The following is a 57,291-nucleotide window of genomic DNA, read 5'->3' as shown; positions in this document are numbered from 1 at the left end:
ACATCACAGGGTTCCACACCGGCAGCCAGCAGGCTGGCGCGGCTGTCCGGGTGCAGGCGACGGCCCTGGTCCGGCCGTTGCAGATAGGCTGCGCGGCTGGGTGCGGCACTGCGCACATGCAGGCTGGGCAGTTGCAGGTCTTGCAGGGCTGCACTCAGTGCGGACAGCTCCAGTGGCGTGTGTACGGCATCGCGGGCCTGGGCATGGGCCAGGGCAAAGCGCAGGGTTTCGCGTGTGGGCAGGCTGGAACCCACCCGTCCCAGTGCAATGCGTGCCACGGTATGGCTGGCCAGCTCCTGCCAGCTGTCTTCGGTGATGGCGCTGTTGCCGGTGGTGGCCGGGCTGAACGGGGCATTCATCGGAAGGTCTCCATCAATTGCAGCAAGGCTTGCTGGCGGTCTTGGGCTTGCAGTTTGCCGGCACGGGTAATGGCCATGCTCTCCAGCCAGTCTTCAAATTCCGGCGCCCGTTTCAGGCCCAGCAACTGGCGCAGGTAGAGTGCATCGTGAAACGAGGTGCTCTGATAGCCCAGCATGATGTCGTCGGCACCGGGCACGCCAATGATGAAGTGGATACCCGCCGTGCCCAAGAGGGTGAGCAGGCTGTCCATATCGTCCTGGTCGGCTTCGGCATGGTTGGTATAGCAGATGTCGCAACCCATGGGCAGGCCCAGCAGCTTGCCGCAGAAGTGGTCTTCCAGCCCGGCGCGGATGATCTGCTTGCCGTTGTACAGGTATTCCGGACCGATGAAACCCACCACGGTGTTCACCAGCAAGGGTGAAAAATGCCGTGCCACCGCATAGGCGCGCACTTCGCAGGTTTGCTGGTCTACTCCCCAGTGGGCGTTGGCGGACAGCGCACTGCCCTGGCCGGTTTCGAAATACATCACATTGTCGCCTACCGTGCCACGGCGCAGTTCCAGCGCGGCCTGTTGTGCTTCGCCCAGCACTGCCAGATTGATGCCGAAACCGCTATTGGCTTTTTCGGTACCGGCAATCGACTGGAACACCAGATCCACCGGTGCGCCGCGCTGGATCAATTCCAGCGTGCTGGTGACGTGGGTCAGCACACAGCTTTGGGTGGGGATGGCATAGCGCTGGCGTACTTCATCCATCATCGCCAGCATGGTGTGGATGGCTTCCGGGCTGTCGCTGGCCGGGTTGATGCCGATCACTGCATCGCCAGCGCCGTACAGCAAGCCGTCCAGCATGGCGGCGGCGATGCCGCGCGCGTCGTCGGTGGGGTGGTTGGGCTGCAGGCGCACGCCCATGTGGCCGGGCAGGCCCTGGGTATTGCGAAAGCGGGTGATCACCCGGCATTTGCTGGCCACCCAGATCAGGTCCTGGTTGCGCATCAGCTTGCTGACGGCGGACACCATTTCCGGTGTCAGGCCGGGTGCTACGGCGGCCAGGGTGCTGCTGTTGGCGGCATCGGACAGCAGCCAGTCGCGCAGGCCGCCCACGGTCAGGTGGCGGATGGGGGCGAAGGCGTGGGCGTCGTGGCTGTCGATGATCAGGCGGCTGACTTCGTCCTGTTCGTAAGGAATCAGCAGCTCTTGCAAGAAGGTGGTGAGTGGCACGTCGGCCAGACACATTTGTGCCGCCACACGCTCTTCGGCGCTGCTGGCGGCAATCCCGGCCAGCTGGTCGCCCGAACGCAGGGGCGTGGCGCGAGCCAGCAGGGTTTTCAGGTCGTCAAACTGGTAACGGCGCGGGCCGATGGTGATGGCGTAGGACATGGTTTACCGGGGTGTGCCGGGCACACCCCGCCTCTGCTTATTTGCTGCGGGCAACAGCCGGTTTCAGAGTGGTGGCATCGCCACCTTCCAGCAGATGATCGCTGGCGGCAGAAGCACGCTGGCGATGCGTCAGCAGGTAGTAGGCATAGGCCACGGCCAGGCTGCCGGCAAAAATCAGCGCCAGCAACTGGTTGTACCAGATCATGGCCACCAGGCATACCACCGCGCAGGCCAGTGCCAGGCCAGGCAGCAGCGGGTAGGCCGGTGCGCTGAACGGGCGGGCCAGGGTGGGCTCGCTGCGGCGCAGTTTGAACAGGGCCAGCATGGACACGATGTACATCACGATGGCACCGAACACCGACAGGGTGACGATGTTGGCGGTCAGCGGCTGACCGGCAATCTGGATCAGGTCGTCACTGAAAATGGCGGCAATGCCGACAATCCCGCCCACGATGATGGCGCGATGCGGCGTCTTGAAACGCGGGTGGATGACAGCCAGCATCGGCGGCAGATAACCGGCACGGGCCAGCGCGAAGATCTGGCGCGAATAGCCCATGATGATGCCGTGGAAGCTGGCAATCAGGCCCAGGAGGCCCAGCCATACCAGCATGTGCAGCCAGCCGCTGTTGCTGCCCACGATCAGCTTCATTGCCTGCGGCAGCGGGTCGTTGATGTTGGCCAGCTTGCTCCAGTCACCGGCACCGCCTGCCATGATCATCACGCCCATGGCCAGCGCCACCAGGGTGAGGATGCCGGCTACATAGGCGCGCGGAATGGTGCGGCTGGGGTCCTTGGCTTCCTCGGCGGCCATGGCAGCGCCTTCGATGGCCAGGAAGAACCAGATGGCAAACGGAATGGCAGCAAACATGCCACCGATGGCGCTCAGACTGAAGCTGTCGCTACCAGCCCAGCCATGGTGGGTGAAGTTGTCCCAGCTGAAGCCCGGCGATACCACGCCCATGAACAGCAGCAGTTCAAAGATGGCCAGCAGGGTGACTACCAGCTCGAAAGCTGCGGCCACGCTGACACCCACGATATTCAGCGCCATGAACACGATGTAGGCGCCACAGGCAATCCACTTGGCGCTCAGCTCGGGAAACTGCACGTTCAGGTAGGCGCCAATGGCCAGCGCAATGGCCGGCGGAGCAAACACGAATTCGCACAAGGTGGCATAACCGGCCAGAAAGCCGCCAACAGGGCCAAAGGCGCGGCGGGCATAGGCAAACGGGCCGCCCGCATGCGGAATGGCGGTGGTCAGCTCGGTAAAGCTGAAAATGAAGGCGGTATACATGATGGCGACAAACACCGAGCTGAGCAGAAAGCCCAGCGTACCGGCCTGGGCCCAGCCATAGCTCCAGCCGAAGTATTCTCCCGAGATCACCAGCCCGACGGCGATCCCCCATAGTTGCCAGCCGCCCAGCTTGCGCGCCAGGCCGTGATTGCTGTTGCTCATGACATTTCCTCTTTTTTGACTCACTTCTCCCTGCCCGGTGCATTGGCTCCGGGGCCTGACAAGCATGCTAGGCAGGGTGTGGCGGTGGCCGTTATCGAAAATCGGAAAACAGCAAAGCCGTCCGTGACAGCCAACTGCCGCCGCGCGTGTCTGAGAGCGACAGTTTTGCAAGCGGCATGCCAGCTGTGGGCTGCCTGATAGTGCAGAGTGTGGCAATTTTTGCTGTGAATCAGCACCGTGATGAGGCATGCAAGCCCCGTGTTTGCACCGTGACGGTGAAATTTCCGATTTATGACAGCAAGAAGTCGCAAATACGCAGGCAAAGCTGGTGTGTTTCTTGCTATATCCTTGCAGATCAATGTATTGGGAGCCGCACATGGACCCGCTAAGCCAAGGATTGTCCCTGCAGTTTGTTACCCGTCTGGCGGATGACGCGGCGGATCAGGCCGCCTTCATCAGCGGCTGGGAGCAGGATTACGCGCAGATTTCCTGTGGCCGTTTTTCCGGGCGGCTGGATGAGCTGTGCCTGGGACGCTTGCAGGTGTTCCGTGAATATTCGGCCCGCGAAACCTACCAGCAATGCCAGCCCTGGCGTGGAGCCATCTGGTTTGGCATACCGGCACCGGGCAGTGGTGAGCGCTTGCGCTTTCATGGCCGCAGCGTGCCGCCTTCCGCCGTGCTGGTGGCCATGGGCGGCAGTGACTTCACCTTGCGCACGCCGGACGACTTCACCATTTACGGCATCGTGCTGGAGCAGGAAGTGTTGGCCTCACGTCATCAGCAACTGTTTGGCCGTGACTTGCCTGCGCACTGGCTGCAAAGCGCTGCGGTACGCCTGCCCGAAGCCAGCCACCGGCTGCTGTGCGGCCAGATTTACGAGCTGCTGGCGCTGGCGCGGCAAACGCCGGACAGCATTGGCCGCCAATTGCTGCTGGATTGTTCGGTGGATGCCTTGCTGCTGGCCTTGAGCGAAGGACAGGCGGAGGCTTCACCAAGGCGTGAGGGCAGCAGTCAGCGCCATTGGCAATGGGTGGAGCAAGCGCGGCAGCGGGCGCTGCAACCAGCCAGCCAGTGGCTGACGGTGGAAGGCTTGTGTCGGGAATTACATGTGACCCGCCGCACTCTGCAAAACGGGTTTCAGGAAGTCACGGCCATGAGCCCGCTGCCATTCTTGCGTGCATTGCGGCTGAATCAGGTGCGCCGTCTGCTGCGCTCGCCACAGGGCAGTGCCGACAGCATTCAGCAGCTGGCGGAAGATTGGGGCTTTGCCAGCCCCAGCCATTTCACCTACGACTACCGCCGCCTGTTTGGCGAAACCCCCAGCCAGACCCGTCAGCAACCGCTGCGCCTGAATACTTTCAGGCTGGACGCGGCTTGAGCTGTTGCTGGGCCAGCATGCCCACCCGGGTGAGGGCGGCGACATAGCGCTCGTCCAGCGGGTAGCAGCAGGACAGGCGCATGGCATTGCGGTAGCGCCCGCCGGGTGAATACAAGGGCCCGGGCATGATGCTGATGTTCTCGGCAATGGCGGCATGGAACAGCGCCACGCTGTCGCAGCCGTCGGGTAGTTCCAGCCAGATCAGAAAACCGCCGGCCGGGTCGGTGGCGCGCGTGCCGGGCGGGAAGTGACGGGCAATCAAACCGCGCACTTTTTCCACATGCTGGGCGTAATGGCGCTTGAGCGCGCGCAGATGGTGGTCGTAGCCGCCGGATTCCAGAAACGCCCCCAGCGTTTCCGACAGCACCATGGGCTGGGCGACGGAAGACGCAAATTTCAGCTTGCGTAGCGCTGCGCCAAAGCGCCCGCCTTCCATCCAGCCGATGCGGAAATCCGGTGCCAGCGTCTTGGTATAGCTGGTACAGAAGATGATCCAGCCGTCTTCATCAAAGGCCTTGGCCGCCGGGGCCTGGGTGTCGCTGAATTGCAACTCGGCATACAGCCCGTCCTCGATCAACGGCACCTGATAGTGATTCACCAGCCGCGCCAGCCGCTTTTTGGCCTCCAGCGGCATGCTGCAACCCAGCGGATTGTGCACATTGGGCATGGCCACCAGTGCGCTGATACGCCCTTCGGACAGCAGCAGCTCCACTGCATCCACCGAAATGCCGTGCTGCGGGTCGGTGGGAATCTCCACGGCTTTCAGACCCAGGCTGGCAAACAGTGGCAGCAAGTTGAAATAGGTGGGCGATTCCAGCCCTACCGCGTCGCCCGGTTTGGTGACGGCGCGCAATGCCAGTTGCAATGCCTCCATGCAGCCATTGGTCAGGATGATGTTTTCCGCCTGCAAGGCCATGCCCAGCTCCAGGCTGCGGCGGGCAATCTGCACCCGCAGCCGCTCGGAACCGGGAGGCAGGGCGTAAGTGCTGACCATGCCGGGCTGACGCCGCAGGATCTGCCCCATCAGCCTGGCCAGTTTGTTGCCGGGGTAGAAGTCGCTGCCACGCGGGCAGGCCAGCGCCAAGTCGATGAAGCCGGGGGTTTGCTGCGCATCCAGCACCGCGCCGATCAAATCCAGCACCTTGCTTTCGGTCGGCTTGGCCACACTGCTTTGCGTCATGGCCGGGCGGGCGGGGGAGGGCAGCCTGGCCCGCACGTAATAACCGGACTGGGGCCGCGCCTCGATCAACCCGCGGTCTTCCAGCACCCGGTAAGCCGCCACCACCGTGTTCAGGCTCAGTTGCCTGCTTTGCGAGGTGCGCCGTACCGAGGGCAGGCGCGAGCCGGGCGGCAAGGTGCCACGGGCAATGGCCAGCGACAGGTCTTCCGCCAGCTGTTGGTACAAGGTGGCATTGGCGCTTGGGCTGTGGGGCAGGTTTTCGGGTGGCATGGTGCATGTTCCGGGCAAGACTGAGGCATGGATCAACAATGCCGCAGCAGCGTGGCTGGCGACAGTGACAGTGCTCATCATAGTGTGTGGTGACAGTTGGGGTAAACCGCTCACTGTCACCATCACAATAGTGAATTGTTGAATCTGTCACCATCTGGCTCACTCGCCTTAGCATGATGAAGACGCATCACCAACCCGGTCGATGCATTGCCATGAGGAGCCCTGACATGCTGGAGTTTGCCCTGATGTCTTATGTGGGGGTGATGTCCATCACGCCCGGTCCCAACAACCTGATGCTGGCCACCTCCGGCGTCAACTATGGCTTTCGCCGCACCCTGCCGCACATGCTGGGCATCAGCATCGGCTGTTCGGCGCAGGTGTTCATTACCGCCTGTTTGCTGGCCTGGGCCTTACAATGGATACAGGCGGCTCGTTTGCCACTGGCGGTGGCCGGCTGTATTTATCTGCTGTACCTGTCGTGGAAAATTAGCCGTTCCGCTGCGCCGGAGGGGGGACAAAACGGCAAACCGATGAGCTTTCTGGCGGCGGCCTTGTTCCAGTGGGTCAATCCCAAAGCCTGGGTGATGGTGCTTAATGCCTCCATCCTGTTCATGCCGGCAGCGGCGGAAACCCGGCTGAGCGCCGCCCTCCTGATGGCGCTGGTGTTTGCCGTGGTCAACCTGCCCTGTATCAGCTTGTGGGCCTGGATGGGCGAGCGGCTGCGCCATCTGCTCAGCGGGCCGCGCGGCCTGATGCTGTTCAATCTGCTGATGGGACTGTTGATGGCGGGAACCGCACTGTATTTGTTGCTGGACGAAGTGCAACACGCCTGGCCGGGCATGCTGTGATGCCTGATGTCCTGATTTGACAGTATCTTGTCTGGCCGCTGCATTCTGCATGGTGTTGAGTGTGCCTAGACTGTGTCCATCAACTGCAACAGGGAGTGAATGACATGGACGCAAACAAGGCAGCACTATTGGTGATTGATGTGCAGGATTCCTTCTTGCAGCGCGACTACTGGGACGAAACAGCCTTGCCGATGTTTCGCCAGCATGTGCTGGCACTGATTGCCGGGGCGCGGGCGGCGGGTGTGCCGGTGCTGTATGTACTGCACGAGGATGGCGACGGCCCATTTGCTGCGGCGTCCGGCCTGGTGCGGCCCATGGCCTGGCTACCGGCCAATCCGGATGCCATCTTCATCAAACACGTGCACAATGCCATGCTGGATTCCGGCTTGCAGCCCTGGCTGGCCGAGCGTGGCATCGGCAAGTTGCTGGTGTCGGGCATCCGCACCGAACAGTGCTGCGAAACCACCACCCGGGTGGCGTCCGATCTCGGTTTTGCGGTGGAGTTTGTCAGCGAAGCCACGCTCACCTTTGCCATGCGCCACCCGCTCAACGGCAAGCTGTACAGCGCGGATGAAATCCGGGAAAAAACCGAGCTGGTGCTGGCCGGGCGTTTTGCCGACATCGTCACGGTGGAACAGGCGCTGGCGCGGCTGTAGACGATTCATTTATCCGGCAGGCCATGGCGGCCTGCTGCTGTTTTGGAGCAAGCTTCATGCCCTTGAAGGATGTTTTGCAGGCGCTGGCCATCGTGCTGATCTGGGGCGTCAATTTCGTGGTGATCAAGTACGGGGTGGCCGACGTGCCGCCCTTGTTGCTGGGAGCGCTGCGCTTCATGCTGGCGGCTTTTCCGGCGGTGCTGCTGGTGCGCCGGCCCAAGCTCCCCTGGGGCTGGGTGGCGGCGTATGGCTTGAGCGTGGGCGTGGGGCAGTTTGCCTTTTTGTTCTCCGCCATCAAGCTGGGCATGCCAGCCGGGCTCGCCTCGGTGGTATTGCAGTCGCAAGCCTTCTTTACCCTGATTCTGGCCGGGCTGATGCTGCATGAGCGCTGGCAGGCGGCGCAAATCCTGGGCCTGCTGTGTGCCTGTGCCGGGCTGGCGCTGATCGGTCTGGCCAAGGGTGGCAGCATGACGGCCATCGGTTTTGGCCTGACGCTGGCGGCGGCGTTCTGCTGGGCCTCGTCCAACATCATCGTGCGCTTGATGGGCAAGGCCGGGCACAAGGTGGAGCCGCTCAATCTGGTGGTGTGGTCCAGCCTGGTGCCGCCGCTGCCGTATCTGGCGCTGTCCTGGTGGCTGGAAGGGCCGCAACGCATGGAAATTGCCCTGCGGCATTTTTCCATCGGCTCTTTCCTGGCGGTGGCGTATCTGGCCTTCATGGCCACCTTGCTGGGTTATGGCATGTGGAGCCGCCTGCTCAGCCGTCATCCGGCCAATAAAGTCGCGCCTTTCTCGCTGCTGGTGCCGGTGGTGGGCGTGCTCACCTCCGCGCTGTTGCTGGGCGAGAGGCTGAGCCTGTTACAGGCTGCAGGCAGCGTGCTGTTGCTGGCCGGACTGGTGGTGAATGTGTTCGGCGGCATGCTGCTGGCGCGCTGGCGGCGCGGGGTGGTGGCCCATGGCACTTGATGTCTGGTTTGTGCTGCCGCCGCGCTTCATGCTGCTGGACTTTGCCGGCCCGGCTGAAGCGTTTCGCATTGCCACCGAATTCGGTGCGCCGTTCCGGCTGCACTATGCAGCCTGTGACACCGCAACGCAGTGTTCGCTTGGCCTGCCTGTGGGCGGGCTACAGCCTTTGCCCCGGCAGCTGCCAGAGGGCAGCCTGATTCTGATTCCCGGTGCCGACTGCTCAGCCGAAGCTTACGCCATGCCGGAAGCGCAGCAGATTGTCAGCTGGCTGTCCACCGGCTTTCAGCCGCAGCACCATCAACTGGCCACCATTTGTTCGGCTGCCTTGCTGGCCGGCATGGCCGGTTTGCTGGCACAGCGTCAATGCACCACCCATCACAGCCTGATCGAACGGCTGCGCCAGACCGACAACAGCGCTCAGGTGCTGGAAAACCGCGTGTTCGTGCAGGATGGCAGTGTGTGGACCAGTGCGGGCATCACCGCCGGTATCGACCTTGCCTTGCAACTGATCAGCCAGCTGGCCGGTGCCGCTACGGCGCGGGACGTGGCGCGCGAGATGGTGGTGTATTTCCGCCGTGCCGGTCAGGATGCCCAGCTCTCTCCGTGGCTGGCCCATCGCAATCATCTGCATCCAGCAGTACACAAGGTGCAGGACCTGATAGCTGCCCGGCCAGAGCAGGACTGGAGCCTGTCGACACTGGCCGATCAGGTGCATGTCAGCGTGCGGCATTTGTCCCGTTTGTTCCGCGAACATGCCGGTGTGTCGGTGCACGATTACCATTTGGGCCTGCGTGCCGCGCTGGCCGGACAATGGCGGGCCAGCGGCCTGTCCAAGGAAAAGGCCGCGCTGGCCGCCGGTTTTTCCTCGGCACGGCAGTGGCAGCGGGTACAGCAGGCAGCGTCGGCGTCTTGACGAAAATTAACTAAAGTTAACCTTGATGCTGTCGATATAATGCTGACGCTACGCCCGCGTGCGCCTGCCTTTGTCCCAAGAACAAGTAGAAATGGTCACCGTCATGAACACCTGCACTCGTCATTTGGCCGCCGTATCCCTGTTGCTGGGTCTGACTGCCTGTGCCTCGGCCAGCCAGCCCGTCGCCGAAGCACCGCGCGTTGCGCCCGAACCTGCTGCCAGCAATACCGCGTTTACCGGCGTGGGCTATGCCGGTGCCGGTATCGAGCCGGAAGCCACCCGGGTGGTGGTGAAAGAGGTCAACCCCAATGCGCCCATCGTGATCCGTGCCACGGGTAGCGGGGCGGCACCGTATTCCTCTTCCCTGACGCCTTCCCAGCGCAAGCTGCTGTCCATGCGTGCCGCCCGGCTGGATGCCTTTCGTTCCATTGCCGAACAAGTGCAGGGCCTGAAGCTGGTGGGTAACAGCTCGGTGGCCAATATGGTGGCCACCAGCGACGGCTTCCGCACCTATGTGGATGCTTATTTGCGCGGCGTGCATCTGGTGTCCACCACCATGCAGCCGGACGGCACCAGTGAAGCCGTGGCGGAAATCACCCTGGATCAGGATTTCTACAAGCAATACAAGAACGCGCTGGAAAAAACTGGTAGTGTGATGAAGGCCGCGCAACAAAATGGCGTGGCCGGTCTGGAGTGTGCCGAAGGCAACTGCGGTGCCACCCGTTACGAAAGCAATTACTACGTAGCCCACTGATGATGACACGGCGTGTTTACCGCTTGATAGCCGCCCTTGTGGCGGCTTTTGCATTCTCTGCCCCGCTGCTGGCAGCGCCCATCGTGGCCGAAGGCGTGGCCGACATGGAAGCCGGCAGCCCGGCAGCCCGCGAAATGGCCATCCGCGATGCCCTGCAGCAGGCCGCCATCAGCAATGGCGCCGAACTGCAATCGCTGCAACTGGTGCAATCCGGCAATCTCAGCGAAAGCAGTGTGCTGTCTGCCCCCGCGCTGCAAGGCAAGGTGAAGGTCCTGCAGGAATACAGCCGTGACGGCATGTATCACGTGCGGTTGAGCATAGACCCGCAAGCCAGTGCCGCCGGTCCGGTAGGTAGTGCGCCCACCCCGGCGCAGAACGCCAGCTGTGGCATGCCGGCAGGCCGTACCCTGCGCCGCAAATTGCTGACTACCTACTTTTATGTGGTAAACCCGTCCGAAGCCAATGATTTGCGCAATCTGGCCACCGCGTTGCCAACCGACCTGGCGCGCCGCTTGCGCCAGCAAAGCCAGTTTGAGGTACGCAATGCCGGGCATCTGACTGTGCTGAGCAATATGGCGGCGGACGAACCGATGGCCGGCTGGGACACCGTGCGTGAACTGGGGCGGCGTGAGGATGTGCAGTTCGTGGTGGCCGGTAGGGTGCTGTCCACCGGTGTGGTGGCCAAAGGTGTGCAGCACTCCATGTTTGAATCCAACAAAACCAGCCAGCAAGGCGCGTACTACACCGGCCCGCTGGCGGGGATGTTCGGGCAGGCCTTCAAATATGCGCCGACCGCACGGCAGTTCGATCTGGAAGTGTGGGTTTACGATGCCCTGACCGGTGCCGTGCTGGCCGACCAGCGCGTCAGTCAGGTTGCCCGCGGCAAGGTGGTGCCACAGCTGCCGGTGGATTTTGCCACGGCCGCGTTCTGGGAAGGGGATTATGGCCGGGTAGTGGATGCGCTGCTGGATCAGACCACCCGTCAACTGGGTGAGGTGCTCAGTTGCATTCCACTATCCGCCAAGGTGGTGAAGGTGGAGGATGGCCGTCAGGTGTTCATCAATGCCGGTGGGCTGGATGGCATGAAGGTGGGCGACCAGATGCTGCTGTATAAACCGCGCTCGGCACAGATTGTGCGCAGTGGCGGCGGCGTGCGGGAACTGGGTGTGCCGGAAGACCTGTCCGGCACCATCACCCTGACTCAGGTGCAGCCCAATTTTTCCATTGCCCAGGTGCAAAGTGCCCGGCTCAAGGTGGAGGAGGGCGATTACGTCCGCTTCATGACCCGGCGCTGAGCTGACAAAAAAGCCCCGCACTTTGCGGGGCTTTTTACTGGTCAGGGCGTCCTCAGGCCTGCTCGGCAAACTTCAGCAGTGCATCACCCGCCAGACGGTATTTCACCCATTCGGCCTGGGCGGCAGCACCAAACGACTCGTAAAAATCAATGGCTGGCTGGTTCCAGTCCAGCACGCTCCATTCGAAACGGCCACAGCCGCGGGCCACCGCCAGCTGCGCCAGGTGACGCAACAGCTTTTTGCCGGCACCGCTGCCGCGTGACGCCGGGGTGATATACAGGTCTTCCAGATACAGGCCGGACTTGCCCTGCCAGGTGGAGTAATTGAAGAAATACACCGCATAGCCCACCGGCTGCTCGTCCTGAAGGCAGATCAGGCCATGGGCGGTGCTGTCCGGGCCGAACAGCGACTGTTCGATATCGGCCACACTGGCTACCACTTCCTGCTCGGCCTTTTCATAAATGGCCAGTTCGCGGATATAGCCCAGAATCAGCGCGGCATCGGCGCGGGTGGCAGGGCGAATTTCTATGGTCACAAGCAACTCCTGGTTCGAGCGGAACAAGCCGCTGCAAGATGGCAACTGCAATGAAAAAGGCCGGTTGCCCGGCCCTGTGTTTATGCCTGCAAGGTTCAACCTGCCAGCCAGTTACCCGGGTGAGATTCCAGCCAGGTCTTGATGCTGCGTGCGTCATTGACGCGGGCAGAGTTGCCGCCGGCGGCCAGCAGCACGATGATCAGCGGCTGTGAGCCCACGGTTGTCTGCATCACCATGCAGCGGCCGGCTTCCTGAATGTAACCGGTTTTCTGGATGCTGATGTCCCAGTTGCCTTCGCGCACCAGTGCATTGCTGTTGCGGTACTGCAGTACGCGGTTGCGTACCGATACAATTTGGTGCTCCGGCGTGGTGGTAAACGCGCGGATCAGCGGATAGTTATGCGCAGCCTTTACCATGCGCGCCAGGTCATTCGCGGTGGACGTGTTGCGCAGGTCCAGGCCGGTCGGGTCGTAGAACACTGTTTCGTTCATGCCCAGGCTGCGTGCCTTCTTGTTCATGCGCTCGACAAAAGCCGCAGTACCACCCGGCAGAGCGGTGCGCGCCAGCGTGGCAGCAGCACGGTTTTCCGATGACATCAGCGCCAGCAGCAACATTTCCTTGCGCGACAGGGTGGTGCCCACCGCCAGACGCGAAGTGGTGTTCTTCAGGCGGTCGATTTCCGCATCGGAAACCGATACCTCCTGATCCAGCGACACCCCGGAATCCAGCAGCACCATGGCTGTCATCAGCTTGGTGATGGAGGCAATGGGCATGCGTTGATGGATGTTCTTTTCGTACAGCGGTTCACCCGAGTTGCCATTCAAAACCAGCACCGAATGCGAATTCAGGCGTGGAACGGCATGGTTGGCCATCTGGCTGGCAACCATGACGCCAGCAGGTGGCGCGGCCACTGCCGGCATCGCCAGGGCGGCGGAAACCAGCAGGGCGGCAAATTTTCTCAGCATAAGAGATACACTCCCGTGTCTTGTCGTTGGAGATACAGCCTTGCAGAAACGCCTGTCACCACCATGTTGATGGGCAAGGATTCTTCATCTCGGCTCGTGATCGGGTTGCCTACATTTTAAACAATGTTTTGCCTCTGTGGCAGGCAATTTCACAGATAAAAATCAATGATGCGCCGGGAGTGAGTTCATCCTGTTATCGGCGTAAAATCGTCTCACTTGAACCGCGCGAAAACACCATGCTGCTTACCTTTCCGGATAGTCCCTTCCGTTTGCACCAGCCCTTCCCGCCTGCCGGCGACCAGCCCACCGCCATTGCCCAACTGGTGGAAGGCCTGGAGGACGGCTTGTCCTATCAAACCCTGCTGGGGGTAACCGGTTCGGGCAAAACCTTCACCATGGCCAATGTCATTGCCCGCACCGGCAGGCCGGCCATCATCATGGCGCACAACAAGACGCTGGCAGCGCAGCTGTACAGCGAAATGCGCGAGTTTTTCCCGGAAAATGCAGTCGAGTATTTTGTTTCCTACTACGACTACTACCAGCCGGAGGCTTACGTTCCCAGCCGCGACCTGTTCATTGAAAAAGACTCCAGCATCAATGAACACATCGAGCAGATGCGTCTGTCCGCCACCAAATCCATTCTGGAGCGGCCGGATTGCATCATCGTGGCCACCGTGTCGGCCATTTACGGTATTGGCGATCCGTCCGACTACCACCAGATGATTTTGCATCTGAAGGAAGGGGAAACCACTCCGCAGCGCAGCATCATCAGCCGCCTGACCACCATGCAGTACGACCGCAACGATGTGGATTTCGGCCGTGGTACCTTCCGGGTGCGTGGCGATGTAATCGACATTTTCCCGGCGGAAAGCAGCGACACCGCCTTGCGCGTCAGCCTGTTTGACGATGAAGTGGAAACGCTTACCCTGTTCGATCCGTTGACAGGCGTCACCAAACAGCGGGTGGGCCGCTATACCGTGTTTCCGTCCAGCCACTATGTGACGCCGCGCGACACCGTGCTCAAGGCCTGCGAAAAGATCAAGCTGGAGCTGGCCGAGCGCATCGAGTGGTACCAGAAGGAAGGCAAGCTGGTGGAGGCGCAACGCATCGAGCAGCGCACCCGTTTCGATCTGGAAATGCTGTACGAGATGGGCTTTTGCAAGGGCATCGAAAACTACTCGCGTCATTTCTCCGGCCGCGCGCCGGGCGATGCTCCACCCACGTTGATTGACTACCTGCCCAAGAACGCGCTGATGTTCATCGACGAATCCCATGTCACCGTGCCGCAGGTGGGGGCGATGTACAAGGGCGATGCCGCGCGCAAGAGCAATCTGGTGGATTACGGTTTCCGCCTGCCTTCCGCCGTGGACAACCGGCCACTGAAATTCCACGAATTCGAAAAGCTGATGCCGCAGACTGTGTTTGTGTCTGCCACCCCGGCTACTTTTGAAAAAGAACACGCCGGACAGGTGGTCGAGCAGGTGGTGCGCCCTACCGGTCTGGTCGACCCGGTGATTGAAATCCGCCCGGTAGCCACTCAGGTGGACGATTTGCTGTCGGAAATCCGCCTGCGCATGGATCTGGGCGAACGGGTATTGGTAACCACGCTGACCAAGCGCATGGCCGAGCAACTGGCCGATTACTACACCGAGCACGGGGTGAAGGTGCGCTATCTGCATAGCGACATCGACACCGTGGAGCGGGTGGAAATCATCCGCGACCTGCGCCTGGGCATGTTCGACGTGCTGATCGGCATCAACCTGCTGCGCGAGGGGCTGGATATCCCCGAGGTCAGCCTGGTGGCCATTCTGGACGCGGACAAGGAAGGCTTCCTGCGCTCGGACCGCTCGTTGATTCAGACCATAGGCCGCGCCGCGCGTAACCTCAACGGCAAGGCCTTGCTGTACGCCGACCGCATTACCGACTCCATGCGCCGCGCGATGGACGAAACCGAGCGTCGTCGTGCCAAGCAACTGGCATTCAATGCTGAGCATGGCATTGTGCCGCAGGGCATCAACAAGAAGATCAAGGACATCATCGACGGCGTGTATAGCGTGGAAGACCAGCGCAAGAAGCTGGTGGACGAAGCACAGGTGGCGATGATGGACGAAAAGACGCTGGCCAAGGAAATCAAGCGTCTGGAGAAGGAAATGATGGAAGCGGCACGCAATCTGGAGTTCGAAAAAGCCGCCCGTCTGCGCGACGAGTTGAAAGCACTGAAGGAAAAGATGTTCATCAGCGATCTGTAAGCACTGTTGTCGTGCCAACAAAAAGCCCCGTCGGAGTTATGCCGGCGGGGCTTTGTTATCGGGTGACGGTGCGTGTCAGGCCAGCTGGCTGGCCGCCTGTGCTGCAAGCTGCTGCTTGCGATAGCGTTGCGCCAGCACGGCGCAGGTCATCAGCTGGATCTGGTGAAACAGCATCAGCGGCAGCACGATGGAGCCGATGGGGTGGCCGGCAAACAGCACCTTGGCCATGGGCACGCCACTGGCCAGGCTCTTTTTCGAGCCGCAAAACACGATAGTGATCTGGTCGGCCTTGTCAAAACCCAGCTTGCGGCTGGAGTAAGCAGTCAGTCCCAGCAAGATGGCTAGCAGCAGGCCACATACCACCAGCAGGCCCAGCAAGGATAGCGGCGGGGTTTGCTGCCACAGGCCGGTTATCACGGCTGCACTGAAAGCGGTGTACACCACCAGCAGGATGGAGCCTTGATCCACATAGCGCAGCAGCGGCTTGTGCTTGTCCACCCAGCCGCCTATCCAGCGGCGGGCAATCTGGCCGGCAATAAAGGGCAGCAACAGCTGCAATACGATGTCGGTGATGGAACCCATGCCCTGGTCGCTGCCGTGATGGCTGATCACCAGCATGCCCACCAGCAAGGGCGTGATGAAAATACCGAAGATATTGGACGCGGTGGCGCTGCAAATGGCCGCCGGGATATTGCCTTGCGCCATCGAGGTAAAGGCAATCGACGATTGCACTGTGGAGGGCAGCATGCACAGGTAGAGTACACCCAGATACAGCTCCGGCGTCACCAGCGGTCCCAGCAGCGGTTTGAGCGCCAGCCCCAGCACCGGAAACAACACAAAGGTGCAGGCCATCACGGTCAGGTGCAGCTTCCAGTGGGTGGCACCGGCAATCACCGCTTCGCGTGACAGTTTGGCACCATGTAGGAAAAACAGCAGGCCGATGGCCAGGATGGTGATCAGGTTCATGGCCTGGGCTACCTCGCCCTGACAGGGCAGCAGGCTGGCCAGGGTCACGGTGGCAATCAGCGCCAGGGTAAAGGAATCAATCATTTTCAGCATGAGCATGCCCTATTGCAGCGGGAAATCAGCTTGCTATTGAACCGTGAAACCATTCAGACTACAAATTGATTTATCAGATCAATAGATAAGAAAAAGTCATGAATATCAGTTTGCGCCAGTTACAGGTGTTCCGTGCGGTGGCACGTCTGCGCAGTTTCAGCCGGGCTGGCGATGAAATCGGCCTGACCCAGCCAGCGGTCAGTCGCTGTATCCGCGAGCTGGAGGCGGAGCTGGGCATGCGCCTGCTGGACCGCACCACACGCGAAGTGGAGCTGACTGCCGCCGGTCTGCGTTTTGCCGGTCAACTGGCCCGTTTGCTGGACGAACTGCAATTGCTGCTGGAAGAAGCGCGCAAGGAGGGCGAACAAGCCCATGGCACCGTGCATATCGCCAGCAGCCCCACTTTGTCGGCCAGCTTGCTGCCTAGCTTGCTGGCGCAGTGCGCCCGTCAGTTTCCGCATATTCGGCCGGTGTTGCACGACCAGGTGCAGCGGCTGAATGTGGAAAGCGTGCGCAGCGGCGAGGTGGATTTCGGCATCGTGGTGGAACCCGGCGTGGTAGACGATCTGGAATGCCAGCCTTTGCTGGATGACGGTTTCTGGCTGATCTGCCGCGACGACCACCCGTTGGCTGCCCTCACCGCCGTACCGTGGCAGGCGCTGGACGGACTGCCGCTGGTGTTGCTGGATTACAGTTCCGGCAGCCGCCCGGTGATTGACCGCATTCTGGCCAGCCAGGGCGTGCACTGCCCGGTGGCACAGCAGCTGGGGCATTCCAGCTCGGTCTTCCAGATGGTGCAGGCGGGTATCGGCATCAGCGTGTCGCCGGGCCTGGCACTCCCGCTGCCCGCCGGTGCCAGTCTGACGGTGCGGCCACTGCTGCCGGAACAGCGCCGTAGCATCATGCTGATCCGGCGGCGGCAGCGTTCGCTCTCCCCGGTGGCTGAGCGCCTGTGGCAACTGGCCCTGCAATTGGGGCCGCAATTGCAGGCCTTGGCCAGTCAGCATGTGGGCGGTGTGGTGGCTTGAGCCTGCGCCGAGCAGATTGGTCAGCCCGGCGGGTTTTCTGCTAGCCTGCCAGCATTTTCTGCCAGCAGACTTTTCCGGATCATCCTGATGAAAAAACCACTGTACTCCCTGATGTTTTGTGTTGGCCTGTTGCTGACCGGTGCCAGTCTGGCGGATGAAACCATCGTGCTGTTTCGCCATGCGGAAAAACCGGCGGCGGGCCTGGGACAGCTCAGTTGCCAGGGATTGAACCGGGCGCTGGCATTACCCGCGGTGCTTGCCGCCCGTTTTGACCGTCCGGCAGCCTTGTTCGCGCCCAACCCCGGCATCCGCAAGAAAGACGGTGGCGTGCCGTACAATTACATCCGCCCGCTGACCACCATCGAGCCCACCGCCATCCGTCTGGGCTTGCCGGTGAACACCGACTTTGGCCTGGATGAACTGGATGCGCTGGAGGCAGCCATCACCAGCCCGGCCAACCGGGACGCCACCGTGTTCGTAGCTTGGGAGCACCGGCTGGTGGCCAAAATGGCGGCGCAATTGCTGGCACGTTACGGCGCAGACCCGGCCCAGGTGCCGGATTGGCATTACAGCGATTTCGACAGCCTGTATGTCGTCACCTTGCAGCAGCAAGATGGACGCACCATCGCCCGCTTCCGAGTGGAAAAGCAGGGTTTGAACAATCAGGCGCAGACCTGCCCTGGTGAAAAGTGATTCGGCAGAACATGGCCCTGCCCATGCCGACTTGATGCTATCGGCGACAGCTTGAGCATGTGCATATCAGTGCGTTGACGCCTTGCTGCGATGCAATATAAGTCAGACTTTTCCGAGTGATGACAGACAGGTATAGTGCTGCCCGGCTGTATCGGTAGCGCCAGCTAGCACCCTGGCCGTGGTGCAGCCACAAAGCCATGGCCGCTAGCGGCCGGCACCTGGTCCATCACTTTGTCTGACACGCTCAATGATGAACGCTCCTGCCACTGTCACTTTCAATCCATGTCTGGATTGTGGCGCCTGTTGCGCCAGTTTTCGTGTTTCCTTCTACTGGACCGAGGCGGTCAGCCTTGATCTGCCCGATACCGCGCTGGAACAAGCCAGCCCCTGGCATGCTTGCTTGCGTGGTACCAATCAGCCTGCGCCACGCTGCCTGGCCTTGCAGGGCGAAGTAGGGAAGTCCGTGTCCTGCAGCCTGTATGACCAGCGTCCCTCGCCCTGTCGGGAGGTACAGGCTGGTGATGCGCAATGTTGCAAAGCCAGGCACAAGCATGGCCTGCCGGCGTTGCGCATTCTTGCACACAGTGAAGGCTGACGCGGGCTACAGGCTCTGGGACAGGATGGTTCTGTACTTGCCCTGCCCGGCAAGCAGCTTGCTATTCAATTGAATCTCTACAAAACAAGGCTTTAACCGGTAAGTGCCAGCCTGGCCTGGGTATTTGCCAGTTTCATGTCGAATGAATCCTGCTGTCCGTTTGCTGCGCAGCACCGGCTGCGTGCTGCTTCTGGCATATCAGCTTGCTCAAAACAGCTACCGAAATGCACATTTTCTTTCTATAACCCTGGTACTGGAGGCAGTTAATTTTCATCCATTAATTTAAAGTTGAGCAAAAATGACGAACAGAAGCCGGTCGCCGTGGAAAGTTTTCCTGTTTGCCCGCTTGTGCTACCTGCTGCTTGGCTTTGCCATGGTGCTGATTATCAGTGAGTTGGCCATGCAGCGCTGGTCTGCCGGGCGTCTGGCCAGCGCGCGCGCAACTGATCCAGCAAGAGGCCATGCCGCAGCTGGAGCGCAAGCAAAAGCTGGTGCAGGACATGTTCAACACCATGTATGAAAACACCCGCACCATCAGCCTGATGCCCAGCGTGCGACAAATTCGTGGTGGCAACCGGGCGGATGAAAAAGAAGACGTGGTGGCCAACCACCGTTTTACCGCCGATGCCTTTCTCACCGTGCAGCAAGTGTTCAACAATCTGGTCAGCCGTACCCGGGTGTCAGAAGTTTATGCGGTGGTGGAGGGGCTGGACTTCAAAAAGGGTCAGGTACCTTTTTTCATGTTTGATACCGTGCGGCTGGAGCCGGAAGCCGCCAAGAAAGAAGAAGACGAAGCCAAAAGCAAGGACCCGGATAAACCCGAAGAGCTGGAAGACGAGGAATACGGCTATTTCCCTATCCAGATGGCAGAATTGAAGGCGGCCCACCCGCGTTTCGATTTCAAGGTACTGGATGACATACCGGCGGCCACTTCGCCGCTGATGCGCACCTGCGACAACAGGCAGTACTACTCCAAATCACTGTGTAATGTGTACGATGCTTCCGGCTTTCTTTATTCCGTGCCGGTCTACGACTTGCAGCACCAGTTCATCGGTGTGGTGTCGTCCATCGTGCGCGCCAACGTGTTTGAGGCGGCATTGCTCAACATGCCTTTTCTGGTTCTTACGCCCAAAGACAAGGAAGAGGCCGCGAAAACCGGGCTGAAAATGCCGGAGGAAGCCGGTAATTTTGCGCTGGTGAACGCCGAGCGCGGTATCCGCATTTTCGACCGCCGCAATACTGTGCTGCCAGACCTGCTCAGTGGCAAGCAACAGGCAGCTGCGCTGGGCGGCGCCTGGCTCAGCCTGCCCTTGAACATCCATAGCGACAAGCCATGGACTCTGTATTACTACCTGACACCGGCACAGCTGGAAAAACAGCTGGCTCCCTTGTATGCCAGTCAGCGCAATACCATGTTGGTGGTGCGACTGGTGCTGAGCCTGCTGTTTCTGTTCGGGCTGTTCGTGGTGTACCGCCAGTATCAAACTTTCAAGCAGATTTACGATCTGCGTCGCATCGAATCCACCATGATTGCCGTGGCAGAGAACTTCGACCTGACCCAGCGAGTGGAAGACTTGTGCAGCAAGCAGGCGGCCAGGGCAGGCGAGGCCCTCAATCGCCTGTTGCAAGCCCTGCAGGACGGCATGTTGCAAGTTGAACGCTGCCTGCAGGCCGTGGTGGAAGCCAACCGTAATATGGGTGTTACCTCACAGCATTTGAGCACGGTGGCCGAGACGGGCGAGCGGGCATCGCAGCATATCGATCAGGCCTTGCAGCAATTGAACGGCGGCATGCTGGACATCCTGCACAAGGTGGACAAGGCCGCCACGCTGTGTAGCGATTCGGCCGAGCTTGCACACCAGAATAAATCCATCATTCATACTGCGCTGAATGACATCCGTTCGGTGTCTGCCACCGTGGGACAAACCGCCAGCTGCCTGCATCAGCTGCAGGATTCCAGCGCCGCCATTACCAAGATTGTCGGCGTTATCGAATCGCTGGCCGAGCAAACCAATTTACTGGCACTGAATGCTGCCATCGAGGCCGCCCGTGCCGGAGAGGCTGGTCGCGGTTTTGCCGTGGTGGCGGACGAGGTCCGCAAGCTGGCAGATTCCACCAGTCGTTCTACTGGCGAAATCGAAACCATCGTCAAATCCATCAGCAGTCAGGTACGGGTTGCCGTAGCGGACATGCAGCAAGTGGAGGACAGCGTGGCCACCAGTGTGCACAACATCAATCGGGCCGGGGAGTCGGTGCAAACCATCAGCCAGCAGGCAACCGAAGTGGTGCAACTGGTGGGTGGGGTCAGCCAGAATGTGGCCGAGCAACAACAAAGCTGCGCCGACCTGGCAGACGATGTGAGCGGTATTGCCGGTGGTGCCTCGGAGACCCGTAGTGAGGCTGATGCCACTGCACATGCGCTGACTTGCTGGGTGGCCGGGCGTCTGCACAGGCCTACTACTGATGGTGTATGGCAATGCGGTGCGACGCCATTTATGTTCAATTGATCCGGGATGTATGTCACGATTAGTTACTAAAGCATACAAACAAAACAGTCATTTGCTGCTGTCTCAGCATGAATTAGGTTGATCGCAGCATGGTTGCTTCCGCAAGAACCCGTTTCATCCGCCTGGTGGTCTGTGCCTATTGCGTACTGGCCATGCTGTGGATATTGCTGTCCGACAGTCTGCTGTCTTTGCTGGCAAACCCTGCCACCATGTTGGAACTCTCAACCTGGAAAGGTGCCGTCTTCGTGCTGATGACGGCAGCGCTGCTGTATTTCTCTTTGCGTGCCGTGCCGCCAGCCGAACACAATGCCGCCGCCGGCCTGCTGGAAAGCTGGTCGGAACGCATGAGCAAAGAACGCATCCCTGCCTGGCTAGGTTATGTGTTTGCCATTGCGGCCGTGCTGGCAGCACTGGGGCTGCGCCAGATCGTGCCCATCAGCATTGATCAACGTCCCATGTTCATCATGCTGATGTTCCCGGTGCTGATGGCTGCCTTGCTGGGAGGCATGGGACCGGGCCTACTGGCCACCCTGCTGGCCATGCTGGGTACCGACCTGATGGTCACGCCACACTTCCACAGCCCGGAAAGTACGCCGGTTTACACCTTGCAATGGGGTTTTCTGGGCCTGTGCGGTATCACGGTCAGCCTGTTCAGCGGCATGCTGCGGCGGCTGGCACAGCGCAACGAAACCCATCGCAACCTGCTGGATGCCGTGGTCAGCGGCACTTCCGATGCGGTTTTCGTCAAGGACAGGCAGGGCCGCTACCTGCTGGTGAATGAAGCGGCATGCCACTTTGTTGGCCGCACGGCGGCAGAGATCATCGGTCAGGACGACCGTACCTTGTTCGACACGGATTCCGCGGCCAGCCTGATCGCGCTTGATGCCGAAATCATGCAGGCAGCTACCTTGCATACCCATGAAGAATGCGTGCGATTACCGCATGGGCCGGACATGGTGTTTCAGGTCAGCAAGGGGCCGGTATTTGGCCAGGATGGCCAGGTGGTGGGCTTGTTTGGCATATCGCGCGACATTTCCCGCCACAAACAGGCGGAGCAGTGGCTGCGGGATAGCAAGGCGGAACTGCTGGCGGCACAACGACTGGCCGGCATCGGCAACTGGAGCTGGGATGTGCTGCAGGACAAGCACAACTGGTCCAGCGAGATCTACCACATCTATGGCCGTGCCACCGACTTGCCCCCGGCGGTGTATCCGGAAGTGGCCAGCTACTTTACAGCGGAGAGCTGGGCCAATCTGTCGGCCCTGGTCGAACAATGTCTGCGTGATGGCCATGCTTACCAGTGTGATGCCGAGGTGATACGCCCGGATGGCGAGCACCGCTGGATCACCGCCCGTGGCGAGGCCGTGTGCGATGAGGAAGGCCGTGTCCTGCGTTTGCAAGGCACGGTGCAGGACATCAGCGAGCGCATGCGCCTCACCATGCAGATACGCAGCAGCGAACGCCGCCTGCAACAAGTAGTGGAAGCCACCAGTGACGGTTTCTGGGACTGGGATCTGCGCACGGGCTACGTCTACCGTTCGGCCCGCTATTTCTCGCTCACCGGCTATGCGCCGGAAGACGATACCCACGACGTGGATTTCTTTCGCAAGCTGTTGTTCAGCGATGACCTGGAAGTCTGGCAACAAGCGCTGACCGCCCACCTGCGCGGTGAAACCAGCCAGATGGAGTTTGACATCCGTCTGATGACCCGCAGCGGCGAGTTGCTTTGGGTGCGCGTGCGTGGCCGGGCGGTGGAACGCAGCCCCACCGGTGAGGTCTGGCGGCTGGTGGGCACGCTATCCGACATTACCGAGCGGCGGCGGCTGGATGACGATTTGCATCTGGTACTTAATGAAGCGGGAGATGCTATCTGGATTGCCGATGAAAACGGCCATTACCTGTTTGCCAATCCCTCCGCCTGCCGCATGACCGGGCACAGCCAGTCGCAGATACTGCAAATGCACATTGTCGATTTGCTGGCACCCTCCAGCCAGGCCACGCTGCCCGCGCATTTACTGGCCTTGCAGGACCAGCGTTTCATTCGCTCGGAATGGGAGCTGAATCGTGCCGATGGCGGGGTGGTGGTGACCGAGCTGACCACTGTGCGCATGCAGGATGGCCGTTACATGGCGTTTGGCCGTGACCTGACGGAAAAGAAAGCGGCCGAACAAAGACTGTTGTTCCGCGAGCAGCAACTGGCACGGGTGATTGAAGGTTCCGACCAGGGCTATTGGGACTGGAACGTGCAAACCGACGATTTTCAGGTCAGCCACCGCTGGAAAGCCATGCTCGGTTATGCGGTAGACAGCGGACCGGTCAGCAGGCAACAGTGGTTAACCCACATCCACCCCGAAGATTTGCCGCAGGTGGAAAGCAGCATGCAGCGCCATCTGGACGGACTTAGCCCGACTTATGAAATGGAAATGCGCTGCCAAAGCCTGAGTGGTGGCTGGCGCTGGATTCTGTCGCGTGGGCGGGTGGTGGAACGTGATGCCGAAGGTCGGCCATTGATGATGTCCGGCACCCACACCGACATTACCGAACACAAGATACATGCCCAGGCGCAAAAAGAAGCCGCCGTGGTGTTTGACAGCAGTTACGAAGGCATTATGGTGGTGTCCCCGGCAGGGCGCATTACCAAGGTCAATACCGCGTTTACCCGCATCACCGGCTATACCGAGCACGAAGCCATCGGCAGCTCTCCCGCCTTGCTGTCCTCGGGTCAGCATGGGCCTGGTTTCTATCAGGAAATGTGGGCCATGGTGCGCCAGCATGATTTCTGGCGTGGCGAAATATGGAACCGGCGCAAGAATGGCGAACTGTATGCCGAGTTGTTGTCCATTTCCGTGGTGCGCGACCAGGCTGGCCAGATCCAGCACTATATCGGCATTTTTTCCGATATCACGCAGCTCAAGGCGCATGAGGCCGAACTGGACCGCATTGCCAATTTCGACCCGCTTACCGGCGTCCCCAACCGCAGGCTGCTGTCCGACCGCATGGAGCAAGCCCTCACCCGCAGCCGTCGCACGGAGCAGTGCTGTGCCGTGTGCTTTCTGGATCTGGACGGCTTCAAGACCGTCAACGACCAGCACGGCCACGAAGCGGGCGACCAATTGCTCATTGCGGTGACCGAGCGGCTCAAATCGGTACTGCGCGCCGGCGACACCCTGGCACGGCTGGGCGGCGACGAATTTGTGCTCTTGCTTTCCGACCTGGCCGGCAACGAAGAATGCATGCCCATTCTGGATCGCATTCTGGCGGCCGTTGCGCAGGAGGTGCCGCTACCCAGTGCCATCATCAGCACCAGTGCCAGCGTGGGTGTCACCTTGTTTCCGCAAGACGATGCCGATGCCGATACCCTGTTGCGGCATGCCGACCAAGCCATGTACCAGGCCAAAGAAGCGGGCAAGAACCGCTACCAGCTGTTTGACCCGGAAGGCGACCGCAAGGCACAGCTGCATCGCCGTACGCTGGAGGCTTTGGGGCAGGCTTTGCAGCAAAAGCAATTCCTGCTTTACTACCAGCCCAAGGTGGATCTGGAAGACGGGCGGCTGATTGGTGTTGAGGCGCTGATCCGCTGGCAGCATTCCGAGCGCGGCCTGCTGGCCCCGGCAGACTTTCTGCCAGTATTGCAAGGCAGCGCGCTGGAACTCACCTTTGGCCGCTGGGTGCTGGAGCAGGGCGCGGCCCAGGCGGCCAGTTGGCAACAACAGGGCATGGCGCTGGCGGTCAGCCTGAATGTCAGCGCCAACTATCTGCTGCACCCGGATTTTTGTCCGGACTTGCAGCAGGTATTGCGCAACCATCCGGCGCTGGATCCATCGCTGTTGGAGTTGGAGGTGCTGGAGTCGGCTGCGCTGGATGACATGGACCAGGCCTTAAAGGTAATGCAGCAATGCCGCACCCTGGGTGTGCATTTTGCGCTGGACGACTTTGGCACCGGCTATTCCTCGCTGACTTACCTGCGCAAGCTGCCGCTGGATACCCTGAAAATCGACCAGAGCTTTGTCATGGGCATGCTGGATGATGCCGACGACCTGGGCATTGTGGCCGGGGTGATACAACTGGCCGCCGTCTTCAAGCTCCAGGTCATTGCCGAAGGTGTGGAAACCATGGCACATGGCATGGCCCTGCGCCAATTGGGCTGCAGCCTGGTGCAAGGTTATGGCATTGCCCGGCCGATGCTGGCACAAGCGCTGCCGGACTGGATACGGCAGTGGCAGCGGCAGGCCGCCTGGCAGCAAATGGATCAAGACCCAGCCATCTGAAGCATTGAGCAAGGGCAAGAATGATAACAAGACGAAATACCGTGTTGGGCTTGTGTACATTGCTGTGCAGCGTGTTGGCACCAGGCGTGGGTGCGGGGAGCCGGCGCGCCGTGGTGTTGCAGATCGGCTTTGGCAGTAACAAGCCACCTTATGTGTTCGAGGCAGAACAGCGCGGGCTGGAGTTTGACATTGTGGTGGCGGCGGCGCGGCGCGCCGGCATGGAAGTGCAGCCTTTCTTTGCCCCGATGGAGCGCTTGCAGGGCATGCTGCAGCAAGGCCGTCTGGATGGGATTGCCACCACCAATCCCTATAGCAAGCTCAAGGCTTATTTCTCACAGCCCTATATGGAGTATCACAATGTGGCGGTCGCGCTGGCGCAGCGCAAACTGGTGTTGAACGACATCGCCGACCTGTCACGCTATTCCGTCAGCTCCTTCCAGCGCTCCCGCCAGTTGCTGGGGCCGCAGTTCGAAGCCATGGCCAATGGCAATCCGCGTTATCGCGAAGAGGGCGACCAGCAAGTACGCAACCTGCTGCTGTACGCTGGCCGGGTGGATGTCATTGTCGGCGATTGGCGTATCATCCAGTATTTCAACCGCCAGTTACCGCCCGAACTGGTAGCCAGGCAAGCCTTGACCGTCTATCCGCTGTTTCCGGCCACACCCTACCAGATGGCCTTTCGCTCTCAATGGCAACGTGACAATTTTGATCGTGGCTTGGAAATGCTGCGCAAATCCGGCGCTTACCGCGAGATTGAGGCGCGTTACGACCATGTGCCTTAGTGACCGTACCGGACAGCAGGATGGAATGCTGGCACAATGCCGCCTTTTCGCCGATCTCCCGTTGTCAAGGAAGCTGCATGACCGCCAAGCCGCCTGCCAGGCATAAACCCGCCCCTGCCAGCCTGCATCTCCGCAATCGCCATCAGGGACAGTATGACTTTGCGGCGCTGGTTGCAGCCTGCCCGGCGCTCAAGCCTTATGTAAAACCCAATCCCCACGGCCTGCCCAGCATAGATTTTGCCAATGCCCAGGCCGTAAAGCTGCTCAATCGGGCCTTGCTGGCCCAGCAGTATGGCGTGCAGCAGTGGGATATTCCGTCCGGCTATCTGTGCCCGCCCATTCCGGGACGTGCCGACTACATTCATGCATTGGCCGACCTGCTGGCCGGGCCTGGCGGCACCATACCGCATGGCAGCCAGATCCGCCTGCTGGATATCGGCACCGGTGCCAACCTGGTTTATCCCTTGCTGGCCCATGCCGAATATGGCTGGGACTGCGTTGGCAGCGATATCGACCGCCCGGCACTGGCCAATGCCCAGGCCATCTTGCAGGCCAATCCGGTTTTTGCCGCCCATATTGCCTTGCGCCACCAGACGCGTGACGACGCCATGTTCAGCGGTATCTGGGAAAAGGGCGAGCGGTTTGACCTTACCCTGTGCAATCCGCCTTTTCATACCAGCCGCGCCGCCGCGGCCGAGGGCAGCGAGCGCAAATGGCGCAATCTGGGCAAGGGCAAGCAGCTGGCCAGTGCGCGCGCACCAGCGCTGAATTTTGGCGGGAGGGATCGTGAACTGTGCTATCCCGGTGGTGAAGTTGCTTTTATCAGCCGGATGATTGAGGATAGCCGCCGTTTTGCCCGGCAATGCCTGTGGTTTACCAGCCTGGTGTCCAGTGCCGACAGCCTGCCTGCATTACAAGCCGTCTTGCGCCATGCCGGGGTGAAACAAAGCCAGCTTATTGCCATGGCGCAAGGACAAAAACGCAGCCGTGTGCTGGCATGGAGCTTTCTGGATCAGCCCGCCCGGCAAGCCTGGGCCGCGCGCCGCGACTAGTCGGAATAGTCGGGGTGTCAGCGCCTGCTGATTGGTTTATGGTGAAACAATAGCGCCTCCGCAGCGGAGGCCGATCAGCAAGAACGGGGAGTCATGGACAAGTCATACGCGATTCTGATGGTCTGCATGGGCAATATCTGCCGCTCGCCCACGGCAGAAGGCGTGTTGCGCGCCAGATTGCAGCAAGCCGGACTAGCCGAGCGGGTGCAAGTGGATTCTGCCGGTACCCATGCCTACCACGTGGGCGAAGCGCCCGATCCGCGCAGCTGTCAGGCCGCACGGCGGCGCGGCTACGACCTGAGCCGCCAGCGTGCCCGGCAAGTCAACGTAGCCGATTTCAGCCGCTTTGACCTGATTCTGGCCGCCGACCGCCAGAACATGAGCGCATTGCGCGCCATCTGCCCGGCCGACACCCGTGCGCGGCTGGATTACATCCTGGCCCCGCTGGGCGGGAAAACCGTGCAGGAAGTGCCCGATCCCTATTATGGTGGGGAGCAGGGCTTTGACCGGGTGCTGGATCTGATTGAAGCCGCCAGCGATGGCTGGATTCGCCAACTGCAACAAGACGGAATCCTTCCGCCCGCCAGGTGATTGTATTGGCATAATACCGGGCTGGGCTTAAGCTAGGCTCCCACAGCAAGGCCGACACGGCTGGAATCATTGCAAGGAAATAAATGGGACAGTTTTCTCGGGAACCAATCGCACCAATGGAAGTGGTGCCCAGTCACAGCGCGGACGTCATCTTGCCGCGTCAGCCGGGGCGAACGCCGTTGGCGCGCCAGACCGTCATCGTCGTGGGCTCTTCCACCGGCGGCACCGAAGCATTGCGCGTCCTGCTCACCGCCCTGCCGGCCAATATGCCTCCTATCCTCGTCACCCAGCACATGCCGGAACTATTCACTAAGTCCTTTGCCGCCCGGCTGGACTCGCTGTGCCAGCTGCATGTAAAAGAAGCCGAAGATGGCGAGCGCCTGCAGGCAGGTACGGTCTACATTGCTCCGGGCCACTCCCACCTGTTGGTCAAGTCTGCCCCCACCATCGGCTACTCCACCTCGCTGCATCACGGGCCACCGGTCAACCGGCATCGCCCCTCAGTTGATGTGCTGTTCCGTTCTGCGGCCAATCTGGTGGGCAAGAACTGTATCGGCGTCATCCTCACCGGCATGGGGCGGGATGGCGCGCAAGGCATGCTGGAGCTAAAAGAAGCCGGGGCTTACAACATTGCCCAGGACGAAGCCAGCTGCGTGGTGTTTGGCATGCCCAAGGAAGCCATTGCCCTGAAAGGCCAGCACGAAATCCAGCCTCTGACCGCCATTGCCAGCCGCCTGGTGGCCCTGGTGGCGCAACGTCAGCCAACCGCGTAAGCAAACACAAGCAAACATGATGAAGTTGCCCATTCTAGTTGTCGAAGACGATGCCGATCTGCGTGAAGCGATTGTCGATACCCTCAGTCTGGCTGGTTATCCCACGCTGGAAGCCGGGGATGGCAGCGCTGCCTTGCAGCAACTGAAAAAAGCACCGGTCGGCCTGATCATTTCTGACGCCCAGATGGCGCCAATGGACGGCTATGCCCTGTTTGAAGAAGTAAAAATTCGTTATCCCGGCGTGCCTTTCATCCTGATGACAGCCTACGGCATCATCGAACGCGCCATTGCCTTGTTGCGTGCCGGAGCCACCCACTACCTGCTTAAGCCGTTCGAGCCGGCCAGCCTGATTGCCGAAGTGGAAAAGCACATCCTCAAGCTGCCGGAGGGCGAGCGCGACGAAGCCGTGGCCGAATCGCCGCAAATGCGCCAACTGCTGGCACTGGCCAGCCGGGTGGCCGGCAGCGATGCCAGCGTGATGATCACCGGCCCCAGCGGAGCGGGCAAGGAAGTGCTGGCGCGTTATATCCATCGGCATTCCAAGCGGCACGATGGCCCTTTCGTGGCGGTGAACTGTGCCGCCATTCCGGACAATTTGCTGGAATCCACGCTGTTCGGCCATGAAAAAGGCGCATTTACTGGCGCAGCGCAAGCTTTGCCGGGCAAGTTCGAACAGGCGCAGGGCGGTACCATCCTGCTGGATGAAGTCACCGAAATGCCGCTGTCGCTGCAAGCCAAGCTACTGCGGGTGCTGCAGGAGCGCGAAGTGGAGCGGGTGGGCAGCACCCGTACCATCAAGCTGGATATCCGCGTGCTGGCGACGTCCAACCGTGATGTTGCCGGAGAGGTGGAGGCTGGTCGCTTCCGTGAAGACTTGTATTTCCGGCTGAATGTTTTCCCGCTGCGCATCCCGGCGCTCGCCGAGCGGCGCGAGGACATCCTGCCGCTGGCACGGCTTGTGCTTAACAAATACGCTGAAGCGGCCGGACGTTCCGGATTGAGCCTCTCGGAAGAGGCGGAACGTCAATTGACGGCCTATAGTTGGGAAGGTAACATCCGCGAATTGGAAAATGTCATGCAGCGGGCGGTGATTCTTGCCGCCGGGCCGGCAATTATTGCCGCCGACCTGTTGCTGGATGATATTTCCGGTTCGACACCGCTTACCCGGACAGAAACCACAGTCCAGCCTATCGTGACGGCAGAGTCCGACATGAAAACGCTGGAAAAACGTCATATTCTGGATACACTGGCAGCAGTGGGAGGCATCAAAAAGCTCGCTGCTGAAAAACTGGGCATCAGTGAACGCACTTTGCGCTACAAACTGCAGCGCTACCGCGAAGAAGATGGCCAGGATGAGGATCCGGATGACCTGGACGTACGCAGTACGGAGTAGCCATGTCGATCAATAATGTAGACCAGATGTTGAGCGAACTGCGGGCCGCATCGGCCCTGGCCGGTGGCAAGCCGGCCGCGCAGACGCAGGAAACGTCGCAAGTTGACTTTGCCGATGTTCTCAAATCCACCATTGAGCAGGTGAATTCTGCTCAGCAAACTTCGCAGGAAATGCAGAAGCAGTTCGAGTTGGGAGATGAGGGGGTTAACCTGCAGGACGTGATGGTCTCCTTGCAGAAAGCCAGCCTGTCGTTCCAGACCATGGTCCAGGCGCGCAACAAGCTGGTGTCCGCCTATCAGGAAATCATGAATACCCAGGTATAGCCTGGCCGTCACCCCATGCTGTGGTTGCCGGCAGTGGCTGTGCCTGAAACTAAAACCACTGTATGGCTGATCTGGCAGAACAAAACCCGACTCCTGTTTGGCGAACCCGGCTCAATGAAGCAACCGACCGCTTCAAGTCGCTTCCCAACAATAAAAAGATCCTCTTCCTGGTGGCCCTGGCCGCCATTTTCTCTGTCATTGTCGGTGCAGTTGTCCTGAACCGGCAGCCCAGCTATAAAATCCTGTTTTCCAATATCGCCGACCGCGATGGCGGTCAGGTCACGGCTGCCTTGCAGCAAATGAACATTCCTTATCAGCTGGGCGATGGCGGTACCGTGTCGGTACCGGCTGACAAGGTGTATGACGCCCGTCTGCGCCTGGCTGCCCAGGGTCTGCCCAAGGCTGGCGGCGTCGGCTTCGAACTGATGGATAACCAGAAGTTCGGCATCAGCCAGTTTGCCGAGCAAGTGAATTACCAGCGTGCCATTGAAGGCGAGCTGGCCCGCACCATCGAAGCCATCGGTTCGGTGGAGTCGGCCCGCATTCACATTGCCATTCCCAAACAAAGCGTGTTTGTGCGTGACCAGCAACAGCCAACGGCATCGGTGATGCTGAACCTGTTCCGTGGCCGCACCCTGGACCAGGGCCAGGTAGCGGGTATCGTGCATCTGGTGTCCAGCGCCGTGCCCAATCTGCCGGTGAAGAATGTGACGGTGGTGGATCAGGACGGCAACATGCTGTCCAAGCTGTCCGATAAGGACACCGCCGGCATGGACCAGACCCAGCTGGGCTATGTGCGCCAAGTGGAGGATGGCTACGTCAAGCGTATCGAAAGCATTCTTGAGCCCATTTTTGGCCAGGGCAACATCCATGCCCAGGTGACAGCCAATGTGGATTTCTCCGAAGTGGAGCAGACTTCGGAAAGCTATCGTCCCAACTCGTCTCCCAACCCGTCCGCCACCCGCAGCCAGCAAATCGTGGAACGGCTGGGTAGTGGTGCTGCCAATGCCGGCGGGGTGCCCGGTGCGCTGTCCAATCAGCCGCCGTCATCCGCTTCCGCTCCGATTACGCTGCCGCCGGGTGCCGCACCAGGTACGGCCACTTTGTCCGGTCAGGCCATGGGCCAGTCTGGTGCACTGGAGCGTGACATCACCACCAATTACGAGGTGGACAAGACCATTCAGCACACCAAGATGCCGCAAGGCGTGGTGAAGCGTCTGTCTGCAGCCGTGGTGGTGAACTACCGCAAGATGCCGGACAAGAACGGCGAAATGAAGCCCACGCCGCTGACCGCCCAGGAAATCCAGCAGATCAACAATCTGGTCAAGGAAACCATGGGCTACAACAGTCAGCGCGGTGACACGCTGAACGTGGTGAATGCGGCCTTTGCCGACGCCGCAGTACCGGTGACCATGCAGGAGAAGGTGACTGATTACCTTACCAACAATGCCTCCAGCCTGATCAAGTACGCCTTGCTCACCATTGCTGTGCTGTATTTGCTGTTTGGTGTGGTACGGCCTATCGTCAAGGATCTGGTCAAGCCGCAGGATGCCGTCAAGAAAGGCCCGGATGGCAAGCCGCTGGTGGATGCCGGTGGACGCTTGCTGGCCGTTGCCGGTGACGATGAGGGCGGTGCCGAGGGTGCGGCGGCTGGCGGCAAGGGTGCCGTGGCAAGCAACCCGGATGGCACGCCGGAAAATCCGAAGGATGCCCAGATGCGTCAGTACAACCAGAATCTGGAAGCCGCACGCGAGCTGGTGAAATCTGACCCGCGCATGGCTGCCCAGATCATCAAGGAATGGATAAGCTCCGATGAGTGATAACGGTGTGCACCGCAGTGCGGTTCTGCTGTTCAGCCTGGGGCAGGCCGAGGCGGTTGAAGTATTCAAGTATCTGGGCCCCAAGGAAGTGCAGAAGATTTCGCTGGCCATGGCGGCCATCAATAATCTGAGCTACGACCAGATCGACGACATCGTCGGCAAATTCCGCGAAGAGTGTGCGGCACGAGCCAGCATCGGCGCGTCGGACGAATACCTGCGCAATGTGCTGATCGAAGCGCTGGGCCCGGACAAGGCGGCCAACCTGCTGGACAAGATCATGCAGGGCAACGATCACAGCGGTATCGAAAGCCTGAAGTGGATGGACCCGTCCTCGGCGGCCGACCTGATCCGCCACGAGCACCCGCAGATCATTGCCACCATCCTGGTGCATCTGGAGCCGGACCTGTCCAGCTCCATTCTGTCCTTCTTCCCGGAGCGCTTGCGCAATGAGGTGCTGATCCGTACCGCCACGCTGGAAGGCGTACAACCACAGGCACTGCGCGAACTGAACGACGTGCTGACCCAGCTGTTGTCAGGTTCCGACCGTATCAAGAAGAGCGCATCCGGCGGCATCAGCCTCACGGCCGAAATCCTCAACTTCATGGGGTCGAACGTCGAAGGTTCCGCCCTCAACTATATCCGCGAGTACGACCCGGAACTGGCGCAGCGTATCCAGGACAAGATGTTCGTGTTCGAGAACATTCTCGACATCGACGACCGTTCCATCCAGACCATCCTGCGCGAAGTGCAGTCCGACTCGCTGGTGGTGGCGCTCAAGGGCACCAGTGCCGAACTCAAGGACAAGATCTTCCGCAATATGTCGCAGCGTGCGGCTGAAATGCTGCGCGATGATCTGGAATCCAAGGGGCCGGTCAAATTGTCCGAGGTGGAAGCCGAACAGAAGGAAATCCTCAAGGTTGTCCGCAAGCTGGCCGACGATGGCCAGATCGTGCTAGGCAGCAAGGGTGGTGACGAAGGCCTTGTCGAATAATCCCATCATTCCGGGTGAGCAACTGCAAGGCTGGCAAAGCTGGACGCCAACCGAGCTGACCCAGGGCGACGACGGTTTCAGCCCGACCCAGCTGGCCGGGCTGGAAGCCCTGCGCCGCCATCTGGAGCAGGCACCCACGGTAGCCGATGCCCAGCGGGCAGAAGGGGAAGACTTACCATCGCCTCCGGGCGACAACGCGCCAGAGCCGGAAGCCCCTGCGGCTTCCGGCTATCCCACCGCCTCCGAACTGGAAGCCATTCATCAGGAAGCCTGGCAAACAGGCTACGACGAGGGTGCGCAAGCGGGCCACGCCGAAGGTTTGTCCATGGGCCTGCAGCAGGGGCATGATCAGGCCGCCGCGCAGTTTGCCCAATTGTGGACCCCGATGCAGGATCTGGCTGCCAGTTTCGCCCGTGAAGTCAGCCGGGTAGAGGAGGAACTCTCCGGCACCTTGCTGTCACTGGCCATGCAACTGGCCGAGCGTCTTGCCGGTGAGCATCTGGCACAAAGCGACACCGCCATCATCGCTCAGCTGCGTCAGGTGCTGGGCGAGCTGCCGGCCACCATGAGTCAGGCCCGGCTGCGGGTGAACCCGGCCGACCTGGAAGCCGTGCGGCAGTTCCTGCAACAGGAAACACCGGAAACCCAGTGGCAGTGGATTGAAGACCCGCATATCCAGCGCGGCGGCTGCATCATCGATACCGCAGCCTTGCAGCTGGATTTGCGTCTGGCTTCGCGTCTGGCTGCACTGCGCAGCGCCATGGGTCTGGATGCCGAGCACAATGACTACCCTGATTGACCGCCAGCGTTCTTTTCTGAACGATTGCATGCAGGCAGCACAGGAGGCTCCGCTATGGCAGCCGTGCGGGCGCTTGCTGCGCGTCACCGGCATGGTGATGGAGGCCGCTGGCATCAAGCTGCCCGTTGGTAGCGCCTGTCAGGTTGAGCTGGCCGACAACCATGTGGTGGAAGCCGAAGTAGTCGGTTTTTCCGGTGATCGGGTGTTCCTGATGCCGCTGGCCAATGTGCACGGTTTGCTGCCGGGCACGCCGGTGCGGCCGATGACGCCATGCCACCCGCCCAGCTACGGGCAACGCGTGGTTTCCGCCCGGGTCAACGGCCCGGCCGGGCGTCAGGTACCGGTCGGTGCAAGCCTGCTGGGCCGCATTCTCGATTCCCTGGGCCGTCCGCTGGATGGCAAGGGGCCCATTCATCCCGAAGCCTATTTCCCGCTGCACAGCCAGCCGATGAACCCGCTGGACCGCTCGCCGGTCAAGCAGGTGCTGGATGTGGGTGTGCGTGCCATCAACGGCCTGCTGACTGTCGGTCGTGGCCAGCGGCTGGGCCTGTTTGCCGGCTCCGGTGTCGGCAAGTCGGTCCTGCTGGGCATGATGGCCCGCTTCACCCGCGCCGATGTGGTGGTGGTGGGGCTGATTGGCGAGCGGGGGCGCGAGGTCAAGGACTTCATCGAGAACATTCTGGGCGAGGAGGGCATCGCCCGCGCCGTGGTGGTGGCCGCCCCTGCCGACATGCCGCCGCTGATGCGTCTGCACGGCGCGGCTTATGCCACGGCCTTGGCCGAGTATTTCCGTGCCCAGGGCAAGGACGTGCTGTTGCTGATGGATTCGGTCACCCGTTATGCCATGGCGCAGCGGGAAATTGCGCTGGCCATTGGCGAACCACCCGTGACCAAGGGTTATCCGCCCTCGGTGTTTGCCCGTCTGCCACAGTTGATTGAACGGGCCGGTAATGCAGCCAATGGCGGTGGCTCGATTACCGGTTTTTATACCGTGCTGTCCGAAGGCGACGACCAGCAAGACCCGATTGCCGACTCGGCACGGGCCATTCTGGATGGTCACTTTGTACTGTCGCGCGAGCTGGCTGAAGCAGGGCACTATCCGGCTATCGATATTGAACAGTCCATCAGCCGGGTGATGGTGGATGTGGTGCCGCCCAAGCAAATGGATCAGGCACGCTACTTCAAGCAGCTGTACTCACGCTATCAGCGCAATCGCGACCTGATCAGCGTGGGTGCTTACGTGCCGGGTTCCGACCCGGTACTGGACGAGGCCATGCGTCGCCAGTTACAGATGACCAGCTTCCTCACCCAGCCCATGCACGAATCGCAGGACTACACCAGCAGCCAGTTGCAACTGGAAAGCGTGCTGGCGTAAGCCCCATAGGCCATGGCGCAGAGCAAATACACCCTTCTGATCAAGCTGGCTGAGGACAAACAGGCCGCAGCCGCCGAGCGCATGCGCCAGGCGCAAGCCAAGGTGCTGGATGCGATGAACCGGCAGGAGCAGCTGGAAAACTTTCGTGCGGAATACCGCGAGCGGCTGACGAGCGGCGGTATGAAGGGCATGAGTATCGCCCAATGGCAGGACTTCCAGAAATTTCTCGGGCGGCTGGACGAGGCCGTGCGCATTCAGCAGGGCGATACCGAATTCGCCAAACAGCGCTTCATCATGGAGCGCCAGGCCTGGCGCAACGAGCACAAAAAGCTCAAGGCCTACGAAAAGCTGCTGGAGCGGGAGCTGGAGCGCGAGCAACTGGTACAGGCGCGTCGGGAACAAAAAACGACAGATGAATTTGCCACCCGTCGTTTCTGGGATCAGACCCACGGCGACGACTGAGCCGGGCCGTGTCAGTCTGCTGAATCAGGCGGGTAGCAAATGCGCCCGGCCTTGCACGGCAATGCCCACCATGCTGCCCGGTGAAGGCAGGTTCCAGCTGCTGGTGCGCAATTGCAGCACGGTGTTGTCGTGTGGCAATTGCAGATCGATCAGGCTGTCATGGCCGCCAAAATCACACTCCAGCACGCGCGCCTGCGCCTGGCATTGCGCGCTGTCAGTCAACTCCAAGCCCAGTTGTTCCGGCCGCAGCATGATGCGGGCCTCGCCGCTGAACTGGCTGTTGTTCACCGCAATCGTCCCCAAGCCACACTCTGCCTTGCCCTGATGAATCCGCGCCGGCAGGATGACCGCTTCACCCAGAAACAGCGCCGTGGCTTCATCTGCCGGCTGGCTGTACAACTGCTGCGGGCTGCCGGACTGTATCAGCCGCCCCTGACGCATCACCGCCAGTTGGTCGGCAAAGGACAAGGCCTCGGCCTGATCGTGCGTCACCAGAATGGCAGTGATGCCGGCATCACCCAGTAGCTGGGCCACCATTTTGCGCATGGCGGCGCGCAAGCCGGTGTCCAGGGCCGAGAATGGTTCATCCAGCAGCATCAGCCGTGGTTGCTGCGCCAGTGCCCGCGCCAGCGCAATACGCTGCTGTTGGCCACCGGATAGCTGATGCGGCCAGCGTTGCAGCATGGCCTGATCTAGCGCCACCATGTCCAGCAGCTCGGCAATGCGCCGCTGCCGTTCCGCACCTTTCAGTTGCAGGCCAAAACCGATATTGTCCGCCACCGTCAGGTGGGGAAACAATGCGCCATCCTGTGCCACATAACCAATGCCGCGCAAATGGGCGGGCAGCGCCTTGCCATCGGCAGCCAGTGTTTGGCCATTCAGGGTGATGCTGCCCTGGTCCGGGTGTTCGAAACCGGCAATCATGCGCAGCAGGGTAGTCTTGCCCGAGCCGGACGGGCCGACAATGGCCACGCGGCTGGCGCTGGTACAGGCCAGGGAAACGTCCTGTACCGCCTGGGTGGCGCCATAGTGTTTGCTCAGATGCTGCAGGTGCAGGGAAGTCATCGTCCGGCACTCCGTTTGGAATGGTCATGCAAAAGCCAGGTGAGTGGCAGCGATAGCAGCACCATCAGCAAGGCATAGGGTGCGGCCATCATGTAGTCGATTTCACTGGTCATCGCCCAGAATCCGGTTGCCAGTGTGCGGGTGCCGTTGGGAGCCAGCAGCAAGGTGGCGGTCAGCTCGTTGCTGATGGCGAGGAACACCATGGCAAGACCAGCCGCTGCGCCGGGTGCAGCCAGGGGCAAGGTGACCCGGCGCAAGGCTTGCCCCGGTGTGCTACCCAGGCTGCCCGCAGCCTGTTCCAGTTCGGCCGGTGCCTGGGCAATGCCAGCTCGCAGGCTGACCAGGGCGCGGGGCAGGAACATCAGCAGATAGGCCAGCAAGATGGTGACAATAGTCTGGTATAGCGGCCGGGCGTAATGGATGGTGATGGTAACCAGTGCCAGTGCGGTGACAATGCCGGGCAAGGCGCTGGTGATGTAGTTGCAACTTTCTTGCAGCCTTTGCAAGCGGCTTACCGCACGCACCGAGAGCCAGGCCAGTGGCACGGCGGCCAGCACGGTCAGAACCGCGCCCAGCAGGCCCAGCAGTACGGTCTGTTGCAGTGCGGGCCACAGGCTGTCGTTTTGCCAGGCTTCAATGCCGCCTTTCCACAGCCAGTGTCCCAGTGTGATCAGTGGCACCCCCAGGCTCAGTACGCCGGACAGCAAGCACAGCAGCAAGGCAGGCACTGTCCAGGCGCCAAGGCGAGCGGGCGTCATCTGACGTGCCGAGCCCGAACCCAGCCGGGCATAGCGTGCATTGCCGCGCGTTCCCGCTTCCAGCCATAGCAGACCCAGACAGCACAGTGCCAGTACGCCAGCCAGCATATTCGCTGCCGGGCCGTTAAAGCTGGACTGGAACTGATCAAAAATGGCGGTGGTGAAGGTGTCAAAGCGCAGCATGGCGTACAGGCCGTATTCAGCCAGCAGGTGCAGGCTGACCAGCAGGCCGCCGCCCCAGATGGCCAATTTCAGTTGCGGCAAGGTGACACGCCGGAACACGGCCAGCGGTGTCAGGCCCAGCGAGGCGGCACTGTCTTCCAGTGCCGGGTCCATGCGGCGCAAGGCAGCGGAAACAGGGAGGTATATGAATGGTGTGTAGGCAATTACCGACAGCAACACGGCCGCACTCACGCCATTGAAAGCGGGCAGCAGGCTGATCCAGGCATAGCTGTGGACAAAGGCGGGCACGGCCAGTGGTGCCACGGCCAGCATGCGCCAGCAACCTCGCGCCGGCAGTGTGCTTCGCTCGGTCAGCCAAGCCAGGGTGACGCCCAGCAGCGTGCACAAGGGCACGGTCAGGATCACCAGCAAACTGGTATTGAGCAGCAGTTCAGCCACCCGTGGCCGGAACACCAGTTGTACTACGGTGTTCCAGCCGGTCTGGATGGAAATGGCCACGATGAACACCACCGGCAGCAAGGCCAGCAGTGATACCAGCAGCGAGCTGCCTTGCAGCCAGAGCGGCACTTGCCGCCCTGGCCGTCGCAGTCCTGCCGTGCTGGTCGGGCTGTCATGGGCGGCCAATGCGCCCTGAGCAGTACGGGAAGACGATGTCGTCATGTGTTTACAGCAAACCTGCCTGTGTCATCAGTTCTACCGTCTTGCGGCTGTTCAGGCGGGAGGCGTCAATCTTGGGTGCGTCCAGATCCTTCAGCGGAACCAGCTTGGGATTGGACTGCGCGCCCTGGCCGACTGCATATTCAAACGAATTTTCGGTGCGCAGGATGTTCTGGCCGCCCTTGCCGGTAATCCACTTCAGGAAGGCCTGGGCTTCTTCCTTGTGCTTGCTGGAGGCCAGCACGCCACCGCCGGAAATGCTGACAAACGCACCCGGATCTTGCTGCTTGAAGTAGTGCAGGGCGGTGTTCTTGCTGTTTTCGCCGGTCTTGTTCTGATCGCCGAAGTAGTAATAGTGATAAATCACCCCGCCGTCGATCTGGCTGGCATTTACCGCTTTCATCACCACGCTGTTGCCCTTGTAGGGTTGGGCGTTGGTTTTCATGGCTTTCAGCCAGGCCAGCGTGGCGGCTTCACCCTTTTGTTCCAGCAAGGCACTCACAATCGCCTGGAAGTCGGCACCGGCCGGTGCTGCGCCCCAGCGGCCTTTCCATTCCGGTTTGGCCAGGTCCAGCATGGACTTGGGCAGCTCTTTCGGGGTCAGGCGGTTCTTGTTATAAACAAAAACGGTAGAGCGGGCAGCAATGCCTACCCAACGGCCATGAGCAGGGCGAAAGGCCGGGTCAACCTGTGCGGTGGTGGCCGGGGACAGCGGTGCCAGCAGCTTGGCATTATCCACCAGCACCATGGCCGGAGAGTTTTCGGTCAGGAATACATCTGCCGGCGATGCTGCGCCTTCCTGCACGATCTGGTTGCCCATTTCGCTGTCACTGCCATTGCGCACGGTAACCTTGATGCCGGTTTCCTTGGTAAAGCCTTCCACCCAGGATTTGGTCAGACTCTCATGCTGGGCGTTGTACACCACGATGCCATCTGCACTGGGTGCTGCATGCGCGGTAGTGGCAAACAGGGCGGAAACCAGCAGGGTGGTGGTGATGCGTGCAAATGGACGGGACATCAGGCTTGTACTCCTTGCATTGTTCAACAGGCAAAGCAGTGCGGAAAGGGGAGACCGCGACTGGGTGAAGACCGGATTGTAATGCAAAGGATAATGATTCGCATTAATTATCTACTTCGTTATATATCCGCCCGGCTGCTTGCCTGCTGGGTCTGATGCGCTTCCTGGCATGTAAATTGCTGATTACCATCCATCTCTTCAGGGGGTTTAGGCCATGACAATTACTGTAGTTCCGGCGAGCAATGCCAAGGTCATCATGCCTAGCGGCAATGCCGACGCTGCCACGCAAGACGCAGGCGGCTTGTTTGCCAGCTTGCTTGGCGCGCAATTGGTCAGTCTCAATCCTGTACTTCCAGACCAGGGGGATGGCAGTGCCGGTAACGGGAAATCCAGTCAGGACAAGGATTCCACCGCCAAGGATGACACGGCTGCCACTGATAATTCCGCCAATATGCTGCTGGCGGCCATGCCCATGTTGCAGGCCGCCTTGCCCACTACCCCGGTACAAGACAAGCCGCAGGTCAATACCACGGCAAGCGACCTCAGCAACAGCATGGTGAAGGATATTGCGCTGGAAGCCGCCCTGCCAACCACGACCGCGAGCAAGCATGCCAATGGCCTGCAAGCGCAAGAATTGCCGGGCAAGGATGCCGCCGCACTGCAATTCTTGCCGCCCTCTGCCGATCAACTGGCCGCCAACCAGGCTGCCAATCAGAATAATCAGCAGGTGCAGCAAGTCAGCCAGACCAAGACCTTGACCATTTCCCAACCGATGACCGACCCCAACTGGTCCAAGGCGCTGGGTGATCAGGTGATGTCCATGGTCAGCATGAAAATGGACAAGGCCACCATCCAGGTCAATCCGCCGCAATTGGGGCCGGTGGAAGTGACGCTCAAGATGAATGGCAATGATCAGGCGCAGGTACTGTTCACCTCTGCCGTGCCTGCTACACGTGAAATTCTCGAAAACAACATGCCCAAACTGGTTTCCATGATGGCTTCCAGTGGTATAGCTCTTGCCGATGCACAGGTTTCCAGCGGACAATCCGGGAATCGGCAACAGCAATTCAATCAAAACCAGAATGGCCGCCGCCAGAATGCCGCTGGCAACGATGAGGACGATACTCTGGCTGCCATCACGTCCGCACGCGGGATACTCAGTATCTTTGCTTGATATGGCTCACAAGGGGGCTCTGTTCAGTTCGTGCGGAAATCTGGAAAATAAAATAAGGAAATGGCTTAAGCTTTCCTTATAAACCTAACCGACGGACTGAATACCCATGGCAGAAGACAAAAAAGCGGACAAGGCGGACAAGGGCGAGAAAAAAGCGGGGGGTGGCAACAAGCTGATGCTGGTGGTGGTCATCCTGCTGGTATTGGTTCTTGCTGGTATGGGTGGTCTTGCCTATGTGATGTTCACCAATATGAACAAGCCGCACGACGCTGCCCAGACCGAGCAGACCAAGGAAAAACCGAAGAAAAAGAAGGAAGGTCCGCCGATCTTTGAAAAAATCGATACCTTCGTGGTGAACCTGTCCGGTGGTGACGGCAGTCTGCTGCAAGTAGACATGCAGGCCGAACTTGGCGATGAGGAAGCCAAGAAGAAGTTTACCGATTACATGCCCAAGATCCGCAGTGCGCTGATCCTGTTGCTGTCTTCCAAGACCGCAGCCGAATTGTCCAGCCCGGACGGCAAGGTCAAGCTGAAGGCCCAGGTCAAGCAGATCATCAACGAATCGATGGATTCCGGCGAAGAAGAGTTGGTTCAGAGCGTACTGTTCACTTCCTTCATCATTCAGAAGCAGTAAAGCGATGGGCGACGATATCCTGTCCCAGGAAGAGGTGGACGCCCTGCTCAGGGGCGTCACCGGCGAGGACGAAGATGATGATGGCGCGCAGGACTCACAGGGAGTCCGCGGCTACGATATTGGCCGGCAGGAGCGCATTGTGCGCGGCCGTATGCCAACGCTGGAAATCATCAACGAACGTTTCGCCCGTAACCTGCGTATAGGCTTGTTTAACTTTATCCGGCGCAACGCGGAAATTTCCGTCGGGCCGGTGCGCGTGCAGAAATACAGCGAATTCATTCGCAACCTGGTGGTACCCACCAACCTGAACCTGGTACATGTCAAGCCGCTACGCGGTACCGGGCTGCTGATCTTCGATCCGGATCTGGTCTTCCTGATCGTGGATAACCTGTTTGGTAGCGATGGTCGATACCACGTACGGGTGGAAGGCCGCGACTTCACCCCTACCGAGCAGCGCATCATCCGTCGCTTGCTGGAAGTGGTGTTTACCGAATGCCAGAAGGCCTGGGAGCCGGTGCACCCCATCGAGTTCGTCTATTTGCGTTCGGAAATGAATACCCAGTTCGCCAACATCGCCACGCCAACCGAAGTGGTGGTGGCCATGACCTTCCATATCGAACTGGGGGCCGGTGGCGGCGATTTCCACATCTGCCTGCCTTATTCCATGGTGGAACCCATTCGCGACGTGCTGTCCAGCACCATGCAGGCCGACCGGACGGAAGTGGACAATCGTTGGGTCAGCCTGATGACCCATCAGGTACAGGCGGCAGAGGTGGAACTGGTGGCCACCCTGGCGGAAACCAAGGTCACGCTGGGGCAGATTCTCAATTTGAAAAACGGTGATGTAGTGATGCTGGAAGTGCCCGAAGCCGTGGTGGTGGACGTGTCCGGCATTCCGGTTCTGGAGTGTCACTATGGTACCGTGCAGGGCCGTTACGCCCTGAAGGTAGACAAGGTATTGGCCGGGGCTGGCGAGTTCGCCGAGCCCGCAGGAGAAAGCAAGCAATGACTGAGCAGCTAGAAGAAGGTCAGAACCCGGGGGCGGGTGAGGAAGAGGTATCAATGGATGACTGGGCTGCCGCCATGGCAGAACAGGAAACCACCGATGCCGCGCAGGCCGACAATGTGCAGCCGGCCACCAATTTGTTCCAAGAGCTGGGCAGTGGCGAAGCGTCGCTGAATGTGCCCAGCAACCTGGACATGATTCTGGATATTCCGGTCCAGCTGACGGTGGAGTTGGGCCGCACCAAGATTGCCATTCGCAACCTGTTGCAACTGGCACAGGGTTCTGTGGTGGAACTGGACGGACTGGCAGGCGAGCCGATGGACGTGCTGGTCAATGGCTGCCTGATCGCCCAGGGCGAAGTGGTGGTGGTGAACGACAAGTTCGGTATTCGTCTGACCGACATCATTACCCCGGCGGAACGCATCCGTCGCCTGCAAAAATAATGCGCACAACCATCAGACCTGCTGCGGTGATGCTGGCCGCCTGCTCGGCCATTGCCCAGGCCGGGACGCTTGCTTCCCAGCCGCTGGTGGCTGCCAGCAGCCCCACGCCGGTCAGCAGCCTGTTGCAGGTTATTCTTGGTTTGGCTGTGGTGCTGGCCGCCATTGTGGGCCTGGCCTGGCTGTTTCGCCGCATGTCCGGTGGCATGCTGGGCGGCAGCAACCGCTTGCGCGTGGTCAGTGGCGTGCTGGTAGGGCAGCGTGAAAAAGTGGTGATTGTCGAGCTGGAAGGCGAATGGCTGGTATTGGGTGTCACCAGCCATAGTGTCAATCTGCTGACCAAGATGGACCGCCCGCCCGATGCCGGAACCGAAGTCGTGCAGCCTGGCGAACCCTTTGCCCGCTGGCTGAAGGCAGCCATGGAAAAGGGCCGTCAGAAATCCGAAGCTGTAAACAGATAATGAAATTCACTTCTCGCGTGTTGCCCTGGCTGTTGCTGGGGCTGCCCATGCTGGCACAGGCTGCCGGCCTGCCCTTGATGACCAGTACCCCGGGTGCCGGTGGCGGTCAGAATTATTCGCTGTCCTTGCAAATGCTGTTGTTCATGACAGCGCTGGGTTTCATCCCGGCCATGCTGTTGATGACCACCGCATTCACCCGCATCGTGATTGTGCTGTCCCTGCTGCGCCAGGCCATGGGTGTGACCCAGTCGCCACCCAATCAGGTGATTCTGGGCTTGTCGTTGTTCCTCACCCTGTTTGTGATGGGGCCAACGTTTGATCAGGTGTACAACAAGGCCTGGGCACCGTTCTCGGACGACAAGATCAGCTTCAACCAGGCGGTGGAAGAGGCCAGCAAGCCGATGAAGGCTTTCATGCTCAGCCAGACCCGTGAGAAGGATCTGGCCTTTTTCATCGAGATTTCCCGCTCGGAAAAACCAGCCACCAAGGCTGATGTTTCCATGAAAACGCTGATTCCGGCCTATGTCATCAGCGAACTGAAAACCGCGTTCCAGATCGGCTTCATGGTGTTCATCCCCTTCATGATCATCGACCTGGTGGTGGCCAGCATCCTGATGGCCATGGGGATGATGATGGTGTCACCAGTCACCATCTCCTTGCCCTTCAAGTTGATGCTGTTTGTGCTGGTGGACGGCTGGACCCTGCTGATGGGTTCGCTGGTACAAAGCTTTTATACGGGCTGAACATGGAGTTCCACCCCCTTACGCCGGACATGCTGCCGCTGTGCCATGCCCTGTGTGCCGATTGCATAGCCGCCTTGCCGGATGAGGCTTACCCCTTGGCGGCCCGCCTGGCCTGGGCCGGTATCTGGGATGATGAAACCGCCACAGCCTGGGCTGCGCGCCTGTCCGCCAGCTGGAGCGTTGCTGTCAGCGCGGCTGGTGAGTTGCTGGGTTTTGCCTGGCTGACCCATGCCGGAGAGTTCGACATGTTGTACGTGGCGCCTGCCGCGCAGCGACGCGGCCTGGCATTGCAGATGATCCGTCAGCTGGAAGACATGGCGGCACAGGCCGGGCTTGTGGCCCTGCATACCTGGGCCAGTCATGCAGCCCGGCCGGTATTCGAACAGGCGGGATATGCGGTGTTGCGCGCCAATACCGTGACGCGGGATGGCGAGACGCTGGAAAACTGGCTGATGGCCAAAGGCGGCTGGCAGGAGCCTGCCGACGCAAGGAGAGAATCATGAGTCCGGAACTGGTCATCAATCTGGTGCAGAACGCACTGTATATCCTGATCATCGTCTCGGCACCGGTGCTGCTGGTGTCGCTGGTGGTGGGCCTGTTGGTCAGCGTATTGCAGGCCGCCACGCAGATCAACGAAATGACGCTCACTTTCATTCCCAAGCTGCTGGCCATGTTTCTGGTGCTGGTGCTGGCCGGGCCGTGGATGCTCAATACCCTGGTGGAATACACCACCCGGCTGTTCCAGAGCATTCCCAGCGTGATTGGCTGACGTCGTACTCCATGTTCAGTATTTCTGATGCACAGATCAGTGCACTGGTTACGATGTGTGCCTGGCCTTTTGCCCGCATCATCGGCCTGTTCCTGGTGGAACCCTTGTATGCCTATCGCGGTGTGCCGCGCCGCTTCAAGGCCGGTTTCGCGCTGATGCTGACCGTGCTGGTGGTGCCATTGCTGCCACCGGTGCCAGCCGTGCCGGTATTTTCCGCAGCAGGGATTGCCATTTTGTTCCAGCAATTGCTCATTGGCCTGGCCATGGGCTTTGTCATGCGGCTGACCATGACTGCGGTGGAAATGGCCGGTTTCATCATGGGTGCGCAAACCGGTCTGGGTTTTGCCATGTTCTTCGACCCCATGCACGCAGCGCAGGTGCCGGTGGTGTCCCAGCTGCTGTCCATGTTTGTTTTCCTGCTGTTCCTTACCTTTGACGGCCATCAAGTCGTTATTTCCACCCTGGTGGAAAGCTTCCAGGTGCTGCCCATCGGCATGAGCATGCCAGCCCAGGGGCTTAAGGCGCTGGTGTTATGGGGCAGCCACATCATTTCCTGGGGCATCTGGCTGTCCATGCCGGTCATTGCCGCCTTGCTGGTGACCAACCTCGCCATCGGCGTGATGACCCGTGCCGCACCGCAGTTCAATATTTTTACCTTTGGTTTTCCGCTGACCTTGATGATCGGTTTCATCACCATCTATCTGACCTTGCCGCTGATGGTGCCGGCCATCGAACAGATATACGGTCAGGCCTTCACTTTCATGTTGGCCATGCTGAAGGCGAAATAGCTTTCTGCTAGAATAGCGGCCAAATTTTCGGCATTAAACCGGCCCGGTGACGGGCCAAACCAGATTGAGGCAATTATGGCAGGTCATAGCAAATGGGCGAACATCCAGCACCGCAAGGGTCGTCAGGATGCCAAGCGTGGCAAGATCTTCACCCGTCTGATCAAGGAAATCACCGTTGCTGCCAAGATGGGCGGCGGCGATGTCAACATGAACCCGCGTCTGCGTCTGGCAGTGGACAAGGCCAAGGCCGAATCCATGCCCAAGGACAATATCGATAACGCCATCAAGCGTGGTACCGGTCAGCTCGAAGGTGTGGATTATGTCGAGTGCCGATACGAAGGTTATGGCATTGGCGGTGCTGCCGTGATGGTGGACTGCCTGACCGACAACAAGACCCGTACTGTGGCCGATGTGCGTCATGCCTTCTCCAAGTACGGTGGCAATATGGGCACCGACGGCTGTGTGGCCTTCCAGTTCAACCATTGCGGTTTCCTGGTATTTGCCCCGGGCGTGGACGAAGACGCGCTGATGGAAGCCGCGCTGGAATGCGGCGCCGAAGACGTGATCACCAATGATGACGGTTCCATCGAAGTCATCACCGGCCCTTACGAATTCAGCGACGTGAAGCAGGCGCTGGAAGACAAGGGCTTCAAGGCGGAAATGGGCGAAGTCACCATGAAGCCGCAGAACGAAACCGAACTGGCCGGCGAAGACGCCATGCGCATGCAAAAGCTGCTGGATGCGCTGGAAGACCTGGACGACGTGCAGGACGTGTACACCTCGGCCACCCTGCTGGATTGATAACGTAAAGCCGGATGCAAGGCTTGCCCACGGGCAAGCCTTTTTCATGCCTGCCATTTACTGATTGTCAGCATCGGCAGCGCTGTCGCAGCAGTGTAAACTTCAGCCATGCCGGGATATTGGCCGGTTCAAGTCATGCGAAAGAGTCATCATGTACCAGAGTCATGTCGATCGCCGTACGCGTCTGATGCAGCAGATGGGGGAGGGCATTGCCATCCTGCCTACCGCGCCTGAAGTGGTGCGCAATGCTGACAACCACTACCCCTACCGGGCTGACAGCCATTTTCTGTATCTGACTGGTTTTGCCGAGCCGGAGGCCGTACTGGTGCTGGACGCCGGAGCCGGCAAATCCATTCTGTTCTGTCGGGAAAAGAATCTGGAACGTGAGGTGTGGGAAGGTTTTCGCTATGGTCCGGACGGGGCGCGAGAAGCTTTCGGCTTTGACGAGGCCTATCCGCTCGGTGAGTTGGATGCCCGCCTGCCCGACCTGCTGAGCGGCCAGAAGTCGCTGTGGTGGAAAATTGGTCGTCAGCCTGGTTTCGATGTGCGAGTGAATGGCTGGCTGGAGGCCGTGCGCCAGCGTTACCGCAGTGGTGAACAGCCACCCGCGCTGTACCACGACCTGCTGGTATTGCTGGACGAGATGCGCATGATCAAGGACGCTGGCGAGCGTGCTACCTTGCGCCGGGCCGGACAGATTTCCGCCCAGGGCCATATCCAGGCCATGCGTGCCACCCGGCCGGGCATGATGGAATACCAGGTGGAGGCGGAAATCCTGCACACCTTCATTCGCAATGGCGCACGCTACCCGTCCTACGAAAGCATCGTGGCCGGCGGAGCCAATGCCTGCACCCTGCATTACGCAGCCAATAATGCGCGGCTGAACGATGGTGATTTGCTGCTGATTGATGCCGGTTGCGAATTGAATGGTTATGCCGGTGATATCACGCGCACCTTCCCGGTGAATGGCAAATTCAGCCCGGCCCAGCGCGATGTTTACGAAATCGTGCTGGCGGCGGAACTGGCAGGCATTGCTGCGGTCAAGCCTGGGGCAGTGTGGAATGAGCCCGGTGATGCTGCGCTGAAAGTACTGGTGCAAGGCATGCTGGACCTGAAGCTGCTCACCGGCAGCGTGGACGGGGTGATCGAATCCGGCGCCTTCCGCCAGTTCTACATGCATGGCATCGGCCACATGATCGGCCTGGATGTCCATGACGCCGGCCAGCGCAAGCAAGGCGGCCAGTGGCGTACCTACCAGCCCGGCATGTGCACCACCATCGAGCCTGGTTTGTATATCCGCCCGGCTCCGAATGTTCCGGCTGCGCTGCACAATATCGGCATCCGTATCGAAGACGATGTGCTGGTGACTGAAACCGGGCACGAGGTGTATACCGCCGACGTGCCCAAAGAAATTGATGCAATTGAAATCCTGATGCAGGGTGTCTGAACATGAAGAACACAGACAGACAACACAGCCGCGACTGCGGCCATGATGGCGGCGAACACGCCGACATCATCATTGTCGGCGGCGGTCCGGTAGGCGCATTGGCCGCGCTGCGCTTTGCCGCTGCCGGACGGCGGGTGCTGCTGGTGGAAGCGCGCGCCAAAGATGCGCCGCTGACCGATGCGCGTGCACTGGCACTGTCCTGGTATAGCCGCGAGGCGTTGGCAGCATCCGGCGCATGGCCGGACAACTTGCCCGCCAGCCAGATCGACAGCGTGCATGTCTCTCAGCAGGGTGCGTTTGGTCGTACCCGGCTGGAAGCGGCTGATCTCAAGCTGCCGCATCTGGGCGTGGTGGTGGATTATCCGGCGCTGACCCTGGCCATCAATGCCTGCCTGGAGCAGGCCGGTGTGCAAGTATGGTGGGAAACCCGCGTGGAATCCGTCAACAGCATGGCCTGCTATGCCACAGTGAAAACCAGCGGTGTGCATGGTGATATCAGCCTGACAGCACGTCTGGTGGTGCTGGCTGAAGGCGGCGCGCTGGCGGACAGCCTGCCGGGTATCAAGCGTCTGGTACATGACTACCAGCAATGTGCGGTTCTGGCCGAAGTCAGCACCGAACTCCCCCCGGCCGGCGTGGCTTACGAACGCTTCTCGAAGCAGGGGCCGTTTGCCCTGCTGCCGCATGGTGACAATTACATGCTGGTGTGGACCCGAAGCCACGATGATGCCAAGGCCTTGCAACAAGCGCCGGATGAGCAGGTGATGGCCGAATTGCAGCAAGCCTTTGGCGAGCGGCAGGGCAAGGTACTGTCCATCGGCCCGCGTGCCAGCTTTCCGCTGGCACTGCGTCAGGTCAACCGTGTCAGCAGTGGTCGGGTGGTGCTGATTGGCAACGCGGCTCAAACCATGCATCCGGTAGCGGCGCAGGGCTTGAACCTGGGCCTGCGCGATGCCATCGGCCTGACCGATGCCCTGAACGAGGTTAGCGATCCGGGCGATGCAGCTGCCTTGGCGGTGTATGCCGCTAGCCGTAAACTGGACAGCCATGCCGTGGTGGGTTTCACCCACGGCCTGATCAAGCTGTTTGACGGCGACTCCGCCCTGGTCAGTGCCTTGCGCGGCGTGGGCATGAGTACGCTGGACAGCGTGCCGCCCTTGCGTCGTGCATTTGCCCGTCATCTGGTATTCGGGCTATAGGAAAGCAATCCATGACACAGTACGACGTCATCATTGTCGGTGGTGGCCTGGTGGGTGCCAGCCTGGCACTGGCGCTGGCCGAAAGCGGGCGCAAGATCGCCTTGCTGGAAGGCTCTGCCGCACGTTTTGAAGATCTGGAGCAAGGCTGGGATGCCCGCATTTACGCTGTCAGCCCGCTCAACCGCCGTTTTCTGGAACAACTGCAAGCCTGGCCGGACATGTCCCGCGTCGGCACCATCGCCAGCATGGATGTCTCTGGCGATGCCGGTGGCCGTATTCAGTTTGCCGCCAGCGATGCCGGTGCCAGCGCCCTGGCCTGGATTGTGGAAAACCGCTGGCTGCTGGCCAGCCTGTGGCAGCGGCTGGCTGCCAGCCCGGTCAGCTGTCTGACCGGTGTACGCCCAGCCTCACTCTCCACCACCGCCAGCATGGCCAGCCTGACCCTGGACGATGGCCGGGTGCTGCAAGCCAGCCTGGTGGTGGGCGCCGACGGGGCCAACTCCTGGGTACGCAGCCAGACTGACCTGGCCGCCAGCATCAAGCCTTATGGCCAAAGCGGTGTGGTGGCCAATTTCAGCTGCGAAAAGCCGCATGGCAATATTGCCCGCCAGTGGTTCACCGGAGACAGCATTCTAGCCTGGCTGCCCATGGCGGGGAATCGCATTTCCATGGTGTGGTCCACTTCAGACCCGGATGCGCTGATGGCATTGTCTGCCGAGCAATTGTGCGCCCGCGTGGCTGCAGCCGGCAATCACCAGCTGGGCCATCTGGCCCTGCTTGGCCCGGCGGCAGCCTTTCCGCTGCGGCTGATCCAGCCCGAGGCGGTGGTCAGCCAGCGCTTGGCGCTGGTAGGCGATGCCGCCCATACCGTACACCCGCTGGCCGGACAGGGCGTCAACCTGGGTTTCCAGGATGCAGCACAACTGGCTGCCCTGTTACAGAAAGAGGGCGATGCCGGCGACTGGATGCTGTTGCGCCGCTACGAGCGCGAGCGCCGCGAAGCGGTAAAAACCATGCAGTTCACCTGTGACGGCCTGTACCGGCTGTTCCATACCCAACATGTGCCCGGCCTGTCCTGGCTGCGCAATACCGGCCTGAGCCTGACCAACCGGCTGACACCGCTCAAGCGTCAGTTCGTCCGTCATGCCATTGGCTTCTGAACCCGAGGATATTGAATGAACACCACTGTAAAAGCGCTGGCGCTGGCTGGCACCCTGTTGCTCACCATGACGGCCTGCAATGCCAATGCCACCTCTACCGGCACCGAACAGGTACAGAAAGCCTTCACCACCCGCTTCCCCAATCGTCAGGTACTGAGCGTCAGTGAAACCCCGGTCAAGGGCATTTTTGAAGTGGTGGTGAAGGGCAAGCAGATTGTCTACACCGATGCCTCGGCCAAATACCTGTTCGTTGGTGACCTGATTGACGCCGAAGCCAAGGCCAGCCTGACTGAAAAGAAAATGGCCGAGCTCAATCACGTGGATTTCAACAAACTGCCACTGCAGTACGCCATCAAGGAAGTCCGTGGCAACGGCGCACGTAAACTGGCCGTATTCACCGACCCGGACTGCCCGTACTGCAAGCAGCTGGAACGTGAAAGCCTGCCGGGCATCAACAATGTCACCATTTACACCTTCCTGTACCCGCTGGCCCAGCTGCATCCCGATGCACCGCGCAAGGCCCGTCAGATCTGGTGCTCCAAGGACAGACTGAAAACCTGGACTGCCTTCATGCGTGATGGCCAGCCGCTGACTGGCACCGACAAGTGTGATACCAGCGCACTGGACAAGGTGGAAGCGCTGGGTGACGAATTGGGCATCACCGGTACACCGGGCCTGCTGTTTGCCAATGGCCGCCTGGTACCGGGAGCCATTGCCCAGGAAGACATCGAAAAGCTGCTGGATGCCAAGTAAACGTCTTGCCAGTCTTTGTCTGGCATCATGAATCTGCCTTTCGGGCTGCGCTGGCTGCCGGGGTCCTGGCACTGGTCTGCGCTGGGTGATGCAGACAGGCTGATGCTGGCACTCAGCCTGTCCTTGCTGTTGCACGGGCCCTTGCTGTTGCGGCTGCTGCCGGATGGCAGCCCGCAAGGCAAACCACAGCCCATGCATGTGCGCTTGCAAGGTGAGCCCTCGCCCTTGGCCAAGCCTGCACAGCCTGTACCACCCGTCTTGCCGGTGGAGAAAAAGCAGGTCGTCAGCCCGGCAGTCCTCACCGGGCATGGCCAGCACCGCATGCCCAAACAGGCCAGTGTCGCCCAGGCCTTGCCAGCTGCAACGCTTGCGCAGCAAGCTCCGGCAAGCGCACCGCAGGCCAGTCAGCCGGCGGTTGCGGCGAACCAGTCACTGCCAGTACAGACCGCCACACCAGCAACGATCGATACCGATGCAGATGCCCAGGAATGGGGTGTGGATGTCTACTATGCGGCTCGGCAGGTGGATGTGGTGGCGCTGGAGCAAATGCCCATTGTGCTGGTGGCACCTTATGGTCTTGGAATGGACGATGTGGATGTCACTTTGCGGGTTTATATCAACGAACAGGGTACGGTGGATGCCGTCCAACTGCTGTCAGCGCAGCCTGCCGGCGTGGAGCAGCCATTGATTGAAGTGTTCCGTCAAGCCAGGTTCTATCCGGCCGTGCGTGAGGGCCGTGCGGTAAAAAGCTTCAAGCTGGTCCGCATCGGTCCGCATGGTGACAGCGATGCCTCTGCAGCACAGTGACGGCAAGGCAGGCCATGGCAAGCACGCGGGCCGGTTTCATGCTAAATTCAGCCATCCCGGCCTTGCCGGGCAGGTCCGGCCCCAGTGGCAAGGGCCGCTTACAGTACAGCGGAACATACCGCTTTTTATCCGACCACGAAGGAAGAAACATGTCTGATCTGAATACACTGTTCACCCAGGCCCAGGCCGACGTTACCTCGCTGTCCGAACGTCCGGACAACCAGACCTTGCTGCAACTGTATGCGCTGTACAAGCAAGCAACGGAAGGGGATGTAGCCGGTGAGCGCCCGGGCATGATGGATTTCATCAATCGCGCCAAATACGATGCCTGGGACAAGCTCAAGGGCATGGCCAGCGACGAAGCCAAGCAAGGCTATATCGACGTGGTGCAAAAGCTGCTGGCCGAGTAATCCGCCGGGAGCTGCCGGGCCATGGCCCCGGCTGATGGACAAAAAAACCGCTGCCCGGCATGGACAGCGGTTTTTTACTTCCCTCACTGCTCAGGATGCAGCCTTGATGGCTTCCACCGGGTCGACATAGGAATAACCCAGGTCATGTGCCACGGCCTTGTAGGTGATCTTGCCGTGACAGACATTCAGCCCGTTACGCAGGTGGGCATTATCCAGCAGGGCCTGACGCCAGCCCTTGTCGGCCAGTTCCAGCGTGAAGGGCAGGGTGGCATTGTTCAGTGCCTGGGTGGAGGTGCGCGCCACGCCGCCCGGCATATTGGCAACGCAGTAGTGCACGATGCCGTCCACCACGTAGATCGGGTCCTGATGCGTGGTTGCGCGACTGGTTTCAAAACAGCCGCCCTGGTCGATGGCCACATCCACTAGCACTGCGCCGGGCTTCATATTGCCCAGCATGGCACGCGTTACCAGTTTTGGCGCAGCCGCACCCGGAATCAGCACCGCACCCACCACCATGTCCGCTTCGCGGATGGATTCATCAATATTGGCGGTATTGGACACCAGAGTCTTGATGCGTCCGCCAAACACCATGTCGATTTCTTTCAGGCGCGGCAGAGACTTGTCCAGAATGGTGACGTCAGCCCCCAGCCCGGCGGCCATGCGGGCCGCATTCAGGCCTACCACGCCACCACCAATCACCACTACGCGAGCCGGGGCCACACCGGGTACCCCGCCCAGCAATACACCACGGCCGCCCTGGGCTTTCTCCAGTGCATGGGCACCCGCCTGAATGGCCATGCGGCCAGCTACTTCCGACATCGGTGCCAGCAGCGGCAGGCCGCCACGTTCGTCGGTGACGGTTTCATAGGCAATGGCCACTGCGCCCGATTCGGTCAGCAGCTTGGTCTGCTCCGGGTCCGGCGCCAAGTGCAGGTAAGTGAACAGGATTTGTCCCGGGCGCAGCAGGCGGCATTCCACTGGCTGAGGCTCTTTCACCTTCACCACCATTTCCGCACGGGCAAAGACGTCTTCGGCAGAAGATGCAATGGACGCGCCGGACTGAATGTATTGTTCGTCAGTAAAACCGATGGCCAGGCCTGCCTGGGTCTGCACCAGTACCTTGTGGCCATGGGCAACCAGTTCGCGCACGCCAGCAGGGGTGAGACCCACGCGGTACTCGTGGTTTTTGATTTCCTTGGGTACACCGATCAACATTACCGTCTCCTTCTGTTATTGGATGGAAGCAACAGCAAACGTCACGGGCAGGGGGTGAGCAGCCGGTCCGGGCTGCCTGCACGACAAGCCGGGTTGATGGCATCCAGACTCTCCGACGGAGCCTGTGCCAAAGGCGGATTCCCAGCATTGATTGATTTGTAGTATATGGAGCGCGGCTTGGTCTTATTCACTGTTGTTGAAAAAATGGGCAGTGAAATTTACTGCATATTATGCAAAAACCAGTGATGCTATGCTGTATTTTGACCCGGCCGAAGTGGGCTGGATTCCGGTCAAATCAAGTGTTCTACCCCGGTATTTTTACTGGCGCTTAGAGTGCAATGCAGCATGAATAAGCGGGGGCCGGACAGCTCTGCCGCGGCAGCGGCCCTGCCGGGTGGAACAGCGCTGGTGATATGCGGTGCCGCCCGGATGGCAGCCTGCTTGTGCTAATTGAAACGGTAGCAGTCACCGCCGGCATGCTTGGCCAGATACATGGCCTGATCGGCTTCTTGCATCAGTGAATCTGCCGTGCTGTTCGGCCCGGCCAGGCTCAGCCCGATGGAAATGCCAACCTTGTAAGCGCAGGTGCCAATTTGCAATGGCTCCTGCATGGCCTGAATGCATTTGTCGGCCACGGTACGTACCGCTTCGCCAGCGTGTTCATCAAGATTGCACATCAGCAGGACAAATTCGTCGCCACCAATACGCGCCAGGGTATCGGTTTCGCGCACGATGGCCTGCAAGCGGGCCGTCACCATCCTCAGCGCTTCGTCTCCTGCCTCATGCCCGCTGCTGTCGTTGATCTGCTTGAAACCGTCCAGATCCATGAACAACAAGGCCAGATGGCTGCCGTGGCGGCGCGACTGTGCCAGGGCCAGTTTCAGGCGGTCTGCCAGCAGGCGGCGGTTGGGCAGGCCGGTTAGCGGGTCGTGGTGGGCAATCCGCTCCAGCTGGCCTTGTTGCTCGTGCAATTTGCCCAGCAGGCGATTGAAGGCAGCAATCAGATGGCCGACTTCATCATTGCGCCGGATCGACAAGGGAACCAGCGGCGTTTCGCCGCGTGTCATCCGCTCGGCATCTTCCGCCGCCAGAAACAGCGGGCGCAGCACGATATACATGCACAGGGTGGCCAGCATGGCAAACAACACGGTTGCGATGATGGAACCGCGCACGGCAAAGCCTTGCGCATGCCTTACCGTGGCAAAAGCTTCGCTGGCCGGTGTATACGCCACTACCAGCCAGCCGGCACTGGGGACGCTTACCGTGGTGGATACTTGCTCTTCTCCCCGCGTGTTGGTGGTGATCTCGGTGCCGTGATAGCCGCTCAGGGCTGTATCTTGCATGGGATTGACGCCGACAGGCGACAGGGGGGCCATTGCCAGCTGCTTTTGGGTATCGGCAATAAACAGCTTGTCGCGCGGCGACACCAACAGGAAACCGCCCTTGCCATTGCCGATGCGGGATTTTTGCATCACATCCAGAAAGCCGGGGGCGGATAACGGGGTGATGCCGACCAGAATGCCCGACACCTGCATATTGTGGTCAAACAGCGGGGTGGCCATCGGCAGGATGGGAATGCGCAAGGCATAGCCGGTCACCGGCTTGCCGATATAGCGTTTTCCTTGCTGGGCCGCCTGGATATAGTCGCGGTCTGCGTAACTGTGGTTCTGGCGTCCGGGTGCGGTCGGGTAGTCTGCAATTACCTTGCCTTGGGCGGTGGTGACAAACAGGCCGCCGGGAAACAGGCTCTGGTAGCGGTAGTGCTGGCGCAACCAGTCTTGCAAGGCGGCTGGCTGTTGCAGCAATTGCTGCGGCAGGTCTGTTGCCAGTTGATCGAGCAGGGCCTCGCGTTGGGTGATCTTGTCATCTATATCACGCGCGACATAGCTGGCCAGCGTTTGCTGCTGTTCCTGCACCACGGTGCTGAGGTCCTGGCGCAAAAAGCTGCCCAGTGCAAAGTAGCGCACGACCGTACCCAGGCTGACCAGGCAAACCACCATGATCACCAGTCGGGTGATGATGCTGTCAAAGATACGGCGCAGGCTCATCAGGACACAGAAGGTAAAGGAAACGGCCGGCCAGTTTAACCGACGTCATTCCTTCCGTATATCGCCAATCCCCTTTTCTTGTTATGGAATTGTCATGACCGTCGCCGCAAGATGTCAGCTCTCCTTGCTGCCTTCCGTATCCGGCTCTGCCGGGCTGCTGGCAGGTGGAATGAAAAACTGTAAGGGGTGCCGGACAAAGCGTTTGAGCAGCAAGGGCAGCAAGGGCAAGACCTGACGGCCAGAGAGCTTGCGTGAGCGTAGCGCCACCCATAAAGCCAGAATGAAGCTGACCGCCAGGTTGGTCAGGCCGATCAGCGCCACCCCGCAGGCATAGAAGGCCATTTGCCCCAGCGGCAGCTGGAAATCCAGCGTGACCAGGCCAAAAGCCAGATTGGCGGCCGAGAAAGTAATGTGCCGGATATCCAGCGACAAGCCCAGCATGATGCCGATGGTGCCGGTGAGCCCCAGAAACAGGCCGAAATAGAAGTTGCCAGCCAGCGCGCCCAGATTGTGTTCCACATAATGACCCAGTTTCCAGGCGCGGTGCTTGCCCAGCAATTTGTTCAAAAGCGGATGGTTGGCCAGACGTTCAGGAATGCGCCGGTAAATGGCCTTGTTGTCGTAATAACCGGCAATCAGCCCGGACAAGAAGAGGTAGACCCCGGCAATGCCGGCATGCAGCAGGGCCAGGCTGTGCCATGGGTCGAGGTCATGCAGCAGGTGCGCTGCTTTGTCAGTGGAAACCACAGCTACGCCAAACAAGGCCTGCCAGCCATAGGCAATCAGTCCGGCGGTGGGGATGGCCAGCAGCACATTGCCCAGAATGGCGACAAACTGGGTGCGCATGACCTTGGTGACCAGCTTGGCCAGATCGTCCAGTGCAACACGGCTGCCGCACTTCTCCTGCTGATGCAGGGCGGCGGCAATGCGCGCCGCCGTCATGGCTGGTTGCTTGGTGGCAATGGTGAAGTGCAACAGCTGCACGATGATGAAGCCAATGGCGTAGTTCATGCCATAAGCCAGCCCTTCCCACAGCAAGGGCAGGTGAGCCTGGGCCAGCAGCAGCTTGATCAGTGCCATCACGCCGACAATCAGCCCCGCGCCCATGGCGGCGCGCGCCATGCTGCCCCATTCCCGGCGTGTTTCGGCAATATAGTGCTCGCCATGGCGCCCGGCATGTTCGGTTACCTGCAAGGCCAGCAGTTCGGTATTGGATTTGAACACGTCGCTGACGCTGTATTTGCGGTTTTCTGCCCGGGCAAAGTGCAGCAGCAGGTGGAATAGCGCTGGATTGCGCGATGGGTCGTGATCCGGCTCCAGCAGGCACAGCAGGGCACGCAGCCGGTTCAGGCTTTGCAGCAGGCGCAAGGCCTGGTAAGTGAGGTTGACGGAAATGCCATTGCGTGAGGCGTTCTTGCGGATCTTGCCCAGAATCAGTTCGCATTGTTCCAGCAACACCAGAATATGCTTGTCGTCTTCTGCCGGAGCCGTGTTGCTGGCCAGTGCCTGGCGATAGCTGTCGGCATAATGCAGCACCGCGGCATTCAGATGCAGGAAGGGCGATTCAAAGCGCTCGATGTCCGGATACACCCGCACCAGCTCCGGTTCCAGGCCAATGGCGGTAACCCGTGCGCTGAGGATTTGCACCGCTTCCACCATTTGCAGGCGGGTTTGGGTCCAGCCGGTGCGGTCTTGTTCTTCATGCCAGGCCATGGCCTGCCATAGCTGCTGCCAGGTATCGTCCGGAATGCTGGCCAGCCAGACATGGTCTTTTTTCCAGCGAAACAGGCGGCCAAAGCGGTCTTGCAGTGAATCCTCGCGCAGCGGCATGGGCAATAGCCGCTCTCCCACCCGCTTGGAGAGCGTAGTGAAAAAGCCGGTATTGGTCAGGATGCCAGACTCGGTATACAGCGGAATCTGCCGGGTTTGGGTCAGTAAATCCAGCAAGGCGCTACGCAGGGCCTGGCGGTAGTCGGCGTGGTGCTCCAGCAGCCAGCTGAGCGCACGCATGTTCATCACTGCCTGTTCATATTGGTCGGCATGGC

Annotated in this window: 53 protein-coding genes (2 of these 53 running past the window's edge); 40 read left to right on the top strand and 13 right to left on the bottom strand. The window is 60.3% G+C overall.

Annotation, left to right across the window (positions count from 1 at the left end):
- The 3 genes in view from eutC to eat are tightly spaced (at most 37 nt apart) and all read right to left on the bottom strand, a layout consistent with a single transcriptional unit that may run on beyond the window.
- Nucleotides 1–359: the 5' portion of an ethanolamine ammonia-lyase subunit EutC gene (gene eutC, locus HWX34_RS00790; RefSeq protein WP_178970525.1), read on the bottom strand. It extends 466 nt beyond the left edge of the window; 359 of the gene's 825 nt are visible here — the first part of the coding sequence; its start codon is at nt 357–359; its stop codon lies off the left edge, out of view.
- The gene (locus tag HWX34_RS00785; RefSeq protein ID WP_178970524.1) at nt 356–1,738 is read right to left on the bottom strand and encodes an ethanolamine ammonia-lyase subunit EutB; all 1,383 of its coding nucleotides are present in this window, start codon (nt 1,736–1,738) and stop codon (nt 356–358) included. The genes eutC and HWX34_RS00785 overlap by 4 nt, the downstream gene beginning before the upstream one ends.
- Nucleotides 1,739–1,775: 37 nt before the next feature.
- The gene (eat, locus tag HWX34_RS00780; RefSeq protein ID WP_178970523.1) at nt 1,776–3,191 is read right to left on the bottom strand and encodes an ethanolamine permease; all 1,416 of its coding nucleotides are present in this window, start codon (nt 3,189–3,191) and stop codon (nt 1,776–1,778) included.
- A 376-nt stretch (nt 3,192–3,567) separates the two neighbouring features.
- Here eat and HWX34_RS00775 point away from each other — a divergent pair, with 376 nt between their 5' ends.
- Nucleotides 3,568–4,569, top strand: a complete 1,002-nt coding sequence (locus HWX34_RS00775) for a helix-turn-helix domain-containing protein (RefSeq protein WP_178970522.1) — start codon at nt 3,568–3,570, stop codon at nt 4,567–4,569.
- Here the strand turns inward: HWX34_RS00775 and HWX34_RS00770 are convergent.
- Nucleotides 4,550–6,019, bottom strand: a complete 1,470-nt coding sequence (locus tag HWX34_RS00770; protein WP_178970521.1) for a PLP-dependent aminotransferase family protein — start codon at nt 6,017–6,019, stop codon at nt 4,550–4,552. The two genes, HWX34_RS00775 and HWX34_RS00770, sit on opposite strands and share 20 nt — an antisense overlap.
- A gap of 227 nt (nt 6,020–6,246) precedes the next feature.
- On the opposite strand from HWX34_RS00770, the gene HWX34_RS00765 reads away from it, so the two are divergent.
- From HWX34_RS00765 to HWX34_RS00740, 6 genes are all read left to right on the top strand, one after another.
- Entirely contained in the window at nt 6,247–6,867 is a 621-nt protein-coding gene (locus HWX34_RS00765; RefSeq protein ID WP_178970520.1) for a LysE family translocator, read from the top strand.
- A gap of 104 nt (nt 6,868–6,971) precedes the next feature.
- Nucleotides 6,972–7,523, top strand: coding sequence for an isochorismatase family protein (locus HWX34_RS00760; RefSeq protein ID WP_178970519.1), 552 nt, complete (start codon nt 6,972–6,974; stop codon nt 7,521–7,523).
- A gap of 56 nt (nt 7,524–7,579) precedes the next feature.
- Entirely contained in the window at nt 7,580–8,488 is a 909-nt protein-coding gene (locus HWX34_RS00755) for an EamA family transporter (RefSeq protein WP_178970518.1), read from the top strand.
- Complete coding sequence (locus tag HWX34_RS00750) at nt 8,478–9,401, top strand: GlxA family transcriptional regulator (protein WP_178970517.1); 924 nt, start codon at nt 8,478–8,480, stop codon at nt 9,399–9,401. Before HWX34_RS00755 ends, HWX34_RS00750 begins: the two co-directional genes overlap by 11 nt.
- A 103-nt stretch (nt 9,402–9,504) precedes the next feature.
- A complete protein-coding gene (locus HWX34_RS00745) occupies nt 9,505–10,155 on the top strand; it encodes an LPP20 family lipoprotein (protein ID WP_178970516.1) in 651 nt (216 codons plus the stop codon).
- Nucleotides 10,155–11,450, top strand: a complete 1,296-nt coding sequence (locus tag HWX34_RS00740) for a flagellar assembly protein T N-terminal domain-containing protein (protein WP_255496514.1) — start codon at nt 10,155–10,157, stop codon at nt 11,448–11,450. Before HWX34_RS00745 ends, HWX34_RS00740 begins: the two co-directional genes overlap by 1 nt.
- 52 nt (nt 11,451–11,502) lie before the next feature.
- On the opposite strand, the gene HWX34_RS00735 is transcribed toward HWX34_RS00740, so the two are convergent.
- Together HWX34_RS00735 and HWX34_RS00730 are read right to left on the bottom strand one after the other, a co-directional pair.
- Complete coding sequence (locus HWX34_RS00735) at nt 11,503–11,985, bottom strand: GNAT family N-acetyltransferase (protein WP_178970515.1); 483 nt, start codon at nt 11,983–11,985, stop codon at nt 11,503–11,505.
- 95 nt (nt 11,986–12,080) lie between these two features.
- Nucleotides 12,081–12,950, bottom strand: coding sequence for a serine hydrolase (locus HWX34_RS00730; protein WP_178970514.1), 870 nt, complete (start codon nt 12,948–12,950; stop codon nt 12,081–12,083).
- 236 nt (nt 12,951–13,186) lie between these two features.
- Between HWX34_RS00730 and uvrB the strand changes: the two genes are divergently transcribed.
- Nucleotides 13,187–15,199, top strand: coding sequence for an excinuclease ABC subunit UvrB (gene uvrB, locus HWX34_RS00725; RefSeq protein ID WP_178970513.1), 2,013 nt, complete (start codon nt 13,187–13,189; stop codon nt 15,197–15,199).
- A gap of 75 nt (nt 15,200–15,274) precedes the next feature.
- Here uvrB and HWX34_RS00720 read toward each other — a convergent pair whose 3' ends face one another.
- The gene (locus HWX34_RS00720) at nt 15,275–16,258 is read right to left on the bottom strand and encodes a bile acid:sodium symporter family protein (RefSeq protein ID WP_255496513.1); all 984 of its coding nucleotides are present in this window, start codon (nt 16,256–16,258) and stop codon (nt 15,275–15,277) included.
- A gap of 98 nt (nt 16,259–16,356) precedes the next feature.
- On the opposite strand from HWX34_RS00720, the gene HWX34_RS00715 reads away from it, so the two are divergent.
- From HWX34_RS00715 to fliJ, 16 genes are all read left to right on the top strand, one after another.
- Nucleotides 16,357–17,286, top strand: coding sequence for a LysR family transcriptional regulator (locus tag HWX34_RS00715; RefSeq protein ID WP_178970511.1), 930 nt, complete (start codon nt 16,357–16,359; stop codon nt 17,284–17,286).
- 87 nt (nt 17,287–17,373) lie between these two features.
- Nucleotides 17,374–17,979, top strand: a complete 606-nt coding sequence (locus HWX34_RS00710; RefSeq protein WP_178970510.1) for a hypothetical protein — start codon at nt 17,374–17,376, stop codon at nt 17,977–17,979.
- 247 nt (nt 17,980–18,226) lie between these two features.
- A complete protein-coding gene (locus tag HWX34_RS00705; protein ID WP_255496512.1) occupies nt 18,227–18,574 on the top strand; it encodes a YkgJ family cysteine cluster protein in 348 nt (115 codons plus the stop codon).
- A 389-nt stretch (nt 18,575–18,963) separates the two neighbouring features.
- Entirely contained in the window at nt 18,964–21,081 is a 2,118-nt protein-coding gene (locus tag HWX34_RS21530; protein WP_178970509.1) for a methyl-accepting chemotaxis protein, read from the top strand.
- 89 nt (nt 21,082–21,170) lie between these two features.
- Nucleotides 21,171–25,349 carry a PAS domain S-box protein gene (locus HWX34_RS00695; RefSeq protein ID WP_178970508.1) on the top strand — a complete coding sequence of 1,393 codons (4,179 nt, stop codon included), beginning with the start codon at nt 21,171–21,173 and terminating at the stop codon, nt 25,347–25,349.
- A gap of 20 nt (nt 25,350–25,369) precedes the next feature.
- Nucleotides 25,370–26,131, top strand: a complete 762-nt coding sequence (locus HWX34_RS00690) for an ABC transporter substrate-binding protein (RefSeq protein ID WP_178970507.1) — start codon at nt 25,370–25,372, stop codon at nt 26,129–26,131.
- Nucleotides 26,132–26,208: 77 nt separating this feature from the next.
- On the top strand, nt 26,209–27,183 hold the full coding sequence (gene rlmF / locus HWX34_RS00685) for a 23S rRNA (adenine(1618)-N(6))-methyltransferase RlmF (RefSeq protein WP_178970506.1): 975 nt from the start codon (nt 26,209–26,211) through the stop codon (nt 27,181–27,183).
- 93 nt (nt 27,184–27,276) lie between these two features.
- Nucleotides 27,277–27,774, top strand: a complete 498-nt coding sequence (locus HWX34_RS00680) for a low molecular weight protein-tyrosine-phosphatase (RefSeq protein ID WP_255496511.1) — start codon at nt 27,277–27,279, stop codon at nt 27,772–27,774.
- A gap of 83 nt (nt 27,775–27,857) precedes the next feature.
- Complete coding sequence (locus HWX34_RS00675; RefSeq protein ID WP_218645000.1) at nt 27,858–28,547, top strand: chemotaxis protein CheB; 690 nt, start codon at nt 27,858–27,860, stop codon at nt 28,545–28,547.
- 16 nt (nt 28,548–28,563) lie between these two features.
- A complete protein-coding gene (locus tag HWX34_RS00670; protein ID WP_304506104.1) occupies nt 28,564–29,940 on the top strand; it encodes a sigma-54 dependent transcriptional regulator in 1,377 nt (458 codons plus the stop codon).
- A 2-nt stretch (nt 29,941–29,942) separates the two neighbouring features.
- Nucleotides 29,943–30,263, top strand: a complete 321-nt coding sequence (gene fliE / locus HWX34_RS00665) for a flagellar hook-basal body complex protein FliE (RefSeq protein ID WP_045848356.1) — start codon at nt 29,943–29,945, stop codon at nt 30,261–30,263.
- A 62-nt stretch (nt 30,264–30,325) separates the two neighbouring features.
- Nucleotides 30,326–32,083, top strand: a complete 1,758-nt coding sequence (fliF, locus tag HWX34_RS00660) for a flagellar basal-body MS-ring/collar protein FliF (RefSeq protein ID WP_178970505.1) — start codon at nt 30,326–30,328, stop codon at nt 32,081–32,083.
- Entirely contained in the window at nt 32,076–33,074 is a 999-nt protein-coding gene (gene fliG / locus HWX34_RS00655) for a flagellar motor switch protein FliG (RefSeq protein WP_045848354.1), read from the top strand. The genes fliF and fliG overlap by 8 nt, the downstream gene beginning before the upstream one ends.
- Nucleotides 33,064–33,873 carry a flagellar assembly protein FliH gene (locus tag HWX34_RS00650; RefSeq protein WP_218644999.1) on the top strand — a complete coding sequence of 270 codons (810 nt, stop codon included), beginning with the start codon at nt 33,064–33,066 and terminating at the stop codon, nt 33,871–33,873. Before fliG ends, HWX34_RS00650 begins: the two co-directional genes overlap by 11 nt.
- Nucleotides 33,857–35,248: a flagellar protein export ATPase FliI gene (gene fliI / locus HWX34_RS00645; protein ID WP_178970503.1), complete on the top strand. Its 1,392-nt coding sequence runs from the start codon at nt 33,857–33,859 to the stop codon at nt 35,246–35,248. The genes HWX34_RS00650 and fliI overlap by 17 nt, the downstream gene beginning before the upstream one ends.
- A 12-nt stretch (nt 35,249–35,260) precedes the next feature.
- A complete protein-coding gene (fliJ, locus tag HWX34_RS00640; protein WP_178970502.1) occupies nt 35,261–35,710 on the top strand; it encodes a flagellar export protein FliJ in 450 nt (149 codons plus the stop codon).
- Between the two features lie 24 nt (nt 35,711–35,734).
- Here the strand turns inward: fliJ and HWX34_RS00635 are convergent, their stop codons facing one another.
- Genes HWX34_RS00635 through HWX34_RS00625 form a run of 3 tightly spaced genes read right to left on the bottom strand, consistent with a single transcriptional unit; the run spans nt 35,735 to nt 39,391 of the window.
- Nucleotides 35,735–36,775, bottom strand: a complete 1,041-nt coding sequence (locus HWX34_RS00635; protein WP_178970501.1) for an ABC transporter ATP-binding protein — start codon at nt 36,773–36,775, stop codon at nt 35,735–35,737.
- Nucleotides 36,772–38,376 carry an iron ABC transporter permease gene (locus HWX34_RS00630; protein ID WP_178970500.1) on the bottom strand — a complete coding sequence of 535 codons (1,605 nt, stop codon included), beginning with the start codon at nt 38,374–38,376 and terminating at the stop codon, nt 36,772–36,774. The genes HWX34_RS00635 and HWX34_RS00630 overlap by 4 nt, the downstream gene beginning before the upstream one ends.
- A gap of 4 nt (nt 38,377–38,380) precedes the next feature.
- The gene (locus HWX34_RS00625; RefSeq protein ID WP_178970499.1) at nt 38,381–39,391 is read right to left on the bottom strand and encodes an iron ABC transporter substrate-binding protein; all 1,011 of its coding nucleotides are present in this window, start codon (nt 39,389–39,391) and stop codon (nt 38,381–38,383) included.
- Between the two features lie 214 nt (nt 39,392–39,605).
- On the opposite strand from HWX34_RS00625, the gene HWX34_RS00620 reads away from it, so the two are divergent.
- From HWX34_RS00620 to HWX34_RS00545, 16 genes are all read left to right on the top strand, one after another.
- Nucleotides 39,606–40,565, top strand: coding sequence for a flagellar hook-length control protein FliK (locus HWX34_RS00620; protein ID WP_178970498.1), 960 nt, complete (start codon nt 39,606–39,608; stop codon nt 40,563–40,565).
- Between the two features lie 106 nt (nt 40,566–40,671).
- Nucleotides 40,672–41,199, top strand: a complete 528-nt coding sequence (locus tag HWX34_RS00615; protein ID WP_045848347.1) for a flagellar basal body-associated FliL family protein — start codon at nt 40,672–40,674, stop codon at nt 41,197–41,199.
- A 4-nt stretch (nt 41,200–41,203) separates the two neighbouring features.
- The gene (gene fliM / locus HWX34_RS00610; RefSeq protein WP_045848346.1) at nt 41,204–42,208 is read left to right on the top strand and encodes a flagellar motor switch protein FliM; all 1,005 of its coding nucleotides are present in this window, start codon (nt 41,204–41,206) and stop codon (nt 42,206–42,208) included.
- Nucleotides 42,205–42,648 (top strand): flagellar motor switch protein FliN, encoded by a 444-nt coding sequence (gene fliN / locus HWX34_RS00605; RefSeq protein WP_178970497.1) that lies wholly within the window; start codon nt 42,205–42,207, stop codon nt 42,646–42,648. The genes fliM and fliN overlap by 4 nt, the downstream gene beginning before the upstream one ends.
- The gene (gene fliO / locus HWX34_RS00600; protein WP_255496510.1) at nt 42,648–43,106 is read left to right on the top strand and encodes a flagellar biosynthetic protein FliO; all 459 of its coding nucleotides are present in this window, start codon (nt 42,648–42,650) and stop codon (nt 43,104–43,106) included. The genes fliN and fliO overlap by 1 nt, the downstream gene beginning before the upstream one ends.
- Nucleotides 43,106–43,849 carry a flagellar type III secretion system pore protein FliP gene (gene fliP / locus HWX34_RS00595; RefSeq protein ID WP_045848344.1) on the top strand — a complete coding sequence of 248 codons (744 nt, stop codon included), beginning with the start codon at nt 43,106–43,108 and terminating at the stop codon, nt 43,847–43,849. Before fliO ends, fliP begins: the two co-directional genes overlap by 1 nt.
- A gap of 2 nt (nt 43,850–43,851) precedes the next feature.
- Nucleotides 43,852–44,352, top strand: coding sequence for a GNAT family N-acetyltransferase (locus HWX34_RS00590; RefSeq protein ID WP_178970496.1), 501 nt, complete (start codon nt 43,852–43,854; stop codon nt 44,350–44,352).
- Nucleotides 44,349–44,618 carry a flagellar biosynthesis protein FliQ gene (gene fliQ, locus HWX34_RS00585; protein ID WP_045848343.1) on the top strand — a complete coding sequence of 90 codons (270 nt, stop codon included), beginning with the start codon at nt 44,349–44,351 and terminating at the stop codon, nt 44,616–44,618. Before HWX34_RS00590 ends, fliQ begins: the two co-directional genes overlap by 4 nt.
- An 11-nt stretch (nt 44,619–44,629) precedes the next feature.
- Entirely contained in the window at nt 44,630–45,406 is a 777-nt protein-coding gene (fliR, locus tag HWX34_RS00580; protein ID WP_178970495.1) for a flagellar biosynthetic protein FliR, read from the top strand.
- A gap of 75 nt (nt 45,407–45,481) precedes the next feature.
- On the top strand, nt 45,482–46,207 hold the full coding sequence (locus tag HWX34_RS00575; RefSeq protein ID WP_045848341.1) for a YebC/PmpR family DNA-binding transcriptional regulator: 726 nt from the start codon (nt 45,482–45,484) through the stop codon (nt 46,205–46,207).
- Nucleotides 46,208–46,358: 151 nt separating this feature from the next.
- Nucleotides 46,359–47,654 carry an aminopeptidase P N-terminal domain-containing protein gene (locus HWX34_RS00570; protein WP_178970494.1) on the top strand — a complete coding sequence of 432 codons (1,296 nt, stop codon included), beginning with the start codon at nt 46,359–46,361 and terminating at the stop codon, nt 47,652–47,654.
- Between the two features lie 2 nt (nt 47,655–47,656).
- Complete coding sequence (locus tag HWX34_RS00565; RefSeq protein WP_178970493.1) at nt 47,657–48,853, top strand: FAD-dependent monooxygenase; 1,197 nt, start codon at nt 47,657–47,659, stop codon at nt 48,851–48,853.
- A gap of 11 nt (nt 48,854–48,864) precedes the next feature.
- Nucleotides 48,865–50,013, top strand: coding sequence for a UbiH/UbiF family hydroxylase (locus HWX34_RS00560; RefSeq protein ID WP_178970492.1), 1,149 nt, complete (start codon nt 48,865–48,867; stop codon nt 50,011–50,013).
- A gap of 15 nt (nt 50,014–50,028) precedes the next feature.
- Entirely contained in the window at nt 50,029–50,766 is a 738-nt protein-coding gene (locus tag HWX34_RS00555; RefSeq protein ID WP_178970491.1) for a DsbC family protein, read from the top strand.
- Between the two features lie 27 nt (nt 50,767–50,793).
- Nucleotides 50,794–51,573 (top strand): energy transducer TonB, encoded by a 780-nt coding sequence (locus tag HWX34_RS00550; RefSeq protein WP_178970490.1) that lies wholly within the window; start codon nt 50,794–50,796, stop codon nt 51,571–51,573.
- 149 nt (nt 51,574–51,722) lie between these two features.
- Entirely contained in the window at nt 51,723–51,983 is a 261-nt protein-coding gene (locus HWX34_RS00545) for an acyl-CoA-binding protein (protein WP_178970489.1), read from the top strand.
- Between the two features lie 90 nt (nt 51,984–52,073).
- Here the strand turns inward: HWX34_RS00545 and ald are convergent, their stop codons facing one another.
- The 3 genes from ald to HWX34_RS00530 form a co-directional block, all read right to left on the bottom strand.
- The gene (gene ald, locus HWX34_RS00540; protein ID WP_178970488.1) at nt 52,074–53,198 is read right to left on the bottom strand and encodes an alanine dehydrogenase; all 1,125 of its coding nucleotides are present in this window, start codon (nt 53,196–53,198) and stop codon (nt 52,074–52,076) included.
- 446 nt (nt 53,199–53,644) lie between these two features.
- Complete coding sequence (locus tag HWX34_RS00535; protein WP_178970487.1) at nt 53,645–55,246, bottom strand: sensor domain-containing diguanylate cyclase; 1,602 nt, start codon at nt 55,244–55,246, stop codon at nt 53,645–53,647.
- A 114-nt stretch (nt 55,247–55,360) separates the two neighbouring features.
- A protein-coding gene (locus HWX34_RS00530; protein WP_178970486.1) for a site-specific recombinase crosses the window boundary here: on the bottom strand, nt 55,361–57,291 show its 3' portion. The gene runs 151 nt beyond the window's last position; the window shows 1,931 of its 2,082 coding nt (coding positions 152–2,082); its start codon lies beyond the right edge, outside the window; the stop codon is at nt 55,361–55,363.

The organism is Aquitalea sp. LB_tupeE, assembly GCF_013391415.1.
GTDB lineage: Bacteria > Pseudomonadota > Gammaproteobacteria > Burkholderiales > Chromobacteriaceae > Aquitalea.
Note: the sequence above shows the minus strand (reverse complement) of the source record. Positions and strands in the feature narration are given on the sequence as shown.

Coding starts and splice junctions, on each gene's coding strand:
- HWX34_RS00785 (WP_178970524.1), bottom strand. CDS start 1,738: ATGTCCTACGCCATCACCATCGGCCCGCGCCGTTACCAGTTTGACGAC.
- eat (WP_178970523.1), bottom strand. CDS start 3,191: ATGAGCAACAGCAATCACGGCCTGGCGCGCAAGCTGGGCGGCTGGCAA.
- HWX34_RS00775 (WP_178970522.1), top strand. CDS start 3,568: ATGGACCCGCTAAGCCAAGGATTGTCCCTGCAGTTTGTTACCCGTCTG.
- HWX34_RS00770 (WP_178970521.1), bottom strand. CDS start 6,019: ATGCCACCCGAAAACCTGCCCCACAGCCCAAGCGCCAATGCCACCTTG.
- HWX34_RS00765 (WP_178970520.1), top strand. CDS start 6,247: ATGCTGGAGTTTGCCCTGATGTCTTATGTGGGGGTGATGTCCATCACG.
- HWX34_RS00760 (WP_178970519.1), top strand. CDS start 6,972: ATGGACGCAAACAAGGCAGCACTATTGGTGATTGATGTGCAGGATTCC.
- HWX34_RS00755 (WP_178970518.1), top strand. CDS start 7,580: ATGCCCTTGAAGGATGTTTTGCAGGCGCTGGCCATCGTGCTGATCTGG.
- HWX34_RS00750 (WP_178970517.1), top strand. CDS start 8,478: ATGGCACTTGATGTCTGGTTTGTGCTGCCGCCGCGCTTCATGCTGCTG.
- HWX34_RS00745 (WP_178970516.1), top strand. CDS start 9,505: ATGAACACCTGCACTCGTCATTTGGCCGCCGTATCCCTGTTGCTGGGT.
- HWX34_RS00740 (WP_255496514.1), top strand. CDS start 10,155: ATGATGACACGGCGTGTTTACCGCTTGATAGCCGCCCTTGTGGCGGCT.
- HWX34_RS00730 (WP_178970514.1), bottom strand. CDS start 12,950: ATGCTGAGAAAATTTGCCGCCCTGCTGGTTTCCGCCGCCCTGGCGATG.
- uvrB (WP_178970513.1), top strand. CDS start 13,187: ATGCTGCTTACCTTTCCGGATAGTCCCTTCCGTTTGCACCAGCCCTTC.
- HWX34_RS00720 (WP_255496513.1), bottom strand. CDS start 16,258: ATGCTGAAAATGATTGATTCCTTTACCCTGGCGCTGATTGCCACCGTG.
- HWX34_RS00715 (WP_178970511.1), top strand. CDS start 16,357: ATGAATATCAGTTTGCGCCAGTTACAGGTGTTCCGTGCGGTGGCACGT.
- HWX34_RS00710 (WP_178970510.1), top strand. CDS start 17,374: ATGAAAAAACCACTGTACTCCCTGATGTTTTGTGTTGGCCTGTTGCTG.
- HWX34_RS00705 (WP_255496512.1), top strand. CDS start 18,227: ATGATGAACGCTCCTGCCACTGTCACTTTCAATCCATGTCTGGATTGT.
- HWX34_RS00695 (WP_178970508.1), top strand. CDS start 21,171: ATGGTTGCTTCCGCAAGAACCCGTTTCATCCGCCTGGTGGTCTGTGCC.
- HWX34_RS00690 (WP_178970507.1), top strand. CDS start 25,370: ATGATAACAAGACGAAATACCGTGTTGGGCTTGTGTACATTGCTGTGC.
- rlmF (WP_178970506.1), top strand. CDS start 26,209: ATGACCGCCAAGCCGCCTGCCAGGCATAAACCCGCCCCTGCCAGCCTG.
- HWX34_RS00680 (WP_255496511.1), top strand. CDS start 27,277: ATGGACAAGTCATACGCGATTCTGATGGTCTGCATGGGCAATATCTGC.
- HWX34_RS00675 (WP_218645000.1), top strand. CDS start 27,858: ATGGGACAGTTTTCTCGGGAACCAATCGCACCAATGGAAGTGGTGCCC.
- HWX34_RS00670 (WP_304506104.1), top strand. CDS start 28,564: ATGATGAAGTTGCCCATTCTAGTTGTCGAAGACGATGCCGATCTGCGT.
- fliE (WP_045848356.1), top strand. CDS start 29,943: ATGTCGATCAATAATGTAGACCAGATGTTGAGCGAACTGCGGGCCGCA.
- fliF (WP_178970505.1), top strand. CDS start 30,326: ATGGCTGATCTGGCAGAACAAAACCCGACTCCTGTTTGGCGAACCCGG.
- fliG (WP_045848354.1), top strand. CDS start 32,076: ATGAGTGATAACGGTGTGCACCGCAGTGCGGTTCTGCTGTTCAGCCTG.
- fliI (WP_178970503.1), top strand. CDS start 33,857: ATGACTACCCTGATTGACCGCCAGCGTTCTTTTCTGAACGATTGCATG.
- fliJ (WP_178970502.1), top strand. CDS start 35,261: ATGGCGCAGAGCAAATACACCCTTCTGATCAAGCTGGCTGAGGACAAA.
- HWX34_RS00635 (WP_178970501.1), bottom strand. CDS start 36,775: ATGACTTCCCTGCACCTGCAGCATCTGAGCAAACACTATGGCGCCACC.
- HWX34_RS00630 (WP_178970500.1), bottom strand. CDS start 38,376: ATGACGACATCGTCTTCCCGTACTGCTCAGGGCGCATTGGCCGCCCAT.
- HWX34_RS00625 (WP_178970499.1), bottom strand. CDS start 39,391: ATGTCCCGTCCATTTGCACGCATCACCACCACCCTGCTGGTTTCCGCC.
- HWX34_RS00620 (WP_178970498.1), top strand. CDS start 39,606: ATGACAATTACTGTAGTTCCGGCGAGCAATGCCAAGGTCATCATGCCT.
- HWX34_RS00615 (WP_045848347.1), top strand. CDS start 40,672: ATGGCAGAAGACAAAAAAGCGGACAAGGCGGACAAGGGCGAGAAAAAA.
- fliM (WP_045848346.1), top strand. CDS start 41,204: ATGGGCGACGATATCCTGTCCCAGGAAGAGGTGGACGCCCTGCTCAGG.
- fliN (WP_178970497.1), top strand. CDS start 42,205: ATGACTGAGCAGCTAGAAGAAGGTCAGAACCCGGGGGCGGGTGAGGAA.
- fliO (WP_255496510.1), top strand. CDS start 42,648: ATGCGCACAACCATCAGACCTGCTGCGGTGATGCTGGCCGCCTGCTCG.
- fliP (WP_045848344.1), top strand. CDS start 43,106: ATGAAATTCACTTCTCGCGTGTTGCCCTGGCTGTTGCTGGGGCTGCCC.
- HWX34_RS00590 (WP_178970496.1), top strand. CDS start 43,852: ATGGAGTTCCACCCCCTTACGCCGGACATGCTGCCGCTGTGCCATGCC.
- fliQ (WP_045848343.1), top strand. CDS start 44,349: ATGAGTCCGGAACTGGTCATCAATCTGGTGCAGAACGCACTGTATATC.
- fliR (WP_178970495.1), top strand. CDS start 44,630: ATGTTCAGTATTTCTGATGCACAGATCAGTGCACTGGTTACGATGTGT.
- HWX34_RS00575 (WP_045848341.1), top strand. CDS start 45,482: ATGGCAGGTCATAGCAAATGGGCGAACATCCAGCACCGCAAGGGTCGT.
- HWX34_RS00570 (WP_178970494.1), top strand. CDS start 46,359: ATGTACCAGAGTCATGTCGATCGCCGTACGCGTCTGATGCAGCAGATG.
- HWX34_RS00565 (WP_178970493.1), top strand. CDS start 47,657: ATGAAGAACACAGACAGACAACACAGCCGCGACTGCGGCCATGATGGC.
- HWX34_RS00560 (WP_178970492.1), top strand. CDS start 48,865: ATGACACAGTACGACGTCATCATTGTCGGTGGTGGCCTGGTGGGTGCC.
- HWX34_RS00555 (WP_178970491.1), top strand. CDS start 50,029: ATGAACACCACTGTAAAAGCGCTGGCGCTGGCTGGCACCCTGTTGCTC.
- HWX34_RS00550 (WP_178970490.1), top strand. CDS start 50,794: ATGAATCTGCCTTTCGGGCTGCGCTGGCTGCCGGGGTCCTGGCACTGG.
- HWX34_RS00545 (WP_178970489.1), top strand. CDS start 51,723: ATGTCTGATCTGAATACACTGTTCACCCAGGCCCAGGCCGACGTTACC.
- ald (WP_178970488.1), bottom strand. CDS start 53,198: ATGTTGATCGGTGTACCCAAGGAAATCAAAAACCACGAGTACCGCGTG.
- HWX34_RS00535 (WP_178970487.1), bottom strand. CDS start 55,246: ATGAGCCTGCGCCGTATCTTTGACAGCATCATCACCCGACTGGTGATC.